The organism is Mycobacterium colombiense, assembly GCF_003284935.1.
GTDB classification, from domain to species: domain Bacteria; phylum Actinomycetota; class Actinomycetes; order Mycobacteriales; family Mycobacteriaceae; genus Mycobacterium; species Mycobacterium arosiense_A.
The window spans coordinates 55,074-100,119 of the sequence record NZ_QMEV01000012.1 but is presented as its reverse complement, the minus strand read 5'-3'; the positions used below and the strand labels follow the sequence as shown (position 1 = coordinate 100,119).

The 45,046-nt window shown below is 68.8% G+C and carries 34 protein-coding genes and 2 pseudogenes (1 of these 36 running past the window's edge); 21 read left to right on the top strand and 15 right to left on the bottom strand.

Annotated features, from left to right (window positions below; translation table 11 throughout):
• Positions 1-141: 141 nt before the first annotated feature.
• Positions 142-936, bottom strand: a complete 795-nt coding sequence (locus DQP57_RS08855) for a DUF2470 domain-containing protein (RefSeq protein WP_112632614.1) — start codon at positions 934-936, stop codon at positions 142-144.
• Between the two features lie 89 nt (positions 937-1,025).
• Here DQP57_RS08855 and pheA point away from each other — a divergent pair, with 89 nt between their 5' ends.
• On the top strand, positions 1,026-1,976 hold the full coding sequence (pheA, locus tag DQP57_RS08850; protein ID WP_112632613.1) for a prephenate dehydratase: 951 nt from the start codon (positions 1,026-1,028) through the stop codon (positions 1,974-1,976).
• On the top strand, positions 1,973-2,659 hold the full coding sequence (locus DQP57_RS08845) for a histidine phosphatase family protein (protein ID WP_112632612.1): 687 nt from the start codon (positions 1,973-1,975) through the stop codon (positions 2,657-2,659). The genes pheA and DQP57_RS08845 overlap by 4 nt, the downstream gene beginning before the upstream one ends.
• Before the next feature lie 8 nt (positions 2,660-2,667).
• On the opposite strand, the gene DQP57_RS08840 is transcribed toward DQP57_RS08845, so the two are convergent.
• The 3 genes and pseudogenes from DQP57_RS08840 to DQP57_RS08830 all read right to left on the bottom strand — a co-directional run bounded on the left by DQP57_RS08840 (position 2,668) and on the right by DQP57_RS08830 (position 4,687).
• Entirely contained in the window at positions 2,668-2,859 is a 192-nt protein-coding gene (locus DQP57_RS08840) for a hypothetical protein (RefSeq protein WP_112632611.1), read from the bottom strand.
• A pseudogene (locus DQP57_RS08835) lies at positions 2,860-3,282 on the bottom strand (metallopeptidase family protein); the annotation flags it as partial. It abuts the gene before it with no gap.
• 4 nt (positions 3,283-3,286) lie between these two features.
• The gene (locus DQP57_RS08830) at positions 3,287-4,687 is read right to left on the bottom strand and encodes a septum formation family protein (protein WP_112632609.1); all 1,401 of its coding nucleotides are present in this window, start codon (positions 4,685-4,687) and stop codon (positions 3,287-3,289) included.
• A gap of 108 nt (positions 4,688-4,795) precedes the next feature.
• On the opposite strand from DQP57_RS08830, the gene serS reads away from it, so the two are divergent.
• The gene (gene serS, locus DQP57_RS08825; RefSeq protein WP_112632608.1) at positions 4,796-6,055 is read left to right on the top strand and encodes a serine--tRNA ligase; all 1,260 of its coding nucleotides are present in this window, start codon (positions 4,796-4,798) and stop codon (positions 6,053-6,055) included.
• Here the strand turns inward: serS and DQP57_RS08820 are convergent.
• Entirely contained in the window at positions 6,052-6,801 is a 750-nt protein-coding gene (locus DQP57_RS08820; protein WP_112632607.1) for an AraC family transcriptional regulator, read from the bottom strand. The two genes, serS and DQP57_RS08820, sit on opposite strands and share 4 nt — an antisense overlap.
• A 54-nt stretch (positions 6,802-6,855) precedes the next feature.
• Between DQP57_RS08820 and DQP57_RS08815 the strand changes: the two genes are divergently transcribed.
• Positions 6,856-7,428, top strand: a complete 573-nt coding sequence (locus tag DQP57_RS08815) for a class I SAM-dependent methyltransferase (RefSeq protein ID WP_112632606.1) — start codon at positions 6,856-6,858, stop codon at positions 7,426-7,428.
• Here the strand turns inward: DQP57_RS08815 and DQP57_RS08810 are convergent.
• Positions 7,425-7,910: a DUF2834 domain-containing protein gene (locus DQP57_RS08810; protein WP_112632605.1), complete on the bottom strand. Its 486-nt coding sequence runs from the start codon at positions 7,908-7,910 to the stop codon at positions 7,425-7,427. The genes DQP57_RS08815 and DQP57_RS08810 overlap by 4 nt on opposite strands.
• A 69-nt stretch (positions 7,911-7,979) precedes the next feature.
• On the opposite strand from DQP57_RS08810, the gene DQP57_RS08805 reads away from it, so the two are divergent.
• Positions 7,980-8,603: a TetR/AcrR family transcriptional regulator gene (locus tag DQP57_RS08805; RefSeq protein ID WP_112632604.1), complete on the top strand. Its 624-nt coding sequence runs from the start codon at positions 7,980-7,982 to the stop codon at positions 8,601-8,603.
• A 47-nt stretch (positions 8,604-8,650) separates the two neighbouring features.
• Complete coding sequence (locus tag DQP57_RS08800) at positions 8,651-10,225, top strand: phytoene desaturase family protein (protein WP_112632603.1); 1,575 nt, start codon at positions 8,651-8,653, stop codon at positions 10,223-10,225.
• On the opposite strand, the gene DQP57_RS08795 is transcribed toward DQP57_RS08800, so the two are convergent.
• Complete coding sequence (locus DQP57_RS08795; RefSeq protein ID WP_112632602.1) at positions 10,222-10,554, bottom strand: hypothetical protein; 333 nt, start codon at positions 10,552-10,554, stop codon at positions 10,222-10,224. The genes DQP57_RS08800 and DQP57_RS08795 overlap by 4 nt on opposite strands.
• A complete protein-coding gene (locus tag DQP57_RS08790; RefSeq protein ID WP_112632601.1) occupies positions 10,551-12,101 on the bottom strand; it encodes an MBL fold metallo-hydrolase in 1,551 nt (516 codons plus the stop codon). Before DQP57_RS08790 ends, DQP57_RS08795 begins: the two co-directional genes overlap by 4 nt.
• A 153-nt stretch (positions 12,102-12,254) precedes the next feature.
• On the opposite strand from DQP57_RS08790, the gene DQP57_RS08785 reads away from it, so the two are divergent.
• Genes DQP57_RS08785 through DQP57_RS08770 form a run of 4 tightly spaced genes read left to right on the top strand, consistent with a single transcriptional unit; the run spans position 12,255 to position 15,434 of the window.
• On the top strand, positions 12,255-13,022 hold the full coding sequence (locus DQP57_RS08785; protein WP_112632600.1) for a lysophospholipid acyltransferase family protein: 768 nt from the start codon (positions 12,255-12,257) through the stop codon (positions 13,020-13,022).
• 6 nt (positions 13,023-13,028) lie between these two features.
• Positions 13,029-13,784 carry a lysophospholipid acyltransferase family protein gene (locus DQP57_RS08780; RefSeq protein ID WP_112632599.1) on the top strand — a complete coding sequence of 252 codons (756 nt, stop codon included), beginning with the start codon at positions 13,029-13,031 and terminating at the stop codon, positions 13,782-13,784.
• A gap of 14 nt (positions 13,785-13,798) precedes the next feature.
• Positions 13,799-14,584: a lysophospholipid acyltransferase family protein gene (locus DQP57_RS08775; protein WP_112632598.1), complete on the top strand. Its 786-nt coding sequence runs from the start codon at positions 13,799-13,801 to the stop codon at positions 14,582-14,584.
• A 34-nt stretch (positions 14,585-14,618) separates the two neighbouring features.
• The gene (locus DQP57_RS08770) at positions 14,619-15,434 is read left to right on the top strand and encodes an HAD family hydrolase (RefSeq protein ID WP_112632626.1); all 816 of its coding nucleotides are present in this window, start codon (positions 14,619-14,621) and stop codon (positions 15,432-15,434) included.
• 10 nt (positions 15,435-15,444) lie between these two features.
• Here the strand turns inward: DQP57_RS08770 and DQP57_RS08765 are convergent, their stop codons facing one another.
• Complete coding sequence (locus DQP57_RS08765; protein ID WP_430918540.1) at positions 15,445-17,082, bottom strand: N-acetylmuramoyl-L-alanine amidase; 1,638 nt, start codon at positions 17,080-17,082, stop codon at positions 15,445-15,447.
• A 130-nt stretch (positions 17,083-17,212) separates the two neighbouring features.
• On the bottom strand, positions 17,213-18,235 hold the full coding sequence (locus tag DQP57_RS27130; RefSeq protein WP_240631714.1) for a PirG: 1,023 nt from the start codon (positions 18,233-18,235) through the stop codon (positions 17,213-17,215).
• 253 nt (positions 18,236-18,488) lie between these two features.
• Between DQP57_RS27130 and glf the strand changes: the two genes are divergently transcribed.
• The 11 genes from glf to DQP57_RS08700 all read left to right on the top strand — a co-directional run bounded on the left by glf (position 18,489) and on the right by DQP57_RS08700 (position 37,747).
• Positions 18,489-19,697 carry a UDP-galactopyranose mutase gene (gene glf, locus DQP57_RS08750; protein ID WP_112632594.1) on the top strand — a complete coding sequence of 403 codons (1,209 nt, stop codon included), beginning with the start codon at positions 18,489-18,491 and terminating at the stop codon, positions 19,695-19,697.
• Complete coding sequence (locus DQP57_RS08745) at positions 19,698-21,584, top strand: glycosyltransferase (protein ID WP_112632593.1); 1,887 nt, start codon at positions 19,698-19,700, stop codon at positions 21,582-21,584.
• A complete protein-coding gene (locus DQP57_RS08740; protein ID WP_205869072.1) occupies positions 21,577-22,113 on the top strand; it encodes a phosphatase PAP2 family protein in 537 nt (178 codons plus the stop codon). Before DQP57_RS08745 ends, DQP57_RS08740 begins: the two co-directional genes overlap by 8 nt.
• Positions 22,106-23,014 carry a decaprenyl-phosphate phosphoribosyltransferase gene (locus DQP57_RS08735; RefSeq protein ID WP_112632592.1) on the top strand — a complete coding sequence of 303 codons (909 nt, stop codon included), beginning with the start codon at positions 22,106-22,108 and terminating at the stop codon, positions 23,012-23,014. The genes DQP57_RS08740 and DQP57_RS08735 overlap by 8 nt, the downstream gene beginning before the upstream one ends.
• The gene (aftB, locus tag DQP57_RS08730; RefSeq protein ID WP_276310818.1) at positions 23,001-24,974 is read left to right on the top strand and encodes a terminal beta-(1->2)-arabinofuranosyltransferase; all 1,974 of its coding nucleotides are present in this window, start codon (positions 23,001-23,003) and stop codon (positions 24,972-24,974) included. The genes DQP57_RS08735 and aftB overlap by 14 nt, the downstream gene beginning before the upstream one ends.
• A 339-nt stretch (positions 24,975-25,313) precedes the next feature.
• Positions 25,314-26,357: a diacylglycerol acyltransferase/mycolyltransferase Ag85A gene (ag85A, locus tag DQP57_RS08725; RefSeq protein WP_112632590.1), complete on the top strand. Its 1,044-nt coding sequence runs from the start codon at positions 25,314-25,316 to the stop codon at positions 26,355-26,357.
• A 151-nt stretch (positions 26,358-26,508) separates the two neighbouring features.
• A complete protein-coding gene (locus DQP57_RS08720) occupies positions 26,509-27,420 on the top strand; it encodes an esterase family protein (protein WP_112632624.1) in 912 nt (303 codons plus the stop codon).
• 111 nt (positions 27,421-27,531) lie between these two features.
• Positions 27,532-28,542, top strand: a complete 1,011-nt coding sequence (gene culp6 / locus DQP57_RS08715) for a carboxylesterase Culp6 (protein WP_112632589.1) — start codon at positions 27,532-27,534, stop codon at positions 28,540-28,542.
• A gap of 325 nt (positions 28,543-28,867) precedes the next feature.
• Positions 28,868-30,766, top strand: coding sequence for a long-chain-fatty-acid--AMP ligase FadD32 (gene fadD32, locus DQP57_RS08710; RefSeq protein WP_112632588.1), 1,899 nt, complete (start codon positions 28,868-28,870; stop codon positions 30,764-30,766).
• Positions 30,767-30,851: 85 nt separating this feature from the next.
• Positions 30,852-36,176 (top strand): polyketide synthase Pks13, encoded by a 5,325-nt coding sequence (pks13, locus tag DQP57_RS08705; RefSeq protein WP_165821780.1) that lies wholly within the window; start codon positions 30,852-30,854, stop codon positions 36,174-36,176.
• A 5-nt stretch (positions 36,177-36,181) separates the two neighbouring features.
• A complete protein-coding gene (locus DQP57_RS08700) occupies positions 36,182-37,747 on the top strand; it encodes an acyl-CoA carboxylase subunit beta (RefSeq protein WP_112632623.1) in 1,566 nt (521 codons plus the stop codon).
• A gap of 3 nt (positions 37,748-37,750) precedes the next feature.
• Here DQP57_RS08700 and DQP57_RS08695 read toward each other — a convergent pair.
• The 5 genes and pseudogenes from DQP57_RS08695 to DQP57_RS08675 all read right to left on the bottom strand — a co-directional run.
• Positions 37,751-39,526: pseudogene (locus DQP57_RS08695) on the bottom strand (acyl-CoA dehydrogenase family protein).
• 40 nt (positions 39,527-39,566) lie between these two features.
• Positions 39,567-40,013: an FHA domain-containing protein gene (locus DQP57_RS08690; protein WP_112632586.1), complete on the bottom strand. Its 447-nt coding sequence runs from the start codon at positions 40,011-40,013 to the stop codon at positions 39,567-39,569.
• A gap of 114 nt (positions 40,014-40,127) precedes the next feature.
• The gene (locus DQP57_RS08685) at positions 40,128-40,643 is read right to left on the bottom strand and encodes a hypothetical protein (protein WP_112632585.1); all 516 of its coding nucleotides are present in this window, start codon (positions 40,641-40,643) and stop codon (positions 40,128-40,130) included.
• Between the two features lie 166 nt (positions 40,644-40,809).
• Positions 40,810-44,049: an arabinosyltransferase domain-containing protein gene (locus DQP57_RS08680; RefSeq protein ID WP_112632584.1), complete on the bottom strand. Its 3,240-nt coding sequence runs from the start codon at positions 44,047-44,049 to the stop codon at positions 40,810-40,812.
• On the bottom strand, positions 44,046-45,046 hold the 3' portion of the coding sequence (locus DQP57_RS08675) for an arabinosyltransferase domain-containing protein (protein ID WP_112632583.1). It continues 2,326 nt past the right edge of the window; only the last 1,001 of its 3,327 coding nucleotides appear in the window; its start codon lies beyond the right edge, outside the window; it ends in the stop codon at positions 44,046-44,048. Before DQP57_RS08675 ends, DQP57_RS08680 begins: the two co-directional genes overlap by 4 nt.

The following is a 45,046-nucleotide window of genomic DNA, read 5'->3' as shown; positions in this document are numbered from 1 at the left end:
GGATCACCTGCGCAGGCTCGGGGTGCGGCGGGCCGGGCGGGCCCCCTCCGGGAGGCCGCCGGCGGTGCGGTGAGCGGTCGCCGTTCACCCGGTAAACGTACGTGGCCGGCCCGCGGAGGCGCCGGTGCGCCGCGCTCCCGGCTAGCCGCGCGCCCGGAGCCCGTTGATGAACGGGCAGCCCATCAGCACCCGGATCGCCTGGCTCAGGCCGGTCATGTCGTCGACCGGTTTGTGGAACGGCAGCCGGACGTCGTGGTCGCGATCGTCGCCCTCGACGCGGAACCGGACGCCGTAGCGGTCCAGGCCCAGGGGCCGCACGTGCCCGCGCCGCAGGGGCGCCGGCAGCCGGGACACCAGCCGCGCCAGGACGTCGCTGTGGGCGGTGTCCAGGTGCCACAGCAGGCTCGACTCGAGCGCGCAGAACGGGTCCGGCCGGGCGTCGAGCAGGTCGCCGACGCTGACCGGCTCGGCGCCGGTGGCATCGGTGACGACCACCGAGGCGATCTCGAGCCGCAACAGCGTGTAGCGCGGCTCGTGGTGGTCGCCGGGGGCGCAGCGGGGGGTGTCGATGCCCAGCAGGGCCGGGTTCGGGCACTCGGCGGCGATCAGGTCGAGCATGTCGAGGACGTCCGTCGGGGGTACCTCTTGCAGGCGCCCGCGCACCCACACCAGCGAACGGACCGGTTCGCGCAGCGGTAGCGGCGCGTAGTCCGTCAGCTCCAGCAGCGCTTGGGATCCCGAGACGGGTCGCACCAACTCGCGCTCCCGCTCGACGGGAAGCGCCAGCGCAACGGATCCGTCGTCCATCAGGTGGTGCAGCGGGGTGGGGACCGGGTCGTCGTGCTCGATGGCCAGCAGCGCGCCGCTGGCGCGGACACAGGCGCTGCGGATGCGTTCGGCGGTCGACGGGGCGGGGCAGCTCAGCGGTAACACCATTCTCATCCTTCGATTAGGTAAGCCTAAGTTAACTTACCCGCGGTGGCGTCGCAAGACTTTTCTGGGCCGCGCGCCGCTAGGGTTGGGACGTGGCCCGCATCGCTTACCTCGGTCCGGAGGGGACGTTCACCGAGGCGGCGTTGCGACAGATCACCGCCGCGGGACTGGTCCCCGGAGCGGGCCCGGCCGGCGTGCAACCATCGCCGGTCGACAGCACCTCCGCGGCGCTGGACGCCGTGCGCGACGGCTCCGCCGACTACGCCTGCGTCCCGATCGAGAACTCGATCGACGGTTCGGTGACACCGACGCTGGACAGCCTGGCCATCGGCTCGGCCCTGCAGGTATTCGCCGAAACGACGCTCGACGTCGCGTTCAGCATCGTCGTCAAACCCGGCCGCGAGGCGGCGGACGTGCGGACGCTGGCGGCCTTCGGGGTGGCGGCGGCCCAGGTGCGCCAGTGGGTGGCCGCCAATCTGCCCGACGCCGCGCTGCGGCCGGCGTATTCCAACGCCGACGCCGCCCAGCAGGTGGCCGAAGGCCACGTCGACGCGGCGGTGACCTCGCCGCTGGCCGCCGCGCACTGGGGCCTGGCCACCCTGGCCGAGGGTGTGGTGGACGAATCCAACGCCCGGACCCGCTTCCTGCTGGTCGGCCGGCCGGGGCCTCCGCCGGCCCGCACCGGAGCCGACCGCACCTCGGTGGTGTTGCGCATCGACAACGCGCCGGGCGCGCTGCTGGCCGCGCTCGCCGAATTCGCCGTCCGGGGCATCGACCTGACCCGCATCGAATCCCGGCCGACCAGAACGGGACTCGGCATCTACCGGTTCTTCGCCGACTGCGTGGGCCACATCGATGACGACGCCGTCGCCGAGGCACTCAAAGCGCTGCACCGTCGTTGTGCTGATGTGCGTTATCTCGGTTCCTGGCCCACGGGCTCGCCGGCCGGGGCGTTGCCGCCGCCCGCCGAGGAGGCCGCGCGCTGGCTTCGTCAGCTGCGCGACGGCAAGCGCGACGAATCCGCGGGGGGAGCGCAGCGGTGAGCGGCCGGTTGATCCTGGTGCGCCACGGCCAGTCCTTCGGAAACGTCGAACGCCGCCTCGACACCCGCCCGCCCGGCGCGGAGCTGACCCCGCTGGGCCGCGACCAGGCCCGGGCGTTCGCCCGCGGCACGGGTCGCCCCGCGATGCTCGCGCACTCGGTCGCCACCCGGGCGTCGCAGACGGCCGAGGTGATCGGCGGCCAGGTCGACATGTCCCCGATCGAGGTGGCCGGGGTGCACGAGGTGCAGGTCGGGCGGCTGGAAAACCGCAACGACGACGACGCGGTCGCCGAGTTCAATGCGATCTACCAGCGGTGGCATCACGGCGAGCTCGACGTGGCGCTGCCCGGCGGCGAGACCGGCAACGACGTGTTGGACCGCTACGTTCCGGTGCTCACCGACCTGCGCCTGCGCTACCTCGACGACCGCGACTTCCACGGCGACATCGTCGTCGTCAGCCACGGCGCGGCGATCCGGCTGGCCGCCGCGGTGCTGGCCGGCGTCGAAGCCGACTTCGCGCTGGACAATCACCTGGACAACGCGCAATCGGTGGCCCTGACCCCGATCACCGACGGGCGGTGGAGTTGCGTGCGCTGGGGAACGTTGACCCCGCCGTTCTATCCGGAGGAAGAGGCGACGCCGGTCGCGGACGCGGTGCAGTCAAGCACCGACCCGATGGGTTGACCCCTCGGTCAGACTGCCAGCGCGATCGCTTCGGTGCACACGCACCCGACGGCGTCGCAGTCGATGACGAAGGCGTGCGGCAACAACTCGGGACTGAAGCAGTCCGGCTCCGTGCATTCCGACCGGTGCAGCGCGTGGCGAATGATGGTGCCGTGACAGTGATCTAAGCCTGCCCGGCAGTCGCGGCAGTCAATGCTCATAGGTGAGTTCATAGCACGCGTCGCGGACAAAACCGGGATGCCGCGCCCAGCAAGGGGCGCCGTGTGCGGTTGTCAGGCCCAGCCCAGCTCGTGGAGGCGGTCGTCGTCGATGCCGAAGTGGTGCGCGATTTCGTGGATCACGGTGATGGCCACCTCCTCGACGACCTCGTCCTCGGATTCGCAGACGTCGAGCAGCGCGTCGCGGTAGATGGTGATGGCATCCGGCAGCGACCCGAAATAGTCGGAGTCGCGTTCGGTCAACGCCACCCCCTCGTACAGGCCGAGCAGTTCGGCGTCCTCGGGATGGCGGTCTTCGACCAGCACGACGACGTTGTCCATGGCCGCCGCCAGCTCGGGCGGGATGAGGTCGAGGGCGTCGGAGACCAGTTCGTCGAAGCGCTGCGGATCCATCCTGACGGACACCCGCCTAGCCTCCCGGCGGCGGCTCGGCGGGCGGTGCCTCGGGGGCGGGATTGGCCGGTGGCGGCGGCGCGGGCGCGGGCGCCTCGGGTGCCGGATTGGCGGGCGGGGCGCCGTTGTCCGCGGGCGGCGCCTGCTGGGCGGGCGCCTGCTGCTGGGGGGCCTGCTGCTGGGGTTGCTGCGCGGGCTGCTGGCCGGGCAGGTGCTGGTTGTTCGGCGGGATCTCCGGGGCCGAGCCGGTGCCGGCGCCGGACTGGGTGGACGGCGGCTGGGCCGGGGCCTGCAGCGGGATGGGCGGCATGGTGAGCCGCTCCTCGGGAATGTCGGGCGGCGGCACCGGCGGTTGACCGTTGATCAGCAGCTGGCCCTTGGCGCTGTTCAGCAGGGTGGCCCAGCCGCCGTTGCCCAGCGTCGCGCCGATGCTGCAGGCCACCTCGCGGCTGCCCGCCGTCCAACTGGCCAGCGGCACCGTCGGGTAAATCAGCGTCAAGGTGGTGGTGCGCAGCTTGACCGGAGCCAGGTACGCGTCGGTCATCTTGGTGCACGAATCCTTGATGAAGCCGTCCTGGTCGGGCTCGGCGGGCAGGCCGCCGGGGAACTTCTCGGCCAGGTTGACCGTGCCGGTGACCTCCATGGCGTGCGGCGCCGCGCAGTCCACGGGCGCGTCGGTCGGCTGGTTGGTCGCCGAGTCAATGCCCAGACAGGTGCCGGCCGGCCACACCTTGGACTGGTCGACGTCGGCGACCTTGCCCTTGAAGGGCTGCTGCTGGTTGTTCATGCCGGGCAGTTGCAGGCCGCACAGCATCCGGCGGTCGCCGTTCTGGCGCCAGGCTCGGTCGCCGGGCCACAGCAGGCTGACGGTGAACTTGCTGTTCGGATCGAACTTGGGGCCGAGGTAGGTGCGAACGGCGGCCTCGCACTGCTCCTGGGTGATCTGCTGGATGCGCGCCGGCGTCGGAGGCGCGGCATTGGGCCCGTACTCGGAGCCCGGGAAGGTCCGCATGTCAATGGATTCGGCGACCTCGAACTTGTGGTCGTCGCCGCAGTTGACGATCCGCGCCGACTCGGGCGTGGTGTCCGGCCACATCAGGCACTCCCCGGGCGTGGCCCGGTTGAAGGCGGCGTCGCTTTTGGTTCCGGTGCTGCGCACCGGGCTGCTGTCGAGGAACCGACCCGAGCCGGGACCGCCGACGGGGATCGCGGTCACCAGCCCCGCGATCAGCAGGCCACCGAGCGCGGTCAGCAGCAGCGCGCGCCGGGTCGCGCGGGCCTGCAGGCTGCGCGGCCAGCCGAAGGCCGACGGCTGCAGTTCGGACGACTCACCGGCCGAGCCGGCGGACGACTCGACCCCCCGGCCTTCCCGGGCTTCCGAAAGTTCCTTCTCGGGCGCTTGCGACATCCGCTCCATTCTGACAGCAGCGCCTGAGACCGGTGACAAAAGTTACTGATGTGAGTCCTGCGACTTTCCGGGATGCGCCGCCAGCCGGCCCGAACCGGTGAAAGTAGTCTCAGGGCCGTGATCGACCTGAAGCTGCTCCGGGAAGACCCCGACGCCGTGCGCCGCTCCCAGCTGAGCCGCGGCGAAGACCCGGCGCTGGTAGACGCCTTGTTGACCGCCGACGCCGCCCGCCGGGCCGCGATCTCGTCGGCCGACGGGCTGCGGGCCGAACAGAAGTCCGCCAGCAAGAGCGTCGGGGCGGCCTCACCGGAGGAGCGCCCGGCCAAGCTGGCGCGCGCCAAGGAACTGGCCGAGCAGGTCAAGGCCGCCGAAGCCGCCCAGGCCGACGCGGAGGCGGCGTTCACCGCGGCGCACATGGCGATCTCCAACGTCGTCATCGACGGGGTGCCCGCCGGCGGGGAGGACGACTTCGCCGTGCTCGACGTGGTCGGCGAGCCCGCGGCGATCGACAACCCGAAGGACCACCTCGAGCTCGGTGAGGCGCTCGGGCTCATCGACATGCAGCGCGGCGCCAAGGTGTCCGGGTCGCGGTTCTACTTTCTGACCGGCAAGGGCGCGCTGCTCCAGCTCGGCCTGTTGCAGCTGGCGCTGCGGCTGGCCGTCGAGAACGGCTTCATCCCGATGATCCCGCCGGTGCTGGTGCGCCCGGAGGTGATGGCCGGCACCGGATTCCTGGGCGCGCACGCCGACGAGGTCTACCGCGTGGAGGCCGACGACCTGTACCTGGTGGGCACCTCGGAGGTGCCCCTGGCGGGCTACCACTCCGGCGAGATCCTGGACCTGTCCGGCGGGCCGCTGCGGTACGCGGGCTGGTCGTCGTGTTTTCGCCGCGAGGCAGGCAGTTACGGCAAGGACACCCGCGGCATCATCCGGGTGCATCAGTTCGACAAGGTCGAGGGCTTCGTCTACTGCACACCCGCGGACGCCGAGGCGGAACACCAGCGGCTGCTGGGCTGGCAGCGCGAGATGCTGGCCCTCATCCAGGTGCCATACCGGGTGATCGACGTGGCCGCGGGCGACCTGGGTTCGTCGGCCGCGCGCAAATTCGATTGTGAGGCTTGGGTTCCCACCCAGGGCGCCTACCGCGAGCTGACGTCCACGTCCAACTGCACCACGTTCCAGGCGCGCCGGCTGGCCACCCGCTATCGCGACGAGGCGGGCAAACCGCAGACCGCCGCCACGCTCAACGGGACGCTGGGCACCACGCGGTGGCTGGTGGCGATTTTGGAGAACCACCAACAGCCCGACGGCAGCGTCCGGGTGCCCGAGGCCCTGGTGCCGTTCGTCGGCACCGAAGTGCTCGAACCGGTCGGCTAAAACGCCTTGCCGGCCACCTGACCGGGGGTGTGGCCGAAGGCCCGCCGGTAGGTGTCGATGAAGGCACTCGGTGTGGCCCAACCGCATTCGGCCGCCACCGACGTGACATCGCGCCGCTCGGCGAGCAACACGAGGGCGTGTTGCAGCCGGACCTGGGTGCGCCACTGCGGGAACGTCATCGCCAGTTCGTCGCTGAACAGGCGGCTCAGCGTGCGCTGGCCGACGCCGAGCCGGTCGCCAATCTGCCGCAGCGACAACGGCTCACGCAGGTTTCCGGCGATCAGTGCGCACGCTTGCCGCAACCGGCTGTCGACCGGTGTCGGAATCCACAGCGCCTCGGCAATGCTGGTCGCCTGCAACTGATCGTGCAGCACCGCCAGCATCCGGTGGTGCTCGTCGGTGTCGGTGCCATCGGTTTGCGAACACGCGATGATCAGTTCGCGCATCAGCGGATTGACCGCCAGCACGGCCGGGGCCGAGGGGCCGCGGCGGTAGCGGTCGGGGTCCAGCGCGACGCCGTGAAACTGCGTGGTGCCGTGGAACCTGTGTTCGTGCCAGCACCCGGCCGGTATCCAGATCGCGCGATTGGCGGGCGTCATCCACGTTCCGGTCGGGGTGGTCACCGAGACGGCACCCGAGGACGGGTAGACGATCTGGTGCAGCGGATGTCGATGCCGCTCGATGTGGGACCCCGGCGGCAGCGTCTGCGACGAAGTCGCCAACCCGTGATGGCTGAAATCCGACATATCAAGGCAGGATATCGGAAGCCCGCATCCGTCCGGGCGCCTAGCGTTGTCGGTATGGCGATGAATCTGTTGCACCGGCGCCGCTGTAGCTCGGCGGGCTGGGAGAAGTCGGTGGCCGATCAGCTGTTGCCGTGGGCCCTGCAGGACGTCGAATTGGGCGCGCGCACTGTGGAAATCGGCCCCGGATACGGGGCGACACTGCGCGCGCTGCTCGATCGGGCGGCGTCGCTGACCGCCGTGGAGGTCGACGGCGTGATGGCCGATCGCCTGCAGCGCAAGTACGGCGAGCGGGCGCGCATCATTCACGGTGACGGCACCGAAACGGGTTTGCCCGCGGACCATTTCACGTCGGTGGTGTGTTTCACGATGCTGCACCACATTCCCAGCGCCGAGCTGCAGGACCGCCTCTTCGCCGAGGCGTTCCGGGTGCTGCAGCCGGGCGGGGTTTTCGCCGGCAGCGACGGCGTCCCGTCGTTGGCGTTCCGGCTGCTGCACGTCGCCGACACCTACAACCCGATCGCGCCGGCCGACCTGCGCGGGCGGCTGGCGGCGGCGGGATTCACCGAGATCCACACCGAGGTCCGGGGCGGCCGGCAGAAATGGCGGGCCGCCAAACCGATCGGCTAGGCGGCGACCGTGGCGCGGTCTCGCTCGTGGCGGCGCTGGCGCTCCATGGTGGCGAAGTAGAACGCGAAGGCGAACGCGAAGCTGGTGAACAGGCTGGACACGAAGTACAGCCACGGGTGGCGCAAGCCCCGGCGATAGCCGTCCACGATCGTAAAGAGCGGCAGCAGAACAACATTGGCGATGGTGTAGTCCTGGCTGGCCGAGCTGGCTGCCGGGTTGGTGAACATCAGCCTGATGTACTCGAGCCAGCTGCCGTGTTCACCCCACAGGGGGTTGGTGGATCCGTGCGAGTACTCCTGCACGTAGGTGATGTTGAAGTACCAGCCGAGGGCGACCGACGCGATGCCGACGACGTAGTACACGACTTCCATTGGCGAGAACAGCGGGCCGGTGGCCGGCCGGGCGAAAACTCCTCTGTTGGCCATGACGATCCAGCTGATGACCGCCAGTCCGAGTACCGCGTGGGTGAGTAGCGAGACCATGGGCGCAGTCTCACCCGGCTCCCGAAGTTTTGTCAATATTGTCAAAAAGGTTCTTGGTATCTTACTGCCATGGTCCGGCCCGCTCAGACGGCGCGCAGCGAGCGCACGCGCGAAGCGCTGCGCCAGGCCGCCCTGGTGCGATTCCTGGCCCAGGGCGTGGAGGACACGTCGGCCGAGCAGATCGCCGCCGACGCCGGGGTGTCGTTGCGGACGTTCTACCGCCACTTCAGCTCCAAGCACGACCTGCTGTTCGCGGACTACACCGGGCTGCACTGGTTTCGCGCGGCGCTGGCCGCCAGGCCGGTCGACGAGCCGGTCATCGACTCGGTGCAGGCGGCCGTCTTCGCGTTCCCCTATGACGTTGAGGCCGTGACGAAAATCGCCGCGCTGCGGGGCGGCGACGTGGACCAGGGGCGCATCGTGCGGCACATCCGCGACGTCCAGGCCGACCTGGCCGACGCCATCGAGGAGCAGCTGCGCCGGCGCGGCGCCGCGGCCGATCCCACCCCGGACATGCGGCTGCGGATCACCGTCAGCGCGCGGTGCATCGCGGCGGCGGTGTTCGGCGCCATGGAGGCCTGGATGGTCGGCGACGAACGGTCGCTGGGCGAGTTGGCCCGGATCACCCACGTGGCGCTCGAGTCGCTGCGCGGCGGGATCTCCGGCACGTGGATCACCGCAGTTTCGTCATAATTGACAAAACTTTGCCGCCGTGCGAGCCTCCCTTTCGGAGGGCAGACATGACTGAATACGACGCCATCGTCATCGGCGCGGGCCACAACGGGCTGACCGCGGCAGTGCTGTTGCAGAAGGCCGGGCTGCGCACGGTGTGCCTGGATCCCAAGCTCTACGCGGGTGGCATGGCCTCCACCGTGGAGCTTTTCGACGGGTACCAGTTCGAGATCGCCGGCTCGGTGCAGTTCCCGACGTCGCAGGTGGTGGTCGACGAGCTGGGCCTGGATGACCTGCCGACCATCGACCTGGACGTGATGTCGGTGGCGGTGCGCGGCGTCGGTGACGACCCGCTGGTGCAATACAGCGACCCCATCAAGCTGTTCACCCATCTCAACGAGGTGCACGGGGCCGACGCCGTCAACGGGATGGCCGGGCTGATGGCGTGGAGCCAGGGCCCGACCCGCGCGCTGGGCCGGTTCGAAGCCGGAACACCGCCCAAGAGCATCGACGAGATGTATGCCTGCGCCACAAACGAATTCGAGCGCTCGGCGATCGACGACATGCTGTTCGGCTCGGTCACCGACGTGCTGGACCGCTATCTGCCCGACCGCGAGAAGTTCGGCGCGATCCGCGGCTCGATGACCGTGCTCGCCGTCAACACGCTCTACCGGGGACCGGCCACGCCGGGCAGCGCGGCCGCGCTCGCCTTCGGCCTCGGCGTTCCCGACGGCGACACCATGCAGATGAAGAAGCTGCGCGGCGGCATCGGCGCGCTCACCTCGCACCTGTGCGACGTGCTGCAACGCCACGGTGGCGAACTTCGGTTGCGCACCAAGGTGACCGAGATCCTCGTCGACGACGGGCGGGTGACCGGCGTGCGCACCGAGGCGGGCGAGACGTTGAACGCCCCGATCGTGGTCTCCGGGATCGCCCCGGACGTCACGCTCAACGAGATGATCGACCCCGCCGCGCTGCCCGCCGACATCCGGGAGCGCTATGCGCGCATCGACCACCGCGGCAGCTACCTGCAGATGCACTTCGCGCTCGAGGAGGCCCCCGTCTTCGCCGCGCCGTATGAGGCCCTCAACGAACCGGCCATGCAGGCCTCGATCGGCTTGTTCTGCACTCCGGAGGAAGTCCAGCAGCAGTGGGAGGACGCACGGCTCGGCATCGTCCCGGCCGACCCGACCGTCGTCTTGCAGATCCCGTCGCAGAACGACCCGGACCTGGCACCCGCGGGAAAGCACGCCGCGTCGGCGTTCGCGCTGTTCTTCCCTATCGAGGGCGACGTCGATTACGGGCAGGCCAAGGTCGAGATGGGCCAACGGGTGATCGACAAGATCACCAGGCTCGCCCCGAATTTCGAACGCAGCATCATCCGGCACACCACCTTCACGCCCAAGCACATGGGCGTCATGTTCGGCGCCCCGGGCGGGGATTACTGCCACGGCCTGCTGAACGCCAACCAGGTCGGGCCCAACCGGCCCGGCCCGCGGGGCTTCCTCGGCCAGCCGATCCCGATCGAGGGCCTGTACCTGGGTAGCGCGGGCTGCCACGGCGGGCCCGGCATCACCTTCATCCCCGGTTACAACGCGGCGCACCAGGCGCTCGCCGACCGCAGGGGCGCGGCCGCGCCCTAGCCGCGCTGGCTCAGCAGGTCGTCCAGCAGGGCGGTGAACTCCTCGGGACGCGCCGGCGTGAACGCGGGGCTGGGCCGTGTGCCCGGCACGTCCAGCGTGATCAACGTCGACTTGAGCGGACGGCCGATGTCCAGGGGCAGCCAGCGGCGGAAGTCCGAGCTGCCCCAGATCCGGAACCGCTGGGTGAACAGCCCCAGCTGCTCGGCCTTGTACCCGCGGATCGCGTCGAGCGCGATCACCTTCGCCGTGCCCGAAGGAAAGTGGTAGCGGCGCAACGTGATCGCCGCGCGATCCAACTGGACCAGGCCGTCGTCGTAGGACCCGTTCACGCTCGCGAACTCCGCAGCTGATGGCCCTTGGCGGTCAGGCAGCGCCCGTCGTCCAGCCGCCACTGCCACCCATGCAGGTTGCAGGTCAACGTGTTTCCCTCGACGACGCCGAACTTCGACAGGTCGGCCTTGAGGTGCGGGCAGCGGCGCTGAATCTCCCAGCCGTCCAGTGTGACCGACGCGGAGTCGTCGTGCGTCTCGGCGAACCAGCCGTCGGCGTAGGCGATCCGTTCGTCGGTCAGGCACTTGAAGAATGTGTACAGGTACTCGTTGTAGCCGCCGACTCGCCAGGCCCGAAACCGGGTCGACAAGAAGATGGTGTTGACCCAGTCCGGCTCGCGATCACGCAGCACGGTGCGCACCAGCTCCGGCGCTATCTCGAAGCCGTAGCGGACCTTTTCATCCGGAATACGTTCCCGCACGGCCCGTTTCGGGAAGTCCAGGACGACGGTTTCCGGCCCGAGCACCAGTTCGACGGGGTAGCCGATTCCGTCGCAGATCTCGTCGCTTTGCGACATGATCGGCTCGAACAGCGCGCGCAACGGTTCCAGCAGCGGCTCGCCGGTGGCCGGCGCCCAGCTCGCCCGCTGCGCGGCGACGACGGGCGCCATCCGCTCGGCGTAGTCGGCGATGTAGTCGGCCTTGCCGGTGGTGAAGATGGCCTCGACCCGATCGGTGGGCAGCGGATGGTTCAGCGAATTCAACTGTGAGCCGGTGAAATCGGCGGTCGATCCGGGGATCATCAGCAGGCCGCCGTCGTGGCCGTGCCTGCGCATCTGATCGAGGAACACCATCTGGTCGGGGAAGATGTTGGCCGGATCGGCGTGGTCGTCGTTGAGGTGGCGCAGCTCCGGGTCGAGGAAGCAGGGCGGTCCCGCGGACGGAACCACCCACCTCGCCCCGACCTGGGCGAGGTACTGGCGGGCACGGTCCATCTGGCGTTGCCGCTTCTGGATGCCGAACGACTCCTTGGCGCGGGCCGGCATGTCGTAGACCATGGGGTACCAGATGGCCCCGGAGTACTGCAGCAGGTGCACGTCGATGTGCCCGAATTCGGAGGCGAGCACGTCGAGGTCCACCGGACGGGCGTCGTTCATGTTGAAAACCGTTGTCGCGCCGTCGGAAACCAACAGCGCCGAATCGCCGATCGGTCCGTCGGCGGGGGCCCGCAGCGCGAGGATCATGACGTCGAGCTCGCCGTTCGGGCCGGTGACCCGGTGCTTGACCGAATCGGTCGTCTCGAAGAATCGGTGAAAACCCAGCTTCTGCAGTTCGTTTCGCAAGTCGGGCACCGGAAAGTCCGGCAGCAACACGACGGCGTCCTTGTTGACGTGCTCGGCCAGATTCTTCGCGTCGAAGTGGTCCTTATGCAGGTGAGACACGTACAGGTAGTCGCAGGCGCCCAGTTCGTCCCAGTCCAGCGTGCTGTTGTCCGGGAACGGGAACCAGGACGCGAAGTAGGCGGGATTGACCCAGGGGTCGCACAGGATGCTGCCCGCTTGGGTCTGGATCAGAAATCCGGCGTGGCCGACGCTGGTGACCTGCACTGATACCTTCCTGGGGCCGGTAGAAGGCCTGCGAAAGGCTTCTGCGGCCTCGGCCGGGGATGACGGCTTTTCAGCCCCCGAGCTTAGCGCGAGCCACCTGCGATTTCCGGCTGTGGGGGCGGCACTCGGCCGGGAGCATTAGGCTGAACTGCTGTGGAACCGGTTTACGGGACTGTCATTCAACTCGCCCGCCTGGTGTGGCGCGTCCAGGGCCTGAAGATCACGGTCGCCGGCGTGGAGAACCTGCCGACCAGCGGCGGAGCGGTGATCGCGATCAACCACACCGGTTATCTCGACTTCACCTTCGCGGGGCTGCCGGCCTACAAGCAGGGCCTGGGACGCAAGGTGCGGTTCATGGCCAAACAGGAGGTGTTCGACCACAAGGTCACCGGGCCGATCATGCGCAGCCTGCGGCACATCTCGGTGAACCGCCAGGACGGCGCCGCCTCCTTCGAAGCCGCTGTCCGCCACCTCAAGGACGGCGAGCTGGTCGGCGTCTACCCCGAGGCCACGATCAGTCGCAGCTTCGAGATCAAGGAATTCAAATCGGGGGCCGCGCGGATGGCGGTCGAGGCCGGGGTGCCGATCGTTCCGCACATCGTCTGGGGCGCCCAGCGGATCTGGACCAAGGATCACCCGAAAAAGCTCTGGCGGCCCAAGGTTCCGATCACGGTGCTGGTCGGCGAACCGATCGAGCCCACGCTGGCCATCGAGGAACTCAAGGGGCTGCTGCACTCGCGCATGCAGCATCTGCTCGAGCGCGCGCAGGAGATGTACGGGCCGCATCCGGCCGGCGAGTTCTGGGTGCCACACCGGCTGGGCGGCGGCGCCCCGTCGCTGGCGGAGGCGGCCCAGCTGGAGGCCGAGGAGGCGGCCGCCCGGGCGGCTCGGCGGGCCCGGTCCGCAGGAGCGCCGGAGTAGTGATCGATGGTGGAGCCGACCTTCCGCGCGTTGGAGCTGCTGGCTCATCTGGTCGTCAAGGCCACCGGGACCAGGATCACCTACCGCGGTGAGGAGCAGATCCCCGAACGGGGCGGCGCCGTGGTGGCGATCAACCACACCAGCTACGTCGACTTCCTGCCGGCCGCGCTGGCCGTCCACCGCCGGGGGCGTCGGCTGAGGTTCATGATCAAAGCCGAGATGCAGCAGGTCAAGCCGGTCAATTTCCTGATCAAGCACACCCGCACCATCCCGGTGGATCGCGGCGCCGGGGCGGGCGCCTACGCGGTGGCGGTGCAGCGGCTGCGCGAGGGCGAGCTGGTGGGGGTGTATCCCGAGGCCACCATCAGCCGCAGCTTCGAGCTCAAGGAATTCAAGACCGGCGCCGCGCGGATGGCCATCGAGGCCGACGTCCCGATCGTGCCGCTGATCGTCTGGGGAGCGCAGCGCATCTGGACCAAGGATCACCCGCGAAATGTGGGCCGCGCCAAAATACCCATTACTGTGCAGGTAGGCGCGCCGTTAGCGGCGCGCGAAGACATCGCGCAGACCGACGCCGCCCTGCGCGACTCGATGACCACCTTGCTGCACCGGGCTCAAGAGGACTATCCGGGCGAGCCCGGAGCGTTTTGGATGCCGCGCCGCCTGGGCGGCGGAGCGCCGACTATGGCCGAGGCCGCTCGCATAGAGGCCACCGAGGCGGCGGCCCGCTCGGCTAAAAGGGCCGAGCGCCCGTCGCAGTAGGCGAAGGAGAAGACATGCCCGAGGGGTTCTACCGGCTGGCGGAATGGATCGTTCCGCCGATGGTCGCGATGCAGGGGACCAAGTTCACCTATCACGGCCTGGAGAACATTCCCGAGCGCGGCGGCGCCCTGCTCGCCCAGAACCACACCAGCTACCTGGACTGGCTCCCGACGCTGATGGCCGTCCGCGAGCGCAAGCGGCGGGCGTACTTCATGATCAAGGCCGAGATGGCCGACGTGAAGGCGGTCAACTACGTCATCAATCACGCCCGGCTCATCCCGGTGGACCGCCGGGCGGGGCACGACGCTTTCGAGGTGGCCGTGCAGCGCATGCGCGAGGGCGAGCTGATCGGGATGCATCCCGAGGCCACCATCTCCCGCAGCTTCGAACTGCGGGAGTTCAAGACCGGGGCGGCGCGCATGGCGCTGGACGCCCGCGTGCCGATCGTCCCGATCGTCGTCTGGGGCGCGCACCGCATCTGGCCCAAGGACCATCCCAAGAAGGTATTCCGCAACAAGGTGCCGATCACCGTGGCGGCCGGGCAGCCGTTGCCCCCGCGGGGCACGCCCGAGGAACTCAACCTGCTGCTGCGCTCGGCGATGAACGACCTGCTGTATTGGGTGCAGGAGGAATATCCGCACCCGAAGGACGAATACTGGGTGCCGCGGCGCCTGGGCGGCAGCGCGCCCACCCAGGAGGATTCCCGGGCCCTGCGGTTGTCGGAGCTCCAGGAACGGCTGCGAAAGTACGGCACCGACGGCGTGACCCGGCCCGGGCAGAACCAGAGCGGGCTGCATTGAGCGGTCCGGCCGGCCGCCGTAGCGGGTGGTTTTCATGACCCTGCCGGCGCTCATCGCGTGCGACGTCGACGGCACCCTGTTCGACGACGACGAGAAGATCTCCCCGCGCACCCGCGACGCCATCCGCGCCGCGGTGGGCGCCGGTGCGCAGTTCGTGGTGGCGACCGGCCGCCCGCCGCGCTGGATCCGTCCGGTCGTCGACGCGCTGGGTTTCGCGCCGATCTCGGTGTGCGCCAACGGCGCTGTCATCTACGACGCCGCAACCGACCGGGTGGTGTCCGCCCGCACGCTGGGCGTCGACACCCTGGCCGAGTTGGCGGAGCTGGCCACCCGCGTCATCCCGGGCGCGGGCCTGGCCGTCGAGCGGATCGGCGAAAGCGCGCATGACACGGCGACGCCGCAGTTCGTCAGCTCGCCGGGCTACGAGCATGCCTGGCTCAACCCGGACAACACCGAGGTGTCGATCCAGGATCTGCTCAGCGCCCCGGCGATCAAGCTGCTCATCCGCCGGTCCGGAGCCCGCAGCGCCGACATGGCGGCCGAGCTGGCCAAGCACGTCGGCATCGAGGGCGACATCACCTACTCCACCAACAACGGCCTGATCGAGATCGTCCCGTTGGGGACCAGCAAGGCCACCGGCATCGACGAGATCGCGCGGCCGCTGGAGATCGCTCCCGAGGAGGTGGTGGCGTTCGGCGATATGCCCAACGACCTGCCGATGCTGCGCTGGGCCGGGCATGGCGTGGCGATGGGCAACGCCCATCCCGACGTGCAGGCCGCCGCCGACGAGGTCACCGCCCCCAACAATGACGACGGGGTGGGCCGCGTGCTGGAACGCTGGTGGCTTTAGCGGTACTCGGTCACGTCGGCGTCGGGTGTGACGGCAGCGAGAAGTGCTCGGCCGGTACCGTTGGGCCGCTTGGGGATTCGGTGGTCAGCGGAATCGTGATCCCGTCGACGACCTCGCTGACGTTTCCGGTCAGCCGCTCATAGTTCAGGGTGCCGTGCTGGAAGTTTTGCGTAATCTGTAGCGGCTCTTGTATTTCCGCGCTGGTCGGCAGTCCGAGCGGACCGCGTTCATAGCTCTGTGAGCCCCAGGCGTCGTAGATGGCGCCGGTCACCGGCTGGGCGCCGGTCTCGGGTGACCAGTACATCGCGCCCCGGGCGAACGTGACGAAGCGGGCGTCGCCGTCGGCGCTGTCTTCCGGTGAGGTCGGGGCGCCCAGCACGCTGTTCATCCCGCCGATCGCCTGCCAGTGGTCATAGATTGCACCGCCCTGCAGCGCCTTGAGCAACTCTTCGGGCGGATCGTTGACATGCGATGCGATGTCCCGCATTTCGTCCATCAACGCGTACGCCGCGTTGCCCGGGCAATCGGTGTTGCCGACGTCGCGGTGGGTGAAGATCGTCGGCAACGTCGCGATGGCGCCCGCCGGGAAGGTCGTGTAGTGGCTGCCGGCCGATTCCAGTTGCACCGTGCCCTTCGGGTCGACGCCGTCCAGGCCCAGCCGCCAGCCCAGCAACCGGCCCATGGTCCGCAGCTGGATCGGGGTGGGCGGCACGTCGTCGAAGTTGCCGATCATCGCCACGCCCCACGTGTTGCGGTTGAACCCGCCGGTGTGAAAAGCCTCCACCGCCTTGGTCATTCCGCCGGCGCTGCCCTCGAACACCTGGCCGTACTTGTCCACCAGCGCGTTGTATGCGATGTCGCACCAGCCCAGCGTCTTGCTGTGGTAGGTGTAGATGGCCTTGACGATGCCGGCCGATTCAAGCGGCGAATAGTCGTTGCTGCCCGCGGTGTGGTGGACCACCGCGGCGCGAATCCCGTTGTCGTACTGCGGGGAACCGCATCGTAACGATTCGTCGGCGCCCCATTCCGCGCGGCTGATGATGGGCGGAGCCTGGCCGGGCATCAAGACTCCGGCCGGTGGTGTCCAATGCGTGTCGGCCGGCGCCTGCGGCGGGGAGATGAGGACGGCCGAGATGTTCTGGCCGAAGGGCTGTTCCCGGGAGGCCGGCTTGTAGCCCAGCTCGGCCTTGTCGCTCGGGGGTGCCGGCGGCGGTTGGGTCACCGCGGCGTCGAGCGGGCGGGTGACCGCGATCTGGACCGTCGTGGTGGCGCCGACGAACACCGGGTCGGTGCCGCGGGGTCCCTCGAGGGACCCGGCCGCGCTGGCCCCGTCGGGCGCCGCGGTTTCGTACTCGGTCTGATACCACGGGCCCCACGAGCCGTCGCGGTGCTTGGCCCGCACACGCGTCGAGGTGCCGGCCAGGTCGCCGGTGAGGGCGACCAGGGAGAAGGGCGCGTCCTGACTGATTTCGCGAACCGTGACGCCGGCCCCCAGCCCGACCAGCGGCTGTTCGACCAGCTGGGTGCCGCGGGACGGCCGCGCGCTGGCGGCGCCGCGATCGCGTGTCGTGTCCGCCACCCACGAGACGAGGACGACGGTCGCCGCCATTGCGGTGAGCAGCATCGTTGGCGCACGACTGCGGGACACCAGCTGATGTTACGTGTGTTCCTAATGTTATCTATGTGACGACACGAGCTGAGCGTCGGCGAATCTCGACCAAAATCGACGGCACCGCAGATATCTCTGCGGTGCCGTCTTGTGGAGGGTTTGTAAAGGACTAGACCGGGGGCAGCGCCGGCACCGCGCCGGCGGCCGCCGGCAACGCACCGGCCGCACCCGCGGCGGCGGGCAGAGCACCCGCCGCACCCGGCAGGGCACCCGCGGCGCCAGGCAGGGCACCCGCGGCACCCGGCAGGGCACCGGCGGCGCCACCCTGCATACCCTGCGTGATGGCCGGCATGACCAGGCCCTTGAGCAGGTCGATCGCCTGGCCGGCACCCAGCTGGTTGGCGGCTTGCATCACGTCGTTGACCAGACCGCCACTGGCACCACCGGTGCCCGAACCGCCGCCCAGGCCGGTCCCGCCGCCGACCGGCGACGCGTTACCGAAGGTCGACGGGTCGCCCAGGATCGGGTAGGTGCCACCGGCGCCCGGGTCCAACCCGGCCCCGGAATCGATCGGCACCTCGCTCGGCGACAACGCCGGCCCACCCAGACCCGGGGTCACACCGGCCGGGCTGGTCAGCCCGGGGTTGGACAGCGCCGGGTTGAGCCCGGCACCGGGGGTCGCGACACCGCCACCGGGGGTGGTCGGCAACGCGCCGGGGGCCGCAAGCCCGGGCGTCAAGGGCGCCGCACCGGGGCTGGTCAGGCCAGGACTCGTCACGCCGGGACTGGTCAGACCGGGGCTGGCCAGACCGGGGCTGGTCACGCCCGGATTGGTCAGGCCCGTCGTCCCCAGCCCGGGAGTCCCGAGGCCCGGAGTGCCCAGGCCCGGAGCGCCCAGGCCGGGAGTGCCCAGGCCGGGGCTGGCGAGACCCGGCGTGCCGGTCGCACCCCCGTTCAAGGCCGGAATCGGGGGCATGTTGATCCCGAACTGCGACAGCCCCTGCGACAGGGCGCCCATCAGCTCACCGGGCAGGTCGCTCATCACCGCTGCCTGCTTGAACTCGTGGTGCTCGGGCGCCTTGGTGCCGGCAGTCGATTCGTAGACAAGGAAGTATGCGCAAGGACTCGCCACTGCCAGGGCGGCAACCGCGCTCATGGCTGTTGAGAGCTTGCGTCGGCGTCGGTTCGGCACGGAAGTCTCCTCTATCTGACTATGTGTTGTGTCGGCGCGTCCCGCCGGTCCTAGCTGGTGGGAATCACACAAAGTCGATGGTACGAGTGGTGACCCTGTTACTAGAGTGGTGATATTGAATCGTGAGGCAATTGCGACCCCGACTGTGATCGCGGATTCGCGGCGCCGCAACGGCGGTCGTTACGGGGCCGAGCCCGCCGCATGGCCTCGCCAAATGGGTTAGGGCCACGCGGTCGGATACCCTAAGCAACCGATGACAGCTCGTTTCGATCTTTTCGTCGTCGGCTCTGGATTCTTCGGACTGACCATTGCCGAGCGCGTGGCTACCCAGCTTCAGAAGCGCGTCCTCGTCGTGGACCGCCGACCGCACATCGGTGGCAACGCCTACTCGGAGGCCGAGCCACACACCGGCATCGAGGTGCACAAGTACGGCGCCCACCTGTTCCACACCTCCAACAAGAGGGTGTGGGACTACGTGCGGCAGTTCACCGACTTCACCGACTACCGCCACCGGGTCTTCGCCATGCACAACGGGCAGGCCTATCAGTTCCCGATGGGGCTCGGCCTGGTCTCGCAGTTCTTCGGCAGGTACTTCACCCCCGACGAGGCGCGCAAGCTCATCGCCGAGCAGGCCGCCGAGATCGACACGGCTGACGCGCAGAACCTCGAGGAGAAGGCGATCTCGCTGATCGGCCGGCCGCTCTACGAGGCCTTCGTCAAGGGCTACACCGCCAAGCAGTGGCAGACCGATCCCAAGGAGCTGCCGGCCGCCAACATCACCCGGCTGCCGGTGCGCTACACGTTCGACAACCGCTACTTTTCCGACACCTACGAGGGGCTGCCCGTCGACGGTTACACCGCGTGGCTGCGCAACATGGCCGCCGACGACCGCATCGAGGTCAGGCTGGACACGGACTGGTTCGACGTGCGCGACCAACTGCGCGCGGACAGCCCCGACGCCCCCGTCGTCTACACCGGGCCGCTGGACCGCTACTTCGACTACGCCGAGGGCCGGCTGGGCTGGCGCACGCTGGACTTCGAGCTGGAAGTGCTGCCCATCGGCGATTTCCAGGGCACACCGGTGATGAATTACAACGACCCCGACGTGCCCTACACCCGCATCCACGAGTTCCGCCACTTCCACACCGAGCGCGACTATCCGGCCGACAAGACCGTGATCATGCGCGAGTACTCGCGCTTCGCCGAGGACGACGACGAGCCCTACTATCCGATCAACACCGAATCCGACCGCGCCCTGCTGGCCGCCTATCGGGCCAGGGCGAAAGCCGAGACCGCGTCGTCGAAGGTACTGTTCGGCGGCCGGCTGGGCACCTACCAATACCTGGATATGCACATGGCCATCGCCAGCGCCCTGAACATGTACGACAACGTTCTCGCGCCGCACCTGCGTGACGGCGCATCCCTGACGGAAGCCCAGAACAAAGAGGAAGGCGCGCGCTAAATGTCCGCCGTGAGCCTGCTGTCCCGGATCATCCTCCCGCGTCCCGGTGAACCGCTCGACGTGCGCAAGCTCTACCTGGAGGAGTCGACGACCAACGCCCGGCGCGCCCACGCGACCAGCCGTACGTCGCTGGAGATCGGCAAAGAGTCCGAAGTGTCGTTCGCCACCTACTTCAACGCGTTCCCGGCCAGCTACTGGCGGCGCTGGTCGATCTGTCAGTCGGTGGTGCTGCGGGTCGAGCTGACCGGCACCGGCCGCGTCGACGTCTATCGGACCAAAGCCACCGGGGTGCGAATCTCGGTGCAGGGCCGCCAATTCGTCGGCACCGACGAGCAGCCCGCCGTCGTCGAGATCGAGGTGCCGCTCAAGCCGTTCGAGGACGGCGGCTGGATCTGGTTCGACATCACCACCGACACCGCGGTCAACCTCATCAGCGGCGGCTGGTACGCCACCGAGCCCGCGCCGGGCACGGCCAACATCGCCGTCGGCATCCCCACGTTCAACCGCCCCGCCGACTGCGTCAACGCGCTGGCCGACCTGACCGCGGATGCGTTGGTGGACAAGGTGATCGGTGCGGTCATCGTCCCGGACCAAGGCACCCGGAAGGTGCGTGACCATCCGGACTTCGCGGCGGCGGCTGCGGGACTGGGCAGCCGGCTGTCCATCCACAACCAGCCCAACCTCGGCGGCTCCGGCGGCTACAGCCGGGTGATGTACGAGGCGCTGAAAAACACCGACTGCCAACAGATCCTGTTCATGGACGACGACATCCGCATCGAGCCGGACACGATCCTGCGGGTACTGGCGCTCAGCCGGTTCGCCAAGACGCCGACGTTGATCGGCGGGCAGATGCTCAACCTGCAGGAGCCGTCGCATCTGCACATCATGGGTGAGGTCGTCAACCAGGCGAATTTCATGTGGACCGCCGCGCCGCACGCCGAGTACGACCACGACTTCGCCACGTTTCCGTTGAACGACAAGAACGATCGCAGCGCGCTGCTGCACCGGCGCATCGACGTCGACTTCAACGGCTGGTGGACATGCATGATCCCGCGGCAGGTCGCGGAGGAGCTGGGCCAACCGCTGCCGCTGTTCATCAAGTGGGACGACGCCGAATACGGTCTGCGCGCCGGCGAACACGGCTATCCGACGGTCACGTTGCCCGGCGCCGCGATCTGGCACATGGCCTGGAGCGACAAGGACGACGCCATCGACTGGCAGGCCTACTTCCACCTGCGCAACCGGCTGGTGGTGGCGGCGCTGCACTGGGAGGGCGACATCACCGGCCTGGTCCGCAGCCACCTCAAGGCTACCCTGAAACACCTTGCCTGCCTTGAGTATTCGACCGTCGCGATTCAGAACCGGGCCATCGACGACTTCCTCGCCGGCCCGGAGCACATCTTCTCGATCCTGGAATCGGGTCTGCCCGAAGTGCACCGGCTGCGCAAGGAATACCCGGACGCCGTCGTGTTGCCGGCGGCCAGCGAACTGCCGGCGCCCTCGCACAAGACCAAGGCGATGAAGCCGCCGGTGAACCCTGTCTCGATCAGCTACCGGCTGGCCCGCGGCATCCTGCACAACATGACCAAGGCCGACACCGAATCCCACATTCGGCCCGAGTTCAACGTGCCCACCCAGGATGCGCGTTGGTTCCGGCTGTGCACGGTCGACGGCGTGACGGTCACCACGGCGGACGGCTGTGGCGTGGTCTATCGGCAGCGGGACCGCCGAAAGATGTTCTCGCTCTTGTTCGCATCGCTGCGCCGTCAGCGTCAGCTGCTCAGCCGCTTCGACGAGATGCGCCGGGTGTATCGCGACGCGCTGCCGGTGTTGTCCAGCAAGCAGAAGTGGGAGACGGCGTTGCTGCCCGCTGCAGAACATGCATGAGGCCGCCGCTGCGCAGGCGGCGCGCGGCGAGGTGGCCGCGCTGGTCGCCATCCAGGCGGCGCTGAGCGATCGGCCCGCGGCGCTCCCCACGGCGCGAGCGCTGTCCCACTTCGGCGAGCACAGTCTGGGCTGGGTGGCCGTCGCCGTGCTCGGCGCGCTGCTGTCACCGAAGCGGCGCCGGGACTGGCTGGTCGCCGGGGCCGGTGCGTTCGCCGCACACGCCGCCGCCGTCATCGTCAAGCGGATCGTGCGCCGCAAGCGGCCGCATGACCCCGCCGTCGCGGTGAACGTCGGCACGCCCAGCCAGCTGAGTTTCCCGTCCGCACATGCCACTTCGACCACCGCCGCGGCCATCCTGATGGGCCGGACCACCGGCCTGCCGCTGCCCGCGGTCCTGGTGCCGCCGATGGCGTTGTCGCGGATGCTGTTGGGTGTGCACTACCCCAGCGACGTGGCCTTCGGCATCGCTCTGGGTGCCGTCGTTGCGGCGGTCGCGCGCCGCGCACGAGAGGTGTGGCTGGATGAGTGAGGACGTCGTGACCCGGCCGCCGGGCAACCTGATCACCGGGGTAATCAAGGCGATCCGGCCCCGGCAGTGGGTGAAGAACGTCTTGGTGCTGGCCGCGCCGGTGGCCGGCCTGGGCAGCGGCATTCGGTATGACTACGGACAGATGCTCACCCAGGTGGGGCTGGCGTTCGTGGTGTTCAGCCTGGGGGCGTCGGCGGTCTATCTGGTCAACGACGTCCGCGACGTCGAGGCCGATCGCGAGCACCCCACCAAGCGGTTCCGCCCGATCGCCGCGGGCGTGGTGCCCGAATGGCTGGCCTACTTCCTGGCGGTGCTGCTGGGTGCGGCCTCGCTCGGCATCGCGTGGCTGGTGACGCCGAACCTGGCGCTGGTGATGGCGATCTACCTCGCCATGCAACTGGCGTACTGCTTCGGCCTCAAACACCAAGCGGTGCTTGACATCTGCATCGTGTCGTCGGCATACCTGCTGCGCGCCATCGCCGGCGGTGTGGCCACCGAAATCCCGCTCTCCCAATGGTTCCTGTTGTCGGCCGCCTTCGCGTCGCTGTTCATGGTGGCCGGTAAGCGCTACGCCGAGCTGCAGGTCGCCGAGCGCACCGGCGCGAAGATCCGCAAATCGCTGGAGAGCTACACCAGCACCTATCTGCGATTCGTCTGGACGATGTCGGCGACCGCGGTGGTGATCTGCTACGGACTGTGGGCGTTCGAGCGCGACCACCACTCCGGGTCGTGGTACGCGGTGTCGCTGGTGCCGTTCACCATCGCGATCCTGCGCTACGCGGTCGACGTCGACGGCGGGCTGGCCGGCGAACCCGAAGACATCGCGCTGCGGGACCGGGTGCTGCAGCTGCTGTTCCTGGCGTGGATCGCGACGGTCGGAGCCGCCGTTGCCTTCGGTTAGCCCCGAACTGCAGGCTCTCAAAGCGCGCATGATGCGCAGCCGGCCGGTGATCAGGCGGCCCGGCTGGCCCATGTTTCCCTACACCACCCTGTCGCGGGTCAGCCTGTGGATCAGCGTGGCGGTGGTCGCCGTGCTGTTCGGCTGGGGGAGTTGGCAGCGGCGGTGGATCGCCGACGACGGCCTGATCGTGTTGCGCACCGTGCGCAATCTGCTCGCCGGCAACGGGCCGGTGTTCAACCAGGGTGAGCGGGTGGAGGCCAACACCTCCACCGCCTGGACATACCTGATGTATCTGGGTAGCTGGGTCGGCGGGCCGTTGCGCATGGAGTACGTGGCGCTCGCCCTCGCGCTGGTGCTGTCGGTGGCGGGCGTGGCGCTGCTGATGCTGGGCGCCGCGCGGTTGTACGCGCCGAGCTTGCGCGGCCGCAGGGCGATCATGTTGCCCGCCGGCGCGCTCGTGTACATCGCGCTGCCGCCCGCGCGGGACTTCGCCACGTCCGGGCTGGAGAGCGGGTTGGCGCTGGCCTATCTCGGGTTGCTGTGGTGGATGATGGTCTGCTGGGCGCAGCCGGTGCGCAACCGCCCGGACAACAAGGTGTTCGCCGGAGCGCTGGCCTTCGTTGCCGGGTTCAGCGTGCTGGTGCGGCCGGAGCTGGCCCTCATGGGCGGCCTGGCGTTGATCATGATGTTGATCGCGGCCCGGACCTGGCGCCACCGGGTATTGATCGTGGTGGCCGGTGGCTTCCTCCCGGTTGCCTACGAGATCTTCCGGATGGGGTACTACGGCCTGCTGGTGCCCGGCACCGCGCTGGCCAAGGACGCGGCCGGGGATAAGTGGTCGCAGGGCATGATCTACCTGTTCAACTTCGACGCGCCCTACGCGGTGTGGATCCCCCTGGTCCTGCTGATACCGCTGGGGGTGCTGCTGTTCGCCGCGCGGCGCCGCCCGTCGTTTCTGCGCCCCGCGCTGGCCCCCGACTACGGGCGCTGGGCCCGCGCCGTGCACAGCCCGCCGGCGGTCGTGGCCTGGGTGCTGGTCAGCGGTCTGCTGCAGGCCCTCTACTGGATCCGGCAAGGCGGCGACTTCATGCACGCCCGGGTGCTGCTGGCGCCGCTGTTCTGCCTGCTGGCACCCGTCGCCGTCGTCCCGATCGCCATCCCTGACGGCCAGGACTACTCGCGGGAGACCGGTAACTGGGTCGCCGGCGCCGCCGGTGCGCTGTGGCTGGGGCTGGCCGGATGGGCGCTGTGGGCGGCGAATTCGCCGGGGATGGGCGACGACGCCACCCACGTCACCTATTCCGGGATCGTCGACGAGCGCCGGTTCTATGCCCAGGCCACCGGTCACGCGCACCCGCTGACCGCCGCGGATTACCTGGGCTATCCGCGGATGGCGGCCATCCTGACCGCCCTGAACAACACTCCCGACGGCGCGTTGCTGCTGCCGTCGGGCAACTACATTCAATGGGACCTGGTGCCGCAAGCTCAGCCGGCGCCGGGCGACAAGTCCCCGCAAAAACCCCAGCATGCAGTGTTTTTCACCAACCTCGGCATGGTGGGCATGAACGTCGGGCTCGACGTCCGGGTGATCGACCAGATCGGTTTGGCGAATCCGCTTGCGCAGCACACGGAACGGCTCAAGCACGGTCGGATCGGGCACGACAAGAACCTCTTTCCCGACTGGGTGATCGCCGACGGGCCCTGGGTGAAGGTGTATCCCGGGGTGCCCGGCTACCTGGACGTGCAATGGGTCGCGGAGGCCGTCTCGGCGCTGCAGTGTCCGGACACCAAGGCGGTGCTCAGCTCCGTGCGCGCGCCGATGACCCCGCACCGTTTCCTGTCCAACCTGGTGAACTCCTTCAAGTTCACCGGGTACCGCATCGACCGGGTACCGCGATATGAATTGGCCCGGTGCGGGTTACCGGTTCCCGACGAGGCACCCCCGCCACCGCGCGAGTAAGCGTCGCGCAGAAGAAATTTCGGTAGCTACCGAACAAATCACATCCCGCCCGCCGCGAAAAAATGCCAGCAACATCACATTTGGCCCCTCACCAGCTGGCAATCACGATCAAGCACATGCCAAGACCTCGCCTTTTGGACACGTGTTTGAATTGAAAACCGCTGGGTAGGAGGGCCGCTCGGCGGTGGGCGGCGCCGCCTCGATGCGGCCGAACGTCATAAGGTGTGGTTGACTACACGAGCACTGCCGCGCCTGCGCGCTGGCAGGTTCGACCCAATCAAGAAGCGCCCGATCGGTGAAATGCGCCGAAAGGCCGCAAGAAGGATAGAGGAAGCAAGGATGACGCTTGTCGACAGATTGCGCGGCGCCGTGGCGGGTATGCCGCGCCGGCTCGTCGTGGCGGCCGCCGGTGCGGCGCTGCTCTCGGGCCTGATTGGCGCCGTCGGAGGCTCGGCGACCGCCGGGGCCTTCTCGCGCCCGGGTCTGCCGGTGGAGTACCTGCAGGTTCCGTCCGCTGGAATGGGCCGCGACATCAAGATCCAGTTCCAAAGCGGTGGCGCCAACTCGCCGGCGTTGTACCTGCTCGACGGCATGCGTGCGCAAGACGACTTCAACGGCTGGGACATCAATACCCCGGCGTTCGAGTGGTACAACCAGTCGGGCATCTCGACGGTCATGCCCGTCGGTGGCCAGTCCAGCTTCTACTCCGACTGGTACAAGCCCGCCTGCGGCAAGGCCGGCTGCGTCACCTACAAGTGGGAGACCTTCCTGACCAGCGAGCTGCCCGCGTACCTGGAGAGCCAGAAGCAGGTCAAGTCGACCGGCAGCGCCGTGGTCGGCCTGTCGATGGCCGGTTCGTCCGCGCTGATCCTGGCCGCCTACCACCCGCAGCAGTTCGTTTACGCCGGCTCGCTGTCGGCGCTGCTGGACCCGTCGCAGGGCATGGGCCCGTCGCTGATCGGCCTGGCCATGGGCGACGCCGGTGGCTACAAGGCCGCCGACATGTGGGGTCCCAAGGAGGACCCGGCCTGGGCCCGCAACGACCCGTCGCTGCAGGTCGGCAAGCTGGTCGCCAACAACACCCGCATCTGGGTGTACTGCGGTAACGGCAAGCCATCCGACCTCGGTGGCGACAACCTGCCCGCCAAGTTCCTCGAGGGCTTCGTGCGGACGTCCAACCTGAAGTTCCAGGACGCGTACAAAGCCGCCGGCGGCAACAACGCGGTGTGGAACTTCGACGCCAACGGCACCCACGACTGGCCCTACTGGGGCGCGCAGCTGCAGGCGATGAAGCCTGACCTGCAGTCGGTGCTGGGCGCCACCCCGGGTGCGGGTCCGGCCACGGCCGCGGCCACCAACGCCGGCAACGGCCAGGGCACCTAAACACTCCAGGCAGCACGACGAGCGGCGGGAACCCTTCGGGGTTCCCGCCGTTAGTCGTTTGCTCCGCTGTGACGTGTTTCACTACCCCGCGAGTCGGGGAACTAAGGCGCTGGCTACTGTGCTTGCAGCGACTAGACGATGGAGGGTGGACATGACGGTCGGGCGGGGTATGTCAGCGCTTCTGCGGTTGTTCTGCGTAGCCGTACTAGCGGTCGGGTTGGCGTTCGCGCTGCAGCCCGCCACAACCGTCGGCACCGCCCGCGCGGCGGGCTACGAAAGCCTGATGGTCCCGTCGGCGGCGATGGGCCGCGACATCCCGGTGGCCTTCCTCGCCGGCGGCCCGCACGCGGTCTACCTGCTGGACGCCTTCAACGCGGCCCCGGACGTGAGCAACTGGGTCACCGCCGGTAACGCGATGAACACCCTCGGCGGCAAGGGCATCTCGGTGGTGGCTCCGGCCGGCGGCGCCTGGAGCATGTACACCAACTGGGAGCAGGACGGCAGCAAGCAGTGGGACACCTTCCTGTCCAGCGAGCTGCCCGATTGGCTGGCCGCCAACAAGGGCCTGGCCCCCGGCGGCCACGCCGCCGTCGGCGCCTCGCAGGGCGGGTACGGCGCGATGGCGCTGGCCGCCTTCCACCCCGACCGCTTCGGCTTCGCCGGGTCGCTGTCCGGGTTCCTCTACCCGTCGAGCACCAACTACAACGGCGCCATCCTGGCCGGCCTGCAGCAGTTCGGCGGCGTCGACGGCAACGGCATGTGGGGCGCCCCGCAGCTGGGCCGGTGGAAGTGGCACGACCCCTACGTGCACGCCTCGCTGCTGGCGCAGAACAACACCCGGGTGTGGGTGTGGAGCCCGACCAACATGGGCGGCGACGACGCCGCCATGATCGGCCAGGCGGGCGCCGCGATGGGCAGTTCCCGCGAGTTCTATCAGCAGTACCGCAGCAACGGCGGACACAACGGCCACTTCGACTTCCCCGGCGGCGGCGACAACGGCTGGGGCTCGTGGTCGGGGCAGCTCGGGGCCATGTCGGGCGACATCGTCGGCGCCATCCGGTAGCCGGTCGCTGCCCGATCGGCCCACTCGGCCGAGCCGGTACCGTGTAGGGGGTGCAGCGGGGGTCGGGAGGACCGCGTAGCTGCGATCCACCGACTCTGCTGGCAGGAGACCATGGCTAACAGCGCGCGGCGTAAGCGCCAACGCACCCTCGCTTGGATTGCCGCCCTGTCGGTCGCCGCCGTCGTCCTGTTGGGCATCCTTGCCGCGGTCACCCTGCTGCGCGGCCACAACTCCGAGCCCAGCGCGGTGCCGCCCGGCGTTCTGCCCGCGCCGTCCACCACGACGCACCCGCACAAGCCGCGGCCCGCCTCGCAGGACGCGTCGTGCCCCGATGTGTTGCTGGTCGATGTCCCGGGCACGTGGGAGTCCGCCGTTGCGGACGACCCCGCCAATCCGACGCAATTCCCCAACGCCTTGCTGCACAAGGCGACCGTGAGCCTGACCCAGCAGTTCCCGTCGTCGCGGTTGCAGGCCTACACCACCCCGTACACCGCGCAGTTCCACAACCCGCTGAGTGGCGACACCCAGATGTCCTACAACGCCAGCCGCGCCGAGGGCACCCGCGCCACGGTGCAGGCAATGACCGACATGAACACCAAGTGCCCGCTGACCAGTTACGTGCTGATGGGCTTTTCGCAGGGCGCGGTGATCGCGGGCGACATCGCCAGCGATATCGGCAACGGCCGCGGACCCGTCGACGACGACCTGGTGCTGGGTGTGACTTTGATCGCCGACGGTCGCCGGCAGATCGGGGTCGGCAACGACATCGGACCCAACCCGCCGGGGCAGGGCGCCGAGGTCACGCTGCACGAGGTGCCCATCCTGTCCGGGATGGGCCTGACGATGACCGGCCCGCGCCCCGGTGGTTTCGGCGACCTCAACGACAAGACCAACGAGATCTGCGCGCCCGGCGACCTGATTTGTGCAGCTCCGGAGGAAGCTTTCAGCATCGCCAACCTGCCGGCCACGCTGAACACGTTGGCCGGCGGGGCCGGCCAACCGGTCCACGCCCTGTACGCCACGACGCAGTGCTGGAGCATCGACGGGGCACCGGCGACCGACTGGACGCTGAACTGGGCTCACGGTCTGATCGCAAATGCGCCACAACCAAAACACGGATGACCGGGGCGGTGGGACACAAGCCTCAGGTAGCGGTTGACGGTAGCGATCAGCGGTACCTTGTGATTTGGTCTGCCGTAGGCAGCCCCGTAACATTAAGAGGAATTTAAGAGCTATCGGACTTCGTCGCGCACCCAGTCGGGGTCGATGCTGGCTGGGCTGGCACATGAGCCGGCGTTCCCCAGTGGGTGCCGTGCGAGGTCCGGCGCGCGTGCGTAGACATGTAACCGTCGGCCCAGCCGGCTGAAGAACGAACCCGTCGGCGGAGCCGGCCAAGGAACAAAGCGTCGGCCGAGCCGACCGAAAACAGGTGCGACAGGAGAGCGCAATGCCCTACCACAACCCGTTCATCGTGAATGGAAAGATCAAGTTCCCGGACAACACCAACTTGGTCAAGCACGTTGAGAAATGGGCGAGGGTGCGGGGTGACAAGCTCGCCTACCGGTTCGTCGACTTCTCCACCGAACGCGACGGTGAATACCGCGACATCGTGTGGCGCGACTTCAGCGCCCGCAACCGGGCCGTGGGCGCCCGCCTGCAGCAGGTCACCCAGCCGGGCGACCGCATCGCCGTGCTGTGCCCGCAGAACCTGAACTACCTCATCGCGTTCTTCGGCGCCCTGTATGCCGGCCGGATCGCGGTCCCGCTGTTCGACCCCGCCGAGCCGGGTCACGTCGGCCGCCTGCACGCCGTCCTCGACGACTGCGCCCCGTCGACGATCCTGACCACCACCGACGCCGCCGAAGGCGTCCGCAAGTTCATCCGCGCCCGGTCGGCCAAGGAGCGCCCCCGCGTCATCGCCGTCGACGCGGTCCCCGACGAGGTCGCCTCGACCTGGGAGCCGCCGGAGGCCGACGAGGACACCATCGCCTACCTGCAGTACACGTCCGGCTCGACCCGGACCCCGACCGGCGTGCAGATCACCCACCTCAACCTGCCCACCAATGTGTTGCAGGTGCTCAACGGGCTGGAAGGCAAGGAGGGCGACCGCGGCCTGTCGTGGTTGCCGTTCTTCCACGACATGGGGCTGATCACCGCGCTGCTCTCCCCGGTGCTGGGCCACAACTTCACCTTCATGACGCCGGCCGCCTTCGTGCGCCGGCCGGGCCGCTGGATCCGGGAGATGGCGCGCAAGCCCGAGGACGACCCCGACAGCGAGGTCTTCACCGTCGCGCCGAACTTCGCGTTCGAGCATGCGGCGGTGCGCGGGGTGCCCAAGGAGGGCGAGCCGCCGCTGGACCTGAGCAACGTCAAGGCCATCCTCAACGGCAGCGAGCCGGTATCCCCGGCGTCGATGCGCAAGTTCTACGAGGCGTTCGCGCCGTACGGCCTGCGGGAGACCGCGATCAAGCCGTCCTACGGCCTGGCCGAGGCGACGCTGTTCGTCTCCACCACGCCGATGGACGAGGCGCCGACGGTCATCCACGTCGACCGTGACGAGCTGAACAAGCAGCGCTTCGTCGAGGTGTCCGCCGATTCCCCGAAGGCCGTTCCGCAGGTGTCCGCCGGCATCATCGGCGTCGACGAATGGGCCGTCATCGTCGACCCGGAGACCGCCAGCGAGCTGCCGGACGGTCAGATCGGCGAGATCTGGCTGCACGGGAAGAACCTGGGCACTGGCTACTGGGGCAAGGAAGACGAAACCAACGACGTCTTCCGCAACATCCTCAAGTCGCGGATCAGCCAGTCGCACGCCGAGGGCGCCCCCGACGACGGCACGTGGGTCAAGACCGGCGACTACGGCACCTACCACAAAGGCCACCTCTACATCGCCGGCCGCATCAAGGACCTGGTCATCATCGACGGCCGCAACCACTACCCGCAGGACCTCGAGTACTCGGCGCAGGAAGCCAGCAAGGCGCTGCGCACCGGCTACGTGGCCGCATTCTCGGTGCCGGCCAACCAACTGCCGAAGGAAGTCTTCGACAACCCGCACGCCGGCATCAAGTACGACCCCGACGACGTCTCCGAGCAGCTGGTGATCGTCGCCGAGCGCGCGGCCGGCTCGCACAAGCTGGACTACCAGCCCATCGCCGACGACATCCGGGCGGCCATTGCCGTGCGCCACGGCGTGACGATCCGCGACCTGTTGCTGGTGCAGTCGGGCACGATCCCGCGCACCTCCAGCGGCAAGATCGGGCACCGCGCCTGCCGCGCGGCCTACCTCGACGGCAGTTTGCGAAGCGGCGTCGGTTCCCCGACGGCCTTCGCCAGCTCCACTGACTGAATCCCTGAGGAACATGGCTGACACTGAGCACCCCGAAAACCACACCCCGGGCCCTGACGGGGAGGTGCCCGCGAAGAAGGCCGACATGCGCGCCGGCGACGATGCAGAGCGAAGCGATGCTGAGAAGCGGCGCATAACCACGGTCCCCGAGATGCGCGAATGGCTGCGCAACTGGGTGGGCCGGGCCGTCGGGAAGTCCCCCGACGAGATCGACGAGTCGGTGCCGATGGTCGAGCTGGGCCTGGCGTCGCGCGACGCCGTGGCAATGGCCGCCGACATCGAAGACCTGACCGGTGTGACCCTGTCGGTCGCGGTGGCGTTCCAGCACCCGACCATCGAATCGCTGGCCACCCGCATCATCGAGGGTGAGCCCGAGGTGGCCGACGACGAGCTGGACGGTGCCGACTGGACCCGCACCGGCCCGGCCGAGCGCGTCGACATCGCGATCGTGGGCCTGGCGACCCGGTTGCCCGGCGACATGAACTCCCCGGACGAGACGTGGGCGGCGCTGATGGAAGGCCGCGACGCCATCACCGACCTGCCCGAGGGCCGCTGGTCGGAATTCCTCGAGGAACCCCGCATCGCCGAGCGCGTGGGCACCGCGCGCACCCGCGGCGGCTACCTGAAGGACATCAAGGGCTTCGACTCGGAGTTCTTTGCGGTCGCCAAGACCGAGGCCGACAACATCGACCCCCAGCAGCGGATGGCGCTCGAACTCACCTGGGAGGCGCTCGAGCACGCCCGCATCCCGGCGTCGAGCCTGCGCGGCGAGGCCGTCGGCGTCTACGTCGGCTTCTCCAACAACGACTACCAATTCCTGGCGGTGTCCGACCCGACGGTCGCCCACCCTTACGCGATCACCGGAACGGCCAGCTCGATCATCGCCAACCGGGTGTCCTACTTCTACGACTTCCGCGGTCCCTCGGTGGCGCTGGACACCGCCTGCTCGAGCTCGCTGGTGGCGACGCACCAGGCGGTGCAGGCGCTGCGCAACGGCGAGTGCGACGTGGCCGTCGCCGGCGGTGTCAACGCGTTGCTCACCCCGCTGGTGACGCTCGGTTTCGACGAGATCGGCGCGGTGCTGGCGCCCGACGGCCGGATCAAGTCGTTCTCGTCGGACGCCGACGGCTACACCCGCTCCGAGGGCGGCGGCATGTTCGTGCTCAAGCGGGTCGACGACGCCCGCCGCGACGGCGACCAGATCCTGGCGGTCATCGCCGGCAGCGCGGTCAACCACGACGGCCGGTCCAACGGCCTGATCGCCCCCAACCAGGACGCCCAGGCCGAGGTGCTGCGCCGGGCCTACAAGGACGCCGGGATCGACCCGCGGACCGTCGACTACATCGAGGCGCACGGCACCGGCACCGTGCTGGGTGACCCCATCGAGGCCGAGGCGCTGGGCCGCGTCGTCGGGCGCGGCCGCCCCGCCGACCGTCCGGCGTTGCTGGGCGCGGTGAAAACCAATGTGGGACACCTGGAGTCGGCCGCCGGTGCGGCGAGCCTGGCCAAGGTGGTGCTGGCGCTGCAGCACGACAAGCTGCCGCCGTCGATCAACTTCGCCGGCCCGAGCCCCTACATCGACTTCGAGGGCATGCGCTTGAAAGTCGTTGACACCGCCAGCGATTGGCCGCGCTACGGCGGTTACGCGCTGGCCGGGGTGTCCAGCTTCGGCTTCGGCGGGGCCAACGCGCACCTGGTGGTGCGCGAGGTGTTGCCCCGCGACGTGATCGAGAAGGAGCCGGAACCGCAGGCCGAGATCATCGCGCCCGCGGCGGCCGGCGAGGACCCGGCCGAGGCGCCCACGCTCGAAAGCCACTCGCTGCGATTCGACGACTTCGGCAACATCATCCCCGACGCCTCCGAGGCGGTGGAGGAAGCCTACGAGCTGCCCGGCGTCACCGACGAGGCGCTGCGTCTCAAAGAGATCGCCCTGGAAGAGCTTGCCGCGCAAGAGGAATCGGAGCCGACCAAGCCGCTGATCCCGCTCGCGGTGTCGGGGTTCCTGACGTCACGCAAGAAGGCCGCCGCCGCCGAGCTCGCGGACTGGATGGAAAGCCCGGAAGGCCAGGCGTCGTCCCTGGAATCGATCGGCCGGTCGCTGTCGCGGCGCAACCACGGCCGCTCGCGCGCGGTGGTGCTGGCGCACGACCACGAAGAGGCCATCAAGGGCCTGCGCGCGGTCGCCGAGGGCAAGCAGCGGCCGAACGTGTTCAGCACCGACGGTCCGGTGACCAGCGGCCCGGTGTGGGCGATGGCCGGTTTCGGCGCGCAGCACCGCAAGATGGGCAAGAACCTGTATTTGCGCAACGCGGTCTTCGCCGAGTGGATCGAGAAGGTCGACGCGCTGATCCAGGACGAGCGCGGCTACTCGGTGCTCGAGCTCATCCTCGACGACTCGCACGAGTACGGCATCGAGACGTCCAACGTCGTCATCTTCGCGATCCAGATCGCGCTCGGCGAGCTGCTCAAGCACCACGGCGCCAAGCCCGCCGCGGTGATTGGGCAGTCGCTCGGCGAGCCCGCGTCGGCGTACTTCGCCGGCGGGCTGTCGCTGGCCGACGCGGCCCGCGTGATCGCGTCGCGCTCGCACCTGATGGGCGAGGGCGAGGCGATGCTGTTCGGCGAGTACATCCGCTTCATGGCGCTCGTCGAGTACTCCGCCGACGAGCTCAAGACGGTGTTCGCCGACTTCCCCGGCCTGGAGGTGTGCGTCTACGCCGCGCCCAGTCAGACCGTGATCGGCGGTCCGCCCGAGCAGATCGACGCGATCGTCGCGCGCGCCGAGGCGGAGGGCCGCTTCGCCCGCAAGCTGCAGACCAAGGGCGCCGGCCACACCTCCCAGATGGATCCGCTGCTCGGTGAGTTCTCCGCGGAGCTGCAGGGCATCGAGCCGATGAGCCCGACCGTGGGAATCTTCTCGACGGTGCACGAGGGCACCTACATCAAGCCCGGCGGCGAGCCGATCCACGACGTCGCGTACTGGGTCAAGGGCATGCGGCATTCGGTCTACTTCACCCACGGCGTGCGCAACGCCGTCGACAGCGGCCACACCACGTTCCTGGAGCTCGCGCCAAACCCGGTGGCGCTCATGCAGATCGGCCTGACCACCGCCGCCGCGGGTCTGCATGACGCGCAACTGATTCCGACGCTAGCCAAAAAGCAGGACGACGTCGAGTCGATGATCTCGGCCATGGCCCAGCTCTACGTCCACGGTCACGACCTGGACATCCGCACGCTGTTCACCCGTGCGCAGGGCCCTGAAGACTTTGCGAACATTCCGCTGACGAAGTTCAAGCGCAAAGAGCACTGGCTGGACGTGCACTTCTCCGGCGACGGCTCGGTGATCATGCCGGGCACCCACGTCGCGCTGCCGGACGGGCGCCACGTCTGGGAGTACGCCCCGCGCAACGGTGAGACCGATCTGGCCGCGCTGGTGAAATCCGCTGCCAAGCAAGTCCTTTCGGACGCGCAGCTCGTGGCGTCCGAGCAGCGCGCGGTGCCCGGCGCGGGCGCCCGGCTGGTGACGACCATGACCCGGCACCCGGGTGGCGCCTCGGTTCAGGTGCACGCCCGCATCGACGAGTCGTTCACGCTGGTCTACGACGCGCTGGTGTCACGCGGGGGCACCGCGTCGGTGCTGCCGACCGCGGTAGGCGCCGGCACCGCGATCGCGGCGCCGATCGAGGCGCCGCAAGCGCCCGCAGCCGCCGAGGAGGCCGACGCCGAAACGCTGTCGGACAGCCTGACCAACCGCTACCTGCCGTCCAGCGTGGGCCGGTGGTCGCCGGATTCCGGTGAGACCGTCGGCGAGCGGCTGGGCCTGATCGTGTCGGCGGCCATGGGCTACGAGCCCGAGGACCTGCCGTGGGAGGTGCCGCTGATCGAGCTCGGCCTCGACTCGCTGATGGCCGTGCGGATCAAGAACCGGGTCGAATACGACTTCGACCTGCCGCCAATCCAATTGACGGCCGTGCGGGACGCCAACCTGTACGCGATCGAGAAGCTGATCGAGTACGCGGTCGAGCACCGCGACGAGGTCGACCAGCTGCACGAGCACCAGAAGACGCAGACGCCCGAGGAGATCGCCAGAGAGCAGGCGCAGCTGCTCAGCGGGGCGACGACGACGACGGCCGCCGCACCGGCTCCGGACCCGCAGGCCGAGCCCGAGACTCAGCCCGCACCACCGCCGTCGGACGCGACGATCCCGCCGCCGCCGACGGACCCGTCGGGCCCGAAGGGCGCCGCGACCAACGGCGCCACGCCGGATCTGGCCGGGGCGCTCAGCCAGGAGGCGGTGTCCAAGGCGCTGAATTCCGATGTGCCGCCGCGCGACGCCGCCGAGCGGGTCACCTTCGCCACCTGGGCCATCGTCACGGGCAAGTCGCCGGGCGGCATCTTCAACCCGCTGCCCAAGCTCGACCAGGACACCGCGGCCAAGATGGCGCAGCGGCTCTCCGAACGCGCCGAGGGCGACATCACCGCCGAGGACGTCCTGACGTCGGACACCATCGAGGCGCTGGCCGAAAAGGTGCGTCAGTACCTGGAGGCCGGTCAGATCGACGGCTTCGTCCGCACGCTGCGGGCGCGCCCCGAGGGCAGCTCCAAGCCCCCGGTGTTCGTGTTCCACCCGGCCGGCGGGTCGACCGTGGTCTACGAGCCGCTGCTGAACCGGCTGCCGGCGGACACGCCGATGTACGGCTTCGAGCGCGTGGAGGGCACCGTGCAGGAGCGGGCCGCCCAGTACGTGCCGAAGCTGCTGGAGATGAACGCGGGCAAGCCGTTCATCCTGGCCGGGTGGTCGCTCGGCGGCGCGCTGGCCTACGCGTGCGCGATCGGCCTGAAGCGGGCCGGTGAAGACGTCCGCTTCGTCGGGATGATCGACACGGTGCGCGCCGGCGAGGAGATCCCGCAGACGCAGGAGGAGACCCGCAAGCGCTGGGACCGGTACGCGAAGTTCGCCGAGCGCACCTTCAACGTCGAGATTCCCGCGATCCCCTACGAGCAGCTCGAAGAGCTCGACGACGAGGGCCAGGTCAAGTTCGTGCTGGACATCGTCCAGCAGAGCGGTGTGCAGATCCCGGGTGGCATCGTCGAGCACCAGCGGACGTCGTACCTGGACAACCGGGCGCTCGAAACCGTCCAGATCGAGCCGTACGACGGACACGTCACCCTGTACATGGCCGACCGCTACCACGACGACGTCATCGAGTTCGAGCCGCGCTACGCGATCCGCAAGCCCGACGGCGGCTGGGGCGAGTACGTGGCCGACCTCGAGGTGGTGCCGATCGGCGGCGAGCACATCCAGGCCATCGACGAACCGATCATCGGCAAGGTCGGTGCTCACCTCGCCGACGTGCTGAATAAGGTGGAGGCCGACATCACCCAGACAAGTGAGGTAGGCAAGTCGTGACGGAGATGGCGCCGGCCCCCATCCAGCACACCACAGCCGAGAAGCTGGCCGAGCTCTACCGTCGCCTGGAATTGGCCAAAGAGCCCGGCGGTGAGAAGGCCGTCGCCAAGCGCGACAAGAAGGGCATCCCCAGCGCCCGCGCCCGGGTGCACGCGCTGGTCGATCCCGGCACCTTCCTCGAGACCGGGGCGCTGGCCAAGACACCGAACGACCCGAACGCGCTCTACGGCGACGGCTGCGTCACCGGCCACGCCATGATCGACGGCCGGCCCGTCGGGGTGTTCTCGCATGACCAGACCGTGTTCCAGGGCACCGTCGGCGAGATGTTCGGGCGCAAGGTCGCGCGGCTGATGGAGTGGTGTGCGATGGTCGGCTGCCCGATCATCGGCATCCAGGACTCCGGCGGCGCCCGCATCCAGGACGCCGTCACCTCGCTGGCGTGGTACGCCGAGCTGGGCCGCCGCCACGAGGCGTTGAGCGGGCTGGTGCCGCAGATCTCCCTGATCTTCGGCAAATGCGCTGGGGGAGCGGTGTATTCGCCGATCCAGGACGACCTGCTGGTCTCGGTGCGCGACCAGGGGTACTTCTTCGTCACCGGGCCCGACGTGATCCAGGAGGTCACCGGCGAGGAGGTCACCCTCGACGAGCTCGGCGGCTCCGACGCCCAGGCCCGCTACGGCAACATCCACCAGGTGGTCAACTCCGAGGCCGAGGCGTTCCAGTACGTGCGCGACTTCCTGTCGTTCCTGCCGTCGAGCGCCGTCAGCGACCCGCCGATAGTCAACCCCGGCCTCGAGCCGGAGACCACACCGACCGATCTGGAGCTCGACTCGATCGTGCCGGACTCGGACAACATGGCCTACGACATGCACGAGATCCTGCTGCGGATCTTCGACGACGGCGACTTCCTCGACGTCGCCGCGCAACACGGCCCGGCCATCATCACCGGGTTCGCCCGGGTCGACGGCCGCCCGGTGGGCGTGATCGCCAACCAGCCCATGCACCTGTCCGGGTCGATCGACAACGAGGCCTCCGACAAGGCGGCACGCTTCATCCGGTTCTGCGACGCGTTCAACATCCCGCTGGTGTTCGTGGTGGATACGCCCGGCTTCCTGCCGGGTGCCGAGCAGGAGAAGAACGGGATCATCAAGCGCGGCGGCCGGTTCCTGTACTCGGTCGTCGAGGCCGACGTGCCGAAGGTGACGATCACGGTCCGCAAGTCCTACGGCGGCGCCTACGCCGTGATGGGCTCCCGGCAGCTGACCGCGGACTTCAACTTCGCTTGGCCGACCGCGCGCATTGCGGTGATCGGCGCCGAGGGGGCCGCCCAGCTGCTGATGAAGCGGTTCCCCGACCCCACCACCCCCGAGGCGCAGCAGATCAAGAAGGACTTCATCGAGGGCTACAACCTCAACATGGCGATCCCGTGGACCGCCGCCGAACGCGGCTTCATCGACGCGGTCATCGATCCGCACGAGACCAGGCTGCTGCTGCGCAAGTCGATGCGGCTGTTGCGGGACAAGCAACTGTGGTTCCGCACGGCACGCAAGCACGGCCTCATCCCGATCTAGGCCTTAGAGCCGAAGCGAACCGCCGAGCAGTTCGTCGAAGCGCTCCAGCGCGTCGTCGGACTCGTCGTCGATGCCGCGCAGTGCACCGCGATCGGCGAGATAGCGCTGCGCTTACAGCCCCGCGACGAGCGCCTTGCGCTCACCGCCGCGGGTTTCCCGTTCCCACGCGGCCTGCTCGATCAGCAGTGCGCCGGCGTAGACGTCGCCCATGAATTGGGCCAGCGGGAACAGCCGGGCCTCGGCCGTCTGTCTGTCGAGCTTGGTCCACGCGGTGATCGCCGCGTCCAGGTCCTCGATCCGGCCGGCGACCAGCCGGGTGGTTTCGCCGTCGTCGGCGACCGAGACCGCGTCGCGCAGCCGCGCCAGCAGCGTCTCGTGCGCGCGGCTCTGCTCGATCCCGCGCCGCACGTCCAGGCACAGGATGTTGTCCGGCCCCTCCCAGATGGTGTTTACCTGCGCGTCACGCAAAAGCCTTGCTACCGGCCAGGTCTCGATATAGCCGTTGCCGCCGTGGATTTCGATCGCGTCCGACGCCGCGGTGATTCCCAGCCGGCACACCTTGAGCTTGGTGACCGGCACGGCGATGCGTTGCCGCATGCTGCGCGGTTGACGGTGGTTGGTGGCGCCGGTGCCGTCGAACACCAACGCCTGCGCGGCCTCGACGTCGACGATCATCTCGGCGAGCTTGCGCCGCATCAGGGGCTTGTCGATGAGCGCGCCGCCGAACGCCTGTCGTTGCCGGGCGTAACACAGCGATTCGACCAGGGCGCGCCGCGCATTGCCGAGCCCGAACAGGGCGATGCCCAGGCGCGCGGCGTTGGTCAGCTCCATCATGCGGCCCAGGCCCTTGCCGTCCGAGGGGCCCGCGGCGTCGTCGGTGGGCTCGCCGGACAGCAGAAACGCCTCGGCATCGACGAATTCGACCTCGCCGGAGGCCACCGAGCGGGTGCCCAGCTTGTCCTTGAGTCGCCGGACCCGCACCCCGTTGCGGGACCCGTCGCGGCGGGTGCGCAGCACCAGGAAGTTGGCGACGCCCCGCGAAGAGTCCGGTGCGCCTTCGGGTTTGGCCAGGACGACGAACGCTTCCCCGGCGCAGTTGGACGCAAACCACTTGAAGCCGTTCAGCAGCCACGAGTCGCCGTGACATGTGGCGGTCGTCTCGAGCGCTCCCAGATCGGAGCCTCCGGTGCGTTCGGTCAACAGCTGCGCGGTCTCACCGGCCCATTCGCCGGAGGCGAATTTGGCCAGCACGTGCTCGGCCACGTCGGGCGGCGCGTAGGCCGCCACCAGGGACTGGACCATTCCGCCGCCGGTGCCCAGCGCGCAGCCCATGCCGATATCGGCCTGGTTGAGCAGGTAATTCGACGCGAACATGGGCAGCGACGAGCTCATCTTCGCCGCGCGCGCCTCGGTGCGCAGTGCCCGCTGGGCGTCCAGGACCGCCCGCTTGGACTGGGTGAAGGAGGCCGGCATGACCACCTCGCTGATGTCGTGACCCCATCGGTCGTAGCGCTGCAGCTGCGGCGGGTTGCGATCCGTCTCTTCGGCCCACCGCGCCACCGGGCCGCCCATCAGCTCGCCGATGCGGGTCAGATGGCGTTCGGCCAGCTCCAGTTCCTCCGGCTCGAGGTAGTAGGCCATGGTGAACTGCAGCGTGGGATCGGTCAGGTACCAGTTGAGCCCCACGGCGCCGCGGTAGTTCTCCGTTGCGTAGCGCCGCGACTTCTCCTCGGTGGAAAACGGCAGCCGGTCCACCGCCTCTGCGGCGTAGTCGCTCATGGGGGAGACGCTACGCGCCGAGCCGGGCGCAGCGTCGGTGTCACGTCGGCTGGGCGGTGAGGAAAAGCAGCCGGAAGTTCCCGACCTGGAGCACGTCCCCGTGGGCCAGGACCGCCGAGTCGACGGCGGCGCGGTTGAGGTAGGTGCCGTTGAGGCTGCCGAGGTCGACGACGCGGAATTCGCCGTTCTCGGAGCGGAATTCGGCGTGCCGGCGACTGACGGTGATGTCGTCGAGAAAGATGTCGCTGTCCGGGTGCCGGCCCGCGTTCATGACCGGCTGGTTCAACACGAACTTCGCCCCGACGTTGGGGCCCCGCTTCACCACGAGCATGGCCGAACCGCGGTCCAAAGTCGCCGCCGCGTCGGCGACAGCCGATGACATGTCGATGTCGTCGCGGGCGTCGGCGCGCAGCAACGAACCCATGTCGCCGGTGGCGTCATCCGCCGCCGCGATTCGCTGCTGGCTTGTGTCCTTCGACGCCGACACCGCTCCCCCCTCACCAGACTCCTCGGATACCCCCATCGCAACATTTGACAAAAACGTCAAATAGGGCCGGAAGTCCTTGCTTCACCTGTCGCCGCTTGGGCGGGTGGGCGGTGGCTAGGAACCCACCGGCACCACGAACTCGGACGTATAGAACTCCACCGGGTTCTGCGAGTTCGCATTCGGCCGCTCGATAATCAGCCAAACGCCGGTGGTGCCCGGCCGAATGGTGTCAGCAACGGTCGCCGATCCGATTCCCGCGCCGTCGGTGACCATGCTGGTAAACGCGGTGCCCGGGTCGCCGGGCCCGCAGGTCGAGGAGGACGGGCGGGGTTCTTCAATGAGGCCGACGTCGAATTGCGTGCCCGGCTGCGTCGCGTCGACGAGATGCACCTCGGCGACGGCCCTGGATCCGCTGGTGCGGACGACGGCCGAACCGGTGCCGAGCGTCGAGCTGGGCACCTTGGGGGCGATGCTGATCTTGCTGAAATCGCATCGCCGCAGATAGTTGTCGAAAACGACGGTCGTGCCGCCGCCCTCGGCGGACGCGGTGCCAAGCGCGGTGCCCGCGGCCGGGGCGATGACCGCGGTGGCCGCGGCCGCGCAGGTTCCCAGGCGTGTCAGCGTGTGCATTCGGCCCCTCATTCCGCGGTGTGAACTGGATCACAGTGAAATGAGTATTGACCCAAAAATCGCCAAAATAAACCTCTGACCAGTAATTACTGGGGCGTTAATTCCAGGCGATATGCCGCCGGAAAATAACGGCGGCGCAAAGGCATTTGCACCATTTCGGCGCCCGTTACGGCTTGATGCGGATCGGTCCGGGTGTCCACCATCCGGTGCGGGTGGCGGTGCCCAGGTCGAGCTGCGCGGGGTGCGCGTCGGCGATCGTGTCGAATTTGCGCAGCGATCCCCAGTCGCGGCCCCAGTCGTGGGACAGGTACGTCGACATCACGTGGGCCCGCAGCAACAGGTCGGTGATGCCCAGCAGGCCGCCGTTGACGCCGTCCTGCCAGGTGTCGGTGTCCTGCTTCTTGGCGTTGTAGTCCGGGGTGATGCGGAACTCCGGGATTTCGGCGACGCCGTTGGAGTGCAGCATCGGCTGCTGGCAGGGGAACGCCAGCCCGACCGCCCAGTCCATCAGCACCGGCCGCTTGGAACCGACGAACTCCTGCAGCGAACGCAGCTCCGGCACCCGCGGCGGGGTCAGCGCGATCCAGTCGTCCGGCGTCAGGGACAGGTCCTCGGCGACCACCCGCACCGCGACTGCGTCCGTGGGCATCTCCGATCGCGCGAAGCGCAGGTTGCGCCACACCTTCGGCTGCTCGCCATACAGGTCGTAGGGGACCAGGCGCCCGGCCGGCTGCACCGCGCCGCCGGGGCCGGGCCTGCCGAATTCCAGCTCCACGGTCTGCCCGCTGGTGTGGCCGTGCAGGATGCTGTTGCCGGCGATCGTCCCCGCGGCGGTCACCACCACCAGCGGGTGCCCGTCATCGGGCCTCGGCAGCTGGTACCACGCCGAGGTGAGCCTGCTCTGTTGCTGGGCGCCGGTGGTGTAGCTGCCGGCCAGTGGCACCCGGCTGGGGTCGAGGCCATACGGCAGCGGCATCGTCGAGCCGTTGACGCCCGGGGTCTTCAGCTTGGTCGGCGCGTCCCAGTCGTAGTCGGTGCCGGGCTGCGCCACCTCCGTCTCCTTGACCGATTCGGCCAGGGTGCGGTCCGGGACGCCGTTGGGGCTGAAGCCCGTCGGGTTCACCCCACCCAACGGCCCGAGCGGGCCGTAATTGTCCGGCTCCCCTGTTTTGACAGGCACCATGAAGCCGGCATTGCTGTCCGGCTCGACGAGCACGTCGTCGGCCAGCCCACAGCCGCCGCTGAACTCGCGCAGGTTGTCCCAGGCGTTGGAGTAGGTGGGGTACTGCCGCACGATGCCGGCCACCATCGAGGCGATGAAGACCAGCGCCATGAAGCCGGCCGCGAGGGGGATGGGCGCGGCGGTCAGCGCCCGCGCCAGTCGTCCTTCGCCGCGGTCCCGAGGCGCGAAATGCAGGTACGCCGCGTACAGCGCGACAATGACGAACAGCGCGAAAAATACTGTGCTGATGCTGATTCCGTGGATCCTCGGCATCACGTTGTTGAACGGAACACCGAAGCTCGACACGTACCACCAGCCGTTGGTGGTGGCGAAACACAGCGCCAGCACGAACAACAGCGCAGCCAGGAATGCCATGCGGTTACGCGACCAGCGCAAGCTCTCGTGCGACACCAGCACCGTCGTCAGCGCGGCCATCGCCGCTCCCACCGCGGCGAACAGCCCGAAGTGGTGCACCCACTTGGTGGGGGTGAACATCAGGAAGAACATGGTGCCGAAGATGACGCCCATCAGCCGCCAGGCCGGCCCGCGTGCCACACCGGGAACTCGCTTGCGCCGCAACATGATAAAGACCGCGGTGAACAGGCACAGCGCCGCGATGAGGAAGCCGAACCGGCGCGACAGCGACCCGTCGACGGTGGGCAGGATCAGGTAGTAGTAGCGCAGGTTCTCGGTGTACCAGGCCTGGCTGGGGCCGATCGAGGTGCGAATCCTGGTGGCTTCCAACACCGTTGACAGCGTCTGATCGGCGAACACCACGGTCAGGATGACCGTGCCGGCGGCCAGCATCGGCGCCACCAGTGGCCAGGTCCCGACCAGGCGATGGCGCTTCACCAGAATGCGCAGGATCGGGCGGCCACCGGCGACCAGCGCGGCCACCGCGATCAATCCGGTCGGCTGCACCCCGAGCGTAAACGCGGCGGTGATGACGGCCAGCGCCGCGGGCGTCAGCCGGCTGTAGCGCATCGAGCGCTCGATCAGCACGTAGGTGATCAGCGACCCGACGGCGATGATCGGCTCGGGGCGCAAGCCGTTGTCGAACGGCATCCAGGCCGTCAGCAACACCATGCCCGCCGCCCAATTCGCCGGCTTGCTTGCGGCGACGGCGGGTCCCAGCCGCGGCAGCACCTCGCGCGAGAGCAGCAGCCAGCACACGATTCCGGCGATAAGGTCCGGCAACCGCATCCACAGGCTGGCGTCGGTGACATGGGTCATCAGCGCCAGCAGGTTGTAGTACCAGCCGAAGGGGTCCTCGGGGCTGCCGAACCAGCGGAAGTAGTTCGACATGTAGCCGGCGCGGTCGGCGACGCGGGCCATGCCCAGGATGTAGCCGTCGTCCGACGAGTTCGCCCCGATCACATGCCACAGCACGAAGCCGGAGATCACCGTGACATCGGCCAGCGTGAACGTGCGCCAGTTCGCCGGAATGAGCCGGCGCATCCGGTGACCGTCCAGCTGATCCAGCCGCCACAAGGCGATCAGCGCGACGATGGTGGACACGATGGCCAGCACCATCGCGGCCAGCTTCAAAGTCGTTGGGGTGGTGGAGAACCGGGTGTCGATGGTCGCCGAGAGCTGCAGACCGGCCGGGGCAGGCCCGCTGAGGTCGGTGAACACCCCGACGATCTGGGGCCGCAGGTTAGGGTCGGGGAAGCCGCCGCCGAGCGGCTTGCCCGCCGGATCGTTCAGCCCGACAAAGGTGGCGAAGGCGCCCGCCTTCGTCGACGTGATCTCGATACGCTGACATTGCGGCGACTCCACCTGGTCGCGGGCCGCGCTGGCGATCACCACGTTGCGGTCGGTGACGTCGACGCGCTTGCCGTTGACGACCACGAACAGCGCGTTGAGAGCGGCGTCCTTGCCCTTCTTGGGCGCCGTGCTGAGCACGACCCCGCCCTCCGGCGGCAGGCCGCGCACCGCCGAACACGGCACGGTGACCTTGACGTCGACCGGGGTGAGCGAAATCAGCGGCGCGGTAACGCTGTTCAGCTGGCCGTTCTGCGGCCAGTTCAGCGTGGCGGTGGTCTGCACGACGGGCAGCAGTGGGGTGGCGGTCGACAGGATGAAACCGATCAGCCCGGCGATCGTCGCGACCCAGCGCGTCACGCGCACGTCTTGGCGGGCTGCCGTCTGGCCCGCGTGGTTGTCGACGGTCGTGACGCTCATGGGAGTGCCCGAATCGGTCCCTGGCGGCTCCAGCCGTGCACAGTCATCACACCCTGTTCGATTGCGGCGTCCGGCGCCTGATCAGCCGGCACCAACCGGAAGTACTGCTCCACGGATCCCCAGTCACGATGCCAGTCGCCACGCAGGTACGTCGCGATCGTGGAGGTACGCAGCATCGTCTGAGTGATCAGGAACGGCCCCCCGTCCTCGCTGGCCTCCCACCCGTTCGACGACGACGCCGTCTGCTTGTGATCGGGCAGGATCCGGTACGCCGGAAGTTCCGCCACGCCAAGGTGTTCCGAGAACGGATGCTGGCAGGGGAAGTTCGCGGCCGTGGCGATGTCCATCAGCACGGGTGTGCGCGATCCCATCAACTGCTGCAGGGTCTGCAGCACCGGGACCCGCGGCGGGGTGACCGCGAACCACTGATCCGAGCTCAGATTCGGGTCGTAGGCGACGATCCGGGCCACGTTCGCCTCGGGCGGCGCCCAGGTCAGCGGGAACCGCAGGTTGCGCCATGCCGGCTCCGGGCCGATGTCGATCGGATACACCGCTGCCAGCGGCTGGGTGGTGCCGTCGGGACGGGCGACGCCCCACTGCAGTTTGAGCTGCTGCCCGTAGGTGAAGGTGCCGTCCTCCTTGTACGACCAGATGGCACCGGCGGCCGTCACCACGACGATCGGGCGGTCCGGGCTACGCGGCGGCAGCTGGTACCACGCCGAGGTCGCGGTGGCGGCCAGCGAATTCTCGCCGTAGCTGCCCATCACCGGGGTGCGGGCCGGGTCCAGCCCGAACGGCAGCGCGGCATGGGACCCGTTCACCCCGACCGGGCCTCTCCCGCCGGCCGTGCCCGCGGAGTCGCTCATGGTGGCATTGGGTTTGTTGGGCGACCCGGTGGAATTCACCACGCCGGGCTTGGTCACCACCGGATACGACCGCAGGTCGTCGCCGACGCCGTCGGGTTTGAAGCCGACCGGGTTGACCCCGCCCAGCGGGC

What these genes read in the sequence shown, in the direction of transcription:
- DQP57_RS08855 (WP_112632614.1), bottom strand. Translation starts at nt 936, where the DNA reads ATGGTGTTACCGCTGAGCTGCCCCGCCCCGTCGACCGCCGAACGCATC.
- DQP57_RS08840 (WP_112632611.1), bottom strand. Translation starts at nt 2,859, where the DNA reads ATGAGCATTGACTGCCGCGACTGCCGGGCAGGCTTAGATCACTGTCAC.
- DQP57_RS08830 (WP_112632609.1), bottom strand. Translation starts at nt 4,687, where the DNA reads ATGGAGCGGATGTCGCAAGCGCCCGAGAAGGAACTTTCGGAAGCCCGG.
- DQP57_RS08820 (WP_112632607.1), bottom strand. Translation starts at nt 6,801, where the DNA reads ATGTCGGATTTCAGCCATCACGGGTTGGCGACTTCGTCGCAGACGCTG.
- DQP57_RS08815 (WP_112632606.1), top strand. Translation starts at nt 6,856, where the DNA reads ATGGCGATGAATCTGTTGCACCGGCGCCGCTGTAGCTCGGCGGGCTGG.
- DQP57_RS08810 (WP_112632605.1), bottom strand. Translation starts at nt 7,910, where the DNA reads ATGGTCTCGCTACTCACCCACGCGGTACTCGGACTGGCGGTCATCAGC.
- DQP57_RS08805 (WP_112632604.1), top strand. Translation starts at nt 7,980, where the DNA reads ATGGTCCGGCCCGCTCAGACGGCGCGCAGCGAGCGCACGCGCGAAGCG.
- DQP57_RS08800 (WP_112632603.1), top strand. Translation starts at nt 8,651, where the DNA reads ATGACTGAATACGACGCCATCGTCATCGGCGCGGGCCACAACGGGCTG.
- DQP57_RS08780 (WP_112632599.1), top strand. Translation starts at nt 13,029, where the DNA reads ATGGTGGAGCCGACCTTCCGCGCGTTGGAGCTGCTGGCTCATCTGGTC.
- DQP57_RS08775 (WP_112632598.1), top strand. Translation starts at nt 13,799, where the DNA reads ATGCCCGAGGGGTTCTACCGGCTGGCGGAATGGATCGTTCCGCCGATG.
- DQP57_RS08770 (WP_112632626.1), top strand. Translation starts at nt 14,619, where the DNA reads ATGACCCTGCCGGCGCTCATCGCGTGCGACGTCGACGGCACCCTGTTC.
- glf (WP_112632594.1), top strand. Translation starts at nt 18,489, where the DNA reads ATGACAGCTCGTTTCGATCTTTTCGTCGTCGGCTCTGGATTCTTCGGA.
- DQP57_RS08745 (WP_112632593.1), top strand. Translation starts at nt 19,698, where the DNA reads ATGTCCGCCGTGAGCCTGCTGTCCCGGATCATCCTCCCGCGTCCCGGT.
- DQP57_RS08740 (WP_205869072.1), top strand. Translation starts at nt 21,577, where the DNA reads ATGCATGAGGCCGCCGCTGCGCAGGCGGCGCGCGGCGAGGTGGCCGCG.
- DQP57_RS08735 (WP_112632592.1), top strand. Translation starts at nt 22,106, where the DNA reads ATGAGTGAGGACGTCGTGACCCGGCCGCCGGGCAACCTGATCACCGGG.
- ag85A (WP_112632590.1), top strand. Translation starts at nt 25,314, where the DNA reads ATGACGCTTGTCGACAGATTGCGCGGCGCCGTGGCGGGTATGCCGCGC.
- DQP57_RS08720 (WP_112632624.1), top strand. Translation starts at nt 26,509, where the DNA reads ATGACGGTCGGGCGGGGTATGTCAGCGCTTCTGCGGTTGTTCTGCGTA.
- culp6 (WP_112632589.1), top strand. Translation starts at nt 27,532, where the DNA reads ATGGCTAACAGCGCGCGGCGTAAGCGCCAACGCACCCTCGCTTGGATT.
- fadD32 (WP_112632588.1), top strand. Translation starts at nt 28,868, where the DNA reads ATGCCCTACCACAACCCGTTCATCGTGAATGGAAAGATCAAGTTCCCG.
- pks13 (WP_165821780.1), top strand. Translation starts at nt 30,852, where the DNA reads ATGCGCGCCGGCGACGATGCAGAGCGAAGCGATGCTGAGAAGCGGCGC.
- DQP57_RS08700 (WP_112632623.1), top strand. Translation starts at nt 36,182, where the DNA reads ATGGCGCCGGCCCCCATCCAGCACACCACAGCCGAGAAGCTGGCCGAG.
- DQP57_RS08685 (WP_112632585.1), bottom strand. Translation starts at nt 40,643, where the DNA reads ATGCACACGCTGACACGCCTGGGAACCTGCGCGGCCGCGGCCACCGCG.
- DQP57_RS08680 (WP_112632584.1), bottom strand. Translation starts at nt 44,049, where the DNA reads ATGAGCGTCACGACCGTCGACAACCACGCGGGCCAGACGGCAGCCCGC.